59 protein-coding genes and 1 pseudogene (1 of these 60 running past the window's edge) are annotated in these 57,671 nt (G+C 42.4%); 41 read left to right on the top strand and 19 right to left on the bottom strand.

Translation table 11 applies throughout. The annotated features are described in order from the left end of the window. Both typA and mscL read left to right on the top strand, forming a co-directional pair. A protein-coding gene (typA, locus tag B3X18_RS13390) for a translational GTPase TypA (protein ID WP_005018791.1) crosses the window boundary here: on the top strand, nt 1-44 show its end. It extends 1,792 nt beyond the left edge of the window; the window shows 44 of its 1,836 coding nt (coding positions 1,793-1,836); its start codon lies off the left edge, out of view; its stop codon occupies nt 42-44. 175 nt (nt 45-219) lie between these two features. Beyond that, entirely contained in the window at nt 220-666 is a 447-nt protein-coding gene (gene mscL / locus B3X18_RS13385; RefSeq protein ID WP_005027600.1) for a large conductance mechanosensitive channel protein MscL, read from the top strand. 94 nt (nt 667-760) lie between these two features. Here mscL and B3X18_RS13380 read toward each other — a convergent pair whose 3' ends face one another. Both B3X18_RS13380 and mutM read right to left on the bottom strand, forming a co-directional pair. Further along, nucleotides 761-1,045, bottom strand: a complete 285-nt coding sequence (locus B3X18_RS13380) for a peptidylprolyl isomerase (RefSeq protein WP_005018793.1) — start codon at nt 1,043-1,045, stop codon at nt 761-763. Between the two features lie 26 nt (nt 1,046-1,071). Next, a complete protein-coding gene (mutM, locus tag B3X18_RS13375) occupies nt 1,072-1,890 on the bottom strand; it encodes a bifunctional DNA-formamidopyrimidine glycosylase/DNA-(apurinic or apyrimidinic site) lyase (protein WP_005027597.1) in 819 nt (272 codons plus the stop codon). An 87-nt stretch (nt 1,891-1,977) separates the two neighbouring features. On the opposite strand from mutM, the gene B3X18_RS13370 reads away from it, so the two are divergent. Both B3X18_RS13370 and B3X18_RS13365 read left to right on the top strand, forming a co-directional pair. Continuing rightward, entirely contained in the window at nt 1,978-2,544 is a 567-nt protein-coding gene (locus tag B3X18_RS13370) for a DNA-3-methyladenine glycosylase (RefSeq protein WP_005018795.1), read from the top strand. A gap of 167 nt (nt 2,545-2,711) precedes the next feature. Next, nucleotides 2,712-3,833 carry an NADH:flavin oxidoreductase/NADH oxidase gene (locus B3X18_RS13365; RefSeq protein WP_005027595.1) on the top strand — a complete coding sequence of 374 codons (1,122 nt, stop codon included), beginning with the start codon at nt 2,712-2,714 and terminating at the stop codon, nt 3,831-3,833. 44 nt (nt 3,834-3,877) lie between these two features. Here the strand turns inward: B3X18_RS13365 and B3X18_RS13360 are convergent, their stop codons facing one another. Both B3X18_RS13360 and B3X18_RS13355 read right to left on the bottom strand, forming a co-directional pair. Beyond that, nucleotides 3,878-4,666 carry a tetratricopeptide repeat protein gene (locus tag B3X18_RS13360; RefSeq protein ID WP_005018797.1) on the bottom strand — a complete coding sequence of 263 codons (789 nt, stop codon included), beginning with the start codon at nt 4,664-4,666 and terminating at the stop codon, nt 3,878-3,880. Nucleotides 4,667-5,094: 428 nt separating this feature from the next. Continuing rightward, nucleotides 5,095-5,814, bottom strand: coding sequence for a YgfZ/GcvT domain-containing protein (locus tag B3X18_RS13355; RefSeq protein WP_034670708.1), 720 nt, complete (start codon nt 5,812-5,814; stop codon nt 5,095-5,097). A 260-nt stretch (nt 5,815-6,074) separates the two neighbouring features. Between B3X18_RS13355 and acnD the strand changes: the two are divergent. From acnD to B3X18_RS13300, 11 genes and pseudogenes are all read left to right on the top strand, one after another. Then, a pseudogene (acnD, locus tag B3X18_RS13350) lies at nt 6,075-8,681 on the top strand (Fe/S-dependent 2-methylisocitrate dehydratase AcnD). 140 nt (nt 8,682-8,821) lie between these two features. Next, complete coding sequence (locus B3X18_RS13345) at nt 8,822-9,781, top strand: hypothetical protein (RefSeq protein ID WP_005018801.1); 960 nt, start codon at nt 8,822-8,824, stop codon at nt 9,779-9,781. Further along, a complete protein-coding gene (locus tag B3X18_RS13340; RefSeq protein WP_217449050.1) occupies nt 9,765-10,037 on the top strand; it encodes a zinc ribbon-containing protein in 273 nt (90 codons plus the stop codon). Before B3X18_RS13345 ends, B3X18_RS13340 begins: the two co-directional genes overlap by 17 nt. A 140-nt stretch (nt 10,038-10,177) precedes the next feature. After that, nucleotides 10,178-10,861, top strand: a complete 684-nt coding sequence (locus tag B3X18_RS13335; protein WP_005027583.1) for a hypothetical protein — start codon at nt 10,178-10,180, stop codon at nt 10,859-10,861. 39 nt (nt 10,862-10,900) lie between these two features. After that, nucleotides 10,901-11,608: a DUF1003 domain-containing protein gene (locus B3X18_RS13330; protein WP_034670702.1), complete on the top strand. Its 708-nt coding sequence runs from the start codon at nt 10,901-10,903 to the stop codon at nt 11,606-11,608. Nucleotides 11,609-12,207: 599 nt separating this feature from the next. Further along, entirely contained in the window at nt 12,208-12,873 is a 666-nt protein-coding gene (locus tag B3X18_RS13325; protein WP_034670700.1) for an RluA family pseudouridine synthase, read from the top strand. A 231-nt stretch (nt 12,874-13,104) separates the two neighbouring features. Then, nucleotides 13,105-13,491, top strand: a complete 387-nt coding sequence (locus B3X18_RS13320; protein ID WP_005018810.1) for a ribonuclease E inhibitor RraB — start codon at nt 13,105-13,107, stop codon at nt 13,489-13,491. Between the two features lie 99 nt (nt 13,492-13,590). Next, complete coding sequence (locus tag B3X18_RS13315) at nt 13,591-13,971, top strand: hypothetical protein (RefSeq protein WP_005027576.1); 381 nt, start codon at nt 13,591-13,593, stop codon at nt 13,969-13,971. A 231-nt stretch (nt 13,972-14,202) separates the two neighbouring features. Next, nucleotides 14,203-14,439, top strand: a complete 237-nt coding sequence (locus tag B3X18_RS13310) for a hypothetical protein (RefSeq protein ID WP_026443988.1) — start codon at nt 14,203-14,205, stop codon at nt 14,437-14,439. A 128-nt stretch (nt 14,440-14,567) separates the two neighbouring features. Next, nucleotides 14,568-15,161 (top strand): DUF2939 domain-containing protein, encoded by a 594-nt coding sequence (locus B3X18_RS13305; protein ID WP_005027573.1) that lies wholly within the window; start codon nt 14,568-14,570, stop codon nt 15,159-15,161. 114 nt (nt 15,162-15,275) lie between these two features. Next, a complete protein-coding gene (locus B3X18_RS13300) occupies nt 15,276-16,319 on the top strand; it encodes a DUF1176 domain-containing protein (protein WP_017401154.1) in 1,044 nt (347 codons plus the stop codon). 29 nt (nt 16,320-16,348) lie between these two features. Here B3X18_RS13300 and B3X18_RS13295 read toward each other — a convergent pair whose 3' ends face one another. Further along, nucleotides 16,349-17,290 carry a tRNA-dihydrouridine synthase gene (locus B3X18_RS13295; protein ID WP_005027566.1) on the bottom strand — a complete coding sequence of 314 codons (942 nt, stop codon included), beginning with the start codon at nt 17,288-17,290 and terminating at the stop codon, nt 16,349-16,351. 216 nt (nt 17,291-17,506) lie between these two features. On the opposite strand from B3X18_RS13295, the gene B3X18_RS13290 reads away from it, so the two are divergent. Continuing rightward, entirely contained in the window at nt 17,507-18,274 is a 768-nt protein-coding gene (locus B3X18_RS13290) for a class I SAM-dependent methyltransferase (protein WP_005027564.1), read from the top strand. Nucleotides 18,275-18,317: 43 nt separating this feature from the next. On the opposite strand, the gene B3X18_RS13285 is transcribed toward B3X18_RS13290, so the two are convergent. Then, nucleotides 18,318-19,127, bottom strand: coding sequence for a cytochrome C assembly family protein (locus tag B3X18_RS13285; protein WP_005027562.1), 810 nt, complete (start codon nt 19,125-19,127; stop codon nt 18,318-18,320). Between the two features lie 144 nt (nt 19,128-19,271). Between B3X18_RS13285 and ffh the strand changes: the two genes are divergently transcribed. Together ffh and B3X18_RS13275 are read left to right on the top strand one after the other, a co-directional pair. Continuing rightward, on the top strand, nt 19,272-20,687 hold the full coding sequence (gene ffh, locus B3X18_RS13280; RefSeq protein ID WP_005018824.1) for a signal recognition particle protein: 1,416 nt from the start codon (nt 19,272-19,274) through the stop codon (nt 20,685-20,687). A 156-nt stretch (nt 20,688-20,843) separates the two neighbouring features. Beyond that, entirely contained in the window at nt 20,844-21,410 is a 567-nt protein-coding gene (locus B3X18_RS13275; RefSeq protein ID WP_005018825.1) for an RBBP9/YdeN family alpha/beta hydrolase, read from the top strand. Here B3X18_RS13275 and B3X18_RS13270 read toward each other — a convergent pair. Both B3X18_RS13270 and B3X18_RS13265 read right to left on the bottom strand, forming a co-directional pair. Next, the gene (locus B3X18_RS13270; RefSeq protein ID WP_005018826.1) at nt 21,392-22,126 is read right to left on the bottom strand and encodes a type III pantothenate kinase; all 735 of its coding nucleotides are present in this window, start codon (nt 22,124-22,126) and stop codon (nt 21,392-21,394) included. The genes B3X18_RS13275 and B3X18_RS13270 overlap by 19 nt on opposite strands. A gap of 17 nt (nt 22,127-22,143) precedes the next feature. Then, nucleotides 22,144-22,890, bottom strand: a complete 747-nt coding sequence (locus B3X18_RS13265) for a biotin--[acetyl-CoA-carboxylase] ligase (protein WP_005027555.1) — start codon at nt 22,888-22,890, stop codon at nt 22,144-22,146. 30 nt (nt 22,891-22,920) lie between these two features. Between B3X18_RS13265 and B3X18_RS13260 the strand changes: the two genes are divergently transcribed. The 6 genes from B3X18_RS13260 to B3X18_RS13235 all read left to right on the top strand — a co-directional run bounded on the left by B3X18_RS13260 (nt 22,921) and on the right by B3X18_RS13235 (nt 32,631). Next, nucleotides 22,921-23,730 (top strand): sulfite exporter TauE/SafE family protein, encoded by an 810-nt coding sequence (locus tag B3X18_RS13260; RefSeq protein WP_026055462.1) that lies wholly within the window; start codon nt 22,921-22,923, stop codon nt 23,728-23,730. A 150-nt stretch (nt 23,731-23,880) separates the two neighbouring features. Further along, entirely contained in the window at nt 23,881-24,576 is a 696-nt protein-coding gene (locus tag B3X18_RS13255) for a GntR family transcriptional regulator (RefSeq protein ID WP_026444054.1), read from the top strand. Nucleotides 24,577-24,586: 10 nt separating this feature from the next. After that, nucleotides 24,587-28,036: a chromosome segregation protein SMC gene (gene smc, locus B3X18_RS13250; protein WP_026444055.1), complete on the top strand. Its 3,450-nt coding sequence runs from the start codon at nt 24,587-24,589 to the stop codon at nt 28,034-28,036. Nucleotides 28,037-28,038: 2 nt separating this feature from the next. Further along, nucleotides 28,039-29,049, top strand: a complete 1,011-nt coding sequence (locus B3X18_RS13245) for a cell division protein ZipA C-terminal FtsZ-binding domain-containing protein (RefSeq protein ID WP_005018834.1) — start codon at nt 28,039-28,041, stop codon at nt 29,047-29,049. 75 nt (nt 29,050-29,124) lie between these two features. Further along, nucleotides 29,125-31,161, top strand: coding sequence for an NAD-dependent DNA ligase LigA (gene ligA, locus B3X18_RS13240; protein WP_010700205.1), 2,037 nt, complete (start codon nt 29,125-29,127; stop codon nt 31,159-31,161). 270 nt (nt 31,162-31,431) lie between these two features. Next, a complete protein-coding gene (locus tag B3X18_RS13235) occupies nt 31,432-32,631 on the top strand; it encodes an MFS transporter (RefSeq protein ID WP_005018836.1) in 1,200 nt (399 codons plus the stop codon). 93 nt (nt 32,632-32,724) lie between these two features. Here the strand turns inward: B3X18_RS13235 and B3X18_RS13230 are convergent, their stop codons facing one another. Both B3X18_RS13230 and otsB read right to left on the bottom strand, forming a co-directional pair. Next, nucleotides 32,725-34,161 (bottom strand): alpha,alpha-trehalose-phosphate synthase (UDP-forming), encoded by a 1,437-nt coding sequence (locus tag B3X18_RS13230; protein WP_005027543.1) that lies wholly within the window; start codon nt 34,159-34,161, stop codon nt 32,725-32,727. After that, on the bottom strand, nt 34,149-34,997 hold the full coding sequence (otsB, locus tag B3X18_RS13225; RefSeq protein WP_101159953.1) for a trehalose-phosphatase: 849 nt from the start codon (nt 34,995-34,997) through the stop codon (nt 34,149-34,151). The genes B3X18_RS13230 and otsB overlap by 13 nt, the downstream gene beginning before the upstream one ends. Before the next feature lie 533 nt (nt 34,998-35,530). Here otsB and ftn point away from each other — a divergent pair. The 6 genes from ftn (at nt 35,531) to bioD (ending at nt 40,781) form a co-directional block, all read left to right on the top strand. Beyond that, nucleotides 35,531-35,995: a heteropolymeric bacterioferritin subunit Ftn gene (gene ftn, locus B3X18_RS13220; protein WP_005027539.1), complete on the top strand. Its 465-nt coding sequence runs from the start codon at nt 35,531-35,533 to the stop codon at nt 35,993-35,995. 107 nt (nt 35,996-36,102) lie between these two features. Continuing rightward, nucleotides 36,103-36,819 carry a hypothetical protein gene (locus B3X18_RS13215; protein WP_005027537.1) on the top strand — a complete coding sequence of 239 codons (717 nt, stop codon included), beginning with the start codon at nt 36,103-36,105 and terminating at the stop codon, nt 36,817-36,819. 105 nt (nt 36,820-36,924) lie between these two features. After that, on the top strand, nt 36,925-38,217 hold the full coding sequence (gene bioA, locus B3X18_RS13210; RefSeq protein WP_034671327.1) for an adenosylmethionine--8-amino-7-oxononanoate transaminase: 1,293 nt from the start codon (nt 36,925-36,927) through the stop codon (nt 38,215-38,217). Then, entirely contained in the window at nt 38,204-39,361 is a 1,158-nt protein-coding gene (locus B3X18_RS13205) for an 8-amino-7-oxononanoate synthase (RefSeq protein WP_034671325.1), read from the top strand. The genes bioA and B3X18_RS13205 overlap by 14 nt, the downstream gene beginning before the upstream one ends. Beyond that, entirely contained in the window at nt 39,358-40,140 is a 783-nt protein-coding gene (bioC, locus tag B3X18_RS13200; RefSeq protein ID WP_005027532.1) for a malonyl-ACP O-methyltransferase BioC, read from the top strand. The genes B3X18_RS13205 and bioC overlap by 4 nt, the downstream gene beginning before the upstream one ends. Beyond that, nucleotides 40,137-40,781, top strand: a complete 645-nt coding sequence (gene bioD / locus B3X18_RS13195) for a dethiobiotin synthase (RefSeq protein ID WP_005027530.1) — start codon at nt 40,137-40,139, stop codon at nt 40,779-40,781. Before bioC ends, bioD begins: the two co-directional genes overlap by 4 nt. A 48-nt stretch (nt 40,782-40,829) precedes the next feature. On the opposite strand, the gene rluB is transcribed toward bioD, so the two are convergent. The 6 genes from rluB to B3X18_RS13165 form a co-directional block, all read right to left on the bottom strand. Continuing rightward, entirely contained in the window at nt 40,830-41,735 is a 906-nt protein-coding gene (rluB, locus tag B3X18_RS13190) for a 23S rRNA pseudouridine(2605) synthase RluB (protein ID WP_005027528.1), read from the bottom strand. A gap of 41 nt (nt 41,736-41,776) precedes the next feature. After that, the gene (gene scpB, locus B3X18_RS13185) at nt 41,777-42,367 is read right to left on the bottom strand and encodes an SMC-Scp complex subunit ScpB (protein WP_005027526.1); all 591 of its coding nucleotides are present in this window, start codon (nt 42,365-42,367) and stop codon (nt 41,777-41,779) included. Continuing rightward, nucleotides 42,364-43,155, bottom strand: a complete 792-nt coding sequence (locus B3X18_RS13180) for a segregation and condensation protein A (RefSeq protein WP_005027523.1) — start codon at nt 43,153-43,155, stop codon at nt 42,364-42,366. Before B3X18_RS13180 ends, scpB begins: the two co-directional genes overlap by 4 nt. Before the next feature lie 237 nt (nt 43,156-43,392). Then, nucleotides 43,393-43,662, bottom strand: coding sequence for a hypothetical protein (locus tag B3X18_RS13175; RefSeq protein ID WP_005018862.1), 270 nt, complete (start codon nt 43,660-43,662; stop codon nt 43,393-43,395). Nucleotides 43,663-43,736: 74 nt separating this feature from the next. Continuing rightward, the gene (locus tag B3X18_RS13170; RefSeq protein WP_005018864.1) at nt 43,737-44,354 is read right to left on the bottom strand and encodes an L-threonylcarbamoyladenylate synthase; all 618 of its coding nucleotides are present in this window, start codon (nt 44,352-44,354) and stop codon (nt 43,737-43,739) included. Nucleotides 44,355-44,448: 94 nt separating this feature from the next. Then, nucleotides 44,449-45,111 carry an elongation factor P hydroxylase gene (locus tag B3X18_RS13165; RefSeq protein ID WP_005018867.1) on the bottom strand — a complete coding sequence of 221 codons (663 nt, stop codon included), beginning with the start codon at nt 45,109-45,111 and terminating at the stop codon, nt 44,449-44,451. Between the two features lie 97 nt (nt 45,112-45,208). Here B3X18_RS13165 and B3X18_RS13160 point away from each other — a divergent pair, with 97 nt between their 5' ends. The 6 genes from B3X18_RS13160 to lysM all read left to right on the top strand — a co-directional run bounded on the left by B3X18_RS13160 (nt 45,209) and on the right by lysM (nt 48,957). After that, nucleotides 45,209-45,766 carry a YceD family protein gene (locus B3X18_RS13160; protein WP_005018869.1) on the top strand — a complete coding sequence of 186 codons (558 nt, stop codon included), beginning with the start codon at nt 45,209-45,211 and terminating at the stop codon, nt 45,764-45,766. A gap of 73 nt (nt 45,767-45,839) precedes the next feature. Then, nucleotides 45,840-46,025, top strand: coding sequence for a 50S ribosomal protein L32 (rpmF, locus tag B3X18_RS13155; protein ID WP_000290730.1), 186 nt, complete (start codon nt 45,840-45,842; stop codon nt 46,023-46,025). A gap of 154 nt (nt 46,026-46,179) precedes the next feature. After that, nucleotides 46,180-47,166: an ACP S-malonyltransferase gene (gene fabD / locus B3X18_RS13150; protein WP_005027519.1), complete on the top strand. Its 987-nt coding sequence runs from the start codon at nt 46,180-46,182 to the stop codon at nt 47,164-47,166. Then, complete coding sequence (gene fabG / locus B3X18_RS13145) at nt 47,163-47,897, top strand: 3-oxoacyl-ACP reductase FabG (RefSeq protein WP_005027517.1); 735 nt, start codon at nt 47,163-47,165, stop codon at nt 47,895-47,897. The genes fabD and fabG overlap by 4 nt, the downstream gene beginning before the upstream one ends. Nucleotides 47,898-47,982: 85 nt before the next feature. Then, on the top strand, nt 47,983-48,222 hold the full coding sequence (gene acpP, locus B3X18_RS13140; protein WP_005018879.1) for an acyl carrier protein: 240 nt from the start codon (nt 47,983-47,985) through the stop codon (nt 48,220-48,222). A 219-nt stretch (nt 48,223-48,441) separates the two neighbouring features. Further along, entirely contained in the window at nt 48,442-48,957 is a 516-nt protein-coding gene (lysM, locus tag B3X18_RS13135; RefSeq protein ID WP_005027514.1) for a peptidoglycan-binding protein LysM, read from the top strand. A gap of 84 nt (nt 48,958-49,041) precedes the next feature. Here the strand turns inward: lysM and B3X18_RS13130 are convergent, their stop codons facing one another. Next, the gene (locus tag B3X18_RS13130) at nt 49,042-49,809 is read right to left on the bottom strand and encodes a hydroxymethylpyrimidine/phosphomethylpyrimidine kinase (protein ID WP_005018882.1); all 768 of its coding nucleotides are present in this window, start codon (nt 49,807-49,809) and stop codon (nt 49,042-49,044) included. Between the two features lie 99 nt (nt 49,810-49,908). Here B3X18_RS13130 and B3X18_RS13125 point away from each other — a divergent pair, with 99 nt between their 5' ends. Continuing rightward, complete coding sequence (locus B3X18_RS13125; RefSeq protein WP_005027511.1) at nt 49,909-50,565, top strand: HAD-IA family hydrolase; 657 nt, start codon at nt 49,909-49,911, stop codon at nt 50,563-50,565. Between the two features lie 123 nt (nt 50,566-50,688). On the opposite strand, the gene hemJ is transcribed toward B3X18_RS13125, so the two are convergent. Next, nucleotides 50,689-51,138: a protoporphyrinogen oxidase HemJ gene (gene hemJ / locus B3X18_RS13120; RefSeq protein ID WP_005018886.1), complete on the bottom strand. Its 450-nt coding sequence runs from the start codon at nt 51,136-51,138 to the stop codon at nt 50,689-50,691. After that, nucleotides 51,138-52,367 (bottom strand): beta-ketoacyl synthase N-terminal-like domain-containing protein, encoded by a 1,230-nt coding sequence (locus tag B3X18_RS13115; protein ID WP_005018889.1) that lies wholly within the window; start codon nt 52,365-52,367, stop codon nt 51,138-51,140. The genes hemJ and B3X18_RS13115 overlap by 1 nt, the downstream gene beginning before the upstream one ends. Before the next feature lie 291 nt (nt 52,368-52,658). Between B3X18_RS13115 and B3X18_RS13110 the strand changes: the two genes are divergently transcribed. The 4 genes from B3X18_RS13110 to fusA all read left to right on the top strand — a co-directional run bounded on the left by B3X18_RS13110 (nt 52,659) and on the right by fusA (nt 57,568). Beyond that, entirely contained in the window at nt 52,659-54,128 is a 1,470-nt protein-coding gene (locus B3X18_RS13110) for an EcsC family protein (RefSeq protein WP_005027509.1), read from the top strand. Nucleotides 54,129-54,287: 159 nt separating this feature from the next. Continuing rightward, on the top strand, nt 54,288-54,662 hold the full coding sequence (gene rpsL, locus B3X18_RS13105) for a 30S ribosomal protein S12 (RefSeq protein WP_000246374.1): 375 nt from the start codon (nt 54,288-54,290) through the stop codon (nt 54,660-54,662). A 164-nt stretch (nt 54,663-54,826) separates the two neighbouring features. Beyond that, nucleotides 54,827-55,297 (top strand): 30S ribosomal protein S7, encoded by a 471-nt coding sequence (rpsG, locus tag B3X18_RS13100; RefSeq protein WP_004655203.1) that lies wholly within the window; start codon nt 54,827-54,829, stop codon nt 55,295-55,297. Nucleotides 55,298-55,429: 132 nt separating this feature from the next. Further along, nucleotides 55,430-57,568: an elongation factor G gene (gene fusA / locus B3X18_RS13095; protein WP_005027507.1), complete on the top strand. Its 2,139-nt coding sequence runs from the start codon at nt 55,430-55,432 to the stop codon at nt 57,566-57,568. The last annotated feature ends 103 nt before the right edge of the window (nt 57,569-57,671 follow it).

Here is a 57,671-nt window from a genome sequence, read left to right as displayed (position 1 = left end):
AATTCCTGACAGAAAACGAACGTAAACGTGCTTCACGCAGTTAATTCTCGTTTAAGTTGAAAAAACCGCCAGTAATCTGGCGGTTTTTTTATATAAATAACAAAAAGAAATTGGAATCTTTAAAGAAATCGCTAAATTATCCTAAAGGTTAATGCCCTTTAAATAGGATTAAGAATGTGAAAAAGATTAGGGCATGGGTAAATTGAGTCTGGAGATAAAATGAGTATTATTCAAGAATTTAAAGAATTTGCTATTAAAGGCAATATGATTGATCTTGCAATTGGTGTCATTATTGGTGGGGCGTTTAATAAAATTATTGACTCTCTGGTTAAAGATATTTTTATGCCCCTGATTTCTTTTATTCTAGGTGGAGAAGTTGATTACTCTAACTGGTTTCTGGTGCTAGGCGATAATCCAAATAATGTTAGTAATCTTGCAGCGGCTAAGGAAGCAGGTCTGAATGTCTTTGCCTATGGCAATTTTCTTACCATCTTAATTAATTTTCTGTTACTGGCTTGGGTTGTCTTTTTAATGGTTAAAATGATTAACCGTTTACGCCGTAAACACGAGGAAGCGCCACCTAAAGAAGAGGCAGCACCTACACCAGAAGATATCCAGTTACTGCGCGAAATCCGTGATGAGCTTAAAAATCGCTCGGCACCTTAAAATATAAATGGAAAAACGGCACAACAAATGCCGTTTTTTATTTTGACCGAACGCATCACTTTAAGTCTTAAAAAAATAAAGCTGAATAAAACCGCTAGAAATTCATACGGAACTTGATTTCCAGCAAGTGGAAGCCAAACTGGCTTTTTACCGGACCATGGATTACACGTTCAGCACCACTAAAAACCAGTTTATCGATTACCGGCACCAGTTGACCTTTTTTGACTTCACCCAATTCACCTCCGCGTCTAGCTGAGTTACAGGTCGAGTATTGCTGTGCAAGTTTATTAAAGTCTGCACCACTCTGGAGCTTCTTTTTCAACTGTTCAGCCAGTGTTTTTTCTTTAACCAAAATATGACGGACGATTGCTGTTTTCATATAGTTTCTCCTACAGCTGAACCGGTTTATTTTACTGTTCGTAGCGGCTGGCATTCAGGGCAAAAAACACTTGCACGCTGTCCTAAACGGATATTCTGCAAAGGCGTTTCACAATTAATGCACATTTCACCTTCACGGCCATATGCCAGCAGAGTCTGTTGAAAATAGCCATTTTCTCCTGCGGCATTACTGTAATCACGCAAGGTCGAACCCCCCAGTTCAATTGCAAATTTTAAAATCCTTTTAATTTCAATCACCAACTGATCAATTTTTTCATAGCTTAAGCTTGAAGCAGGTTGAGCTGGATGGATTCTGGTATTGAAGAGACTCTCGGTTGCATAAATATTGCCGACACCGACCACTACATGATTATCCATGAGTGCAACTTTTATGCCGACCTGCTTGTTTTTGAGTTTATTTACCAGGTATTCAGTATTAAATGTCTCAGATAGTGGCTCTGGTCCTAATGGATCAATTAATTTATGTTGTGTTTCATGGTTCAGCCATAAAATACAGCCAAAACGACGCGGATCATGATAACGCAGCTGTATATTTTCGAAACTAATAATCAAATGATCATGTTTACGTAATTCGGTCGCAGGCTCACACAAGCGAAACGAACCTGACATGCCTAAGTGCCATAACATGGTATCGTGTTCAAACTGCGCAAGAATATATTTAGAGCGGCGATTTAACCTGATGAGCTTCTGGCCTTGTAGCTTTTGAATATCTTGAGGAATGGCCCAGCGAAGCCGCGGCTCACGGACCTCAACAGACATAACTTTTTGCTGTAATAAGGGTTCAAGGCTCTTTTTGGTGGTTTCAACTTCGGGTAATTCAGGCATTGATCGACTCATTCTTATGCAATAGCAATAATATCGGGTTGCATGAATAATTTACAAGCTGGCATTGATATGAAAAGGAGGGAACACATGGCAGAGATTCTACCTTTAACCTGGTTTCAGCGCGATACTTCAGACGTTGCGCATGATCTGGTTGGGTGTAGGTTATGTGTGCGCCAAGATAGTGGAGAAATCAGGCGCTGTATCATTACAGAAACAGAAGCTTATCTGGGCTGTCAGGATAAAGCCTGTCATACCTATAATAACCGTAAAACACCACGTACCGAAGTTATGTACCAAGCAGGTGGAACTATTTATGTATACCTGATCTATGGTATGTATGAAATGCTTAATATTATTACCCAGACTGAAGGTGTGCCAGAAGGTGTGATGTTGCGGGCCGGCTATTTTGAGGATGCCGAGACACGGCAGGAATTCAAGTTAATGGCTGGTCCAGGGAAACTGACCCGGCATATGGGAATTAATCGTACTTTTAAAGGACAGAAAGTCGGACTGGAAAGTGGGCTATGGATAGAACAGAAAACTCAGCAGCCTGAAATTGTACAGACACCGCGTATTGGGATCGACTATGCTGAAGAGGCCAAAGACTGGCTGGAGCGTTACTGCTGGAAAGCACATCCGAGTTTGAGCCGTTAAGGTTTGGTTCATATTAACTCCTGTACAGAGTATGTTGTATTAAAGGCTGTCTTACTCATGATTTTGTATGGTTTTTTTAGGCTGGACTATAAAAATAAAGCTGGTTCAGTGTAGGCTAGTGAGCGTCTAGGCACTCTGCCCACTTAATAATAAAACCGGAGAAATATATGGCCAAGCTGTTTGAGAAAATTAATTTTGGTAGCTTTGAACTTGCCAATCGCATTATTATTGCACCTATGTGCCAATATTCAGCCACTGATCAGGGTGAGGTGACTTACTGGCATGAACAGCAGTGGGCCAATTATGCTCTGTCTGGTGCCGGTTTATGCATTGTAGAGGCAACGGCGGTACAGGCTGAAGGTCGAATCAGCTATGCTGATCTGGGCTTATGGAATGATCAGCAACGCGATCAGATGTGGGCTTTGCTTAGTAAAGTCCGCCAGATATCTCCCATGCCTTTTGCGATTCAGTTAGCTCATGCCGGGCGTAAGGCATCAACCGATAAGCCATGGCTAGGCAAAGGCCAGATTGCACCAGATCATGAACATGGCTGGAATACGGTGGCACCCAGTGAATTAAGTTTTGCCGCAGCTGACCTGAAACCACATGTCTTAACACTTGATCAGATTCATCAGGTACAGGCAGATTTTGCGGCAGCTGCGCGTCGTGCAGTCGAAGCAGGTTTTGACCTGATTGAACTCCATGCAGCCCATGGATATCTGTTGCATCAGTTTTTATCGCCCTTATCCAATCAGCGTACAGATGAATATGGCGGCTCACTTGAAAACCGTATGCGGATGGTACTGGAAGTATTTCAGGCGATCCGTGATGCAGTACCAGCAGGCTTCCCGGTCGGGGTGCGTCTTTCGGCTACTGACTGGATGGATGAGCAGGGAGGCTGGAATGTAGAATGTAGTGCCGGCCTATCAAAAGCCCTACAGATGCTGGGAGCGGTTTACATCCATGTTTCATCAGGCGGACTGCATGAAATGCAGCGTATTGAAGTCGGGCCAAATTATCAGGTGCCTTTCGCAGAGAAAATTAAACAGGGTGTAAGCATTCCTGTTATCGCAGTCGGACTGATTACCGAGCCCGAACAGGCCGAAGAAATCCTCCAAAAAGGTCAGGCAGATGCAATTGGTTTAGCCCGTGCTATGCTATATGACCCACGCTGGCCTTGGCATGCAGCTGCAAAACTTGGTGAAAATATTTCGATCGCACCGCAGTATCTACGGAGTCAACCGCATGGTTTAAAAGAGTTGTTCCATCCTTTTAAAGCAGAAAAATAAATTATAAAAAACCCCGTCATCTGGCGGGGTTTTATATTCAATCTTTAGCTTTTCTTGGCTTTATTCTGATCAGTCATCATTTTATTAACGGTATCCAGTGATTCTTTAGCGCGTGGAACATTCTGCTGGGCCAGTGCACTAAAAATTTTCTGTGCCTCAGGCAGATTCTGCTGCACAATGGTTCCATTGGCAAGCATATTACCCACTGCCATCAAGGCTGGTATATAACCTTTTTTGGCCAGATTCTGAATACTTTGGAGCCCCTGATTAACCTTGGTTTCCTGCTTGTTCTTGATCCCCGTACTAATGTCATAAAGTGCCTTGGTATGAATTGCCGGCATACTGTTTTTCTTGATAAGCGGATCAAGTCGCTTTAATGCCTGTTGGTCAGATGCTGGCTTATTTTCTGAAAATAGCGCCACTGCAAGCTGGACAGTTGCATCATCAAAGCCCGCATTTGAGGCTTTTTCCAGATACTCTCTGGCTTTCTTCTCATCTTTAGGCAGGCCCAGTCCACCAGTCACGTAGTTATTGGCAAGTACATAATCGGCCACTACATAGCCTTTCTCTGAGGCCTGCTGGTAGTATTTTAAGGCCTGCTGCTCATTTTTAGTTACGCCTTTTCCCACCTGGGTCAGGTAACCCAGATTATACAACGCTTGCGGATTACCTTCTTGAGCCAGCTTTTGCAACTGTTGATAAGCGGTGGTGTAATCATTTGCTTTAATTAGCTGTTCAATTTGTTCAAAAGCCGGATTTTTATCACTACTTGGTGCAGCCATGCTAAACGTGCTGGTGACTGCAATCAGGCTGGCGAGCAGAATTTTTTTCATTTTTTTCCTCTTCTTTCTACACATAATTCCATTTATGTGGAATAACTGTGATTCATTCAACATAAATCATAAGCTGAATTATATGAATGTAAATATGGGACACCAAAAATCTTGCAAGATTAATCAGGCTACAGCTATGACTATGCCGGTCTTTCTTTAAATTCTGATTAAAAAATAAAAGAATGTATTAGGTAATAATTTTTAATGAAAGCTCTAAAACTATTGAAATAGTTTTTATATCTTAACCTGCTTCAGAGATAAAAAATATTTATAGTTGTTTGATTTTTATATTAAAAATTTGGTTAAACCTGGTTTTTTCCAGAACAATAGGGTTGAAAGAATGAGTTTTAAAAAATATAGACTGATTGATAAAAAACCTCCAGATTTACTGGAGGTCATATTTACTACCCATAATTTCAAACACAGCTTTATTTTGGCCGTGCCACATCGCCTCTAAGCGATTCTGGCAATTCCAATAAGGTTAATCCAAGCGTATCAAGTGCTACCGGTTTAGCGACTACTAATGCCTTATAGCCATTTTCAACAGCGATACTATTAACCACTTCTACATCATCATGCAGTAGAGTCGCCGGAGCAGGGGCAGTACCTGAACCTTGTACCAAATGTAGCCAGTGCTTCGGTTTTGCCTTGAACCATAGCCGAGCGACGATTTCCTGACCCAGATAACACCCCTTGTCATAATGCACACCACCACGCTGATGCAGGCGTAGTTCCTGAGGCTGGAATTCATGCTCAGTCAAGCTGGTGATCCAGGCTTGGCCCTGTTCAATTGCCTGCAATTGCCAGGCATTTAAATCCGTATCTTCACTACTAAATCTGGTGAGAGCATTATCCATGCTTGGAGAAATGGCACCACTCTCTTCAAATGCCATTTTAGAGAATGCACCATATTTGCGGATATGCTTGGCAAATTCTTCAGACTGGTCCTGAGTCACCACAATACTGAAATTTTCAGCATCTTGCCGACTTAACCATAAGCCAAAATGAATACGGCCTTTTAAGTCACAAATAGCAGTATAACGGTAGTTACTGTCCAGTCGCTCTACATCTGCCGTGACTTGGCCCTGCAAGAATTTTTGTGCATCGACACCTTTTAAGCTAAAACAGAGAAAAGCCAAACTAGTCATGTTATCAGTCTCAATCTTGCAATTTAATACTAAAGAATGAGTTGTATTTTCCCTGATTTTTAATAAAAAAGCAGCTTTTTGCTAGAAAAGCCCATTTAAAGGTAACCAAATATTTCAAAAACCGGTATTTTTATATATAGGTATTTGAAATATATAAGATTTGGGAAATGGGTTTTGAACAGCGTACAATGCCAATGCACGGAAAGTGAAATCAACACAAAAAGATGAAATAAAGCAAAAAGATGCAGAGGCAAGTACGTATGAATAACCAATACCGCAAAACGTTGCCAGATACCCAGCTTGAATACTTTGATGTGCGTCAAGCCGTCGAAGATATTCAGCCAGGCGCTTATGACCAGCTTCCCTATACTTCCAAAGTACTTGCTGAACAACTGGTGCGCCGCTGTGAACCAGAAATATTAACCGAATCTTTACAGCAACTGATTGAGCGCCGCCAGACTCGTGACTTTCCATGGTATCCGGCACGTGTGGTTTGTCATGACATTTTAGGCCAGACTGCCTTGGTTGATCTGGCAGGCCTGCGTGATGCAATTGCTGAACAGGGCGGTGATCCGGCCAAAGTTAATCCGGTGGTACCGACCCAGCTGATTGTTGATCATTCGCTGGCTGTAGAATATGGCCGTTTTGACCCGGATGCTTTTGAAAAAAATCGCGCTATTTAAGGCCGCCGTAATGAAGACCGGTTTCATTTTATTAACTGGACTAAAACTGCATTTAAAAACGTTGATGTCATTCCTGCCGGAAACGGCATTATGCACCAGATTAATCTTGAAAAAATTTCACCAGTGGTTCAGGTCAGAGATGGTGTTGCATTTCCAGATACCTGCGTCGGAACAGATTCGCATACCCCCCATACCGATGCGCTGGGCGTAATTTCGATTGGGGTGGGTGGCTTGGAAGCTGAAAACGTGATGCTTGGCCGTGCCTCATGGATGCGTCTGCCGGATATCATTGGTGTAGAACTGGTTGGACAGCGTCAGCCTGGCATTACTGCGACTGATATTGTGCTGGCTTTAACTGAATTTCTGCGTAAGGAGCGTGTAGTAGGTGCCTATCTGGAGTTTTTTGGAGAAGGTGCTGATAGCATGTCAGTCGGTGACCGTGCCACGATTTCCAATATGACGCCGGAATATGGCGCCACTGCAGCAATGTTCTATATTGACCAGAATACTATCGACTATCTGCGCCTCACAGGTCGTGAACCGGAGCAGGTACAACTGGTTGAGCAGTATGCCAGACAGATCGGGCTCTGGGCCGAGCAGATGAAAGAAGCAGTTTATCCAAAAGTATTACGTTTTGATCTGTCTCAGGTAACCCGTAACATCGCCGGGCCGTCTAATCCGCATGCGCGGGTTTCTACCAGTGACTTAAAAGCAAAAGGAATTGCCGGGGTAGTTGAACAGCGTGATGACGGTTTAATGCCGGATGGGGCGGTTATTATTGCTGCCATTACTTCATGCACCAACACGTCGAACCCGCGAAATACAGTAGCTGCCGGTTTGCTGGCACGTAAAGCCAATGAATTGGGTCTAACCCGTAAGCCTTGGGTGAAATCTTCATTTGCCCCCGGCTCAAAGGCGGCAGCATTATATCTTGAAGAAGCAGGGGTGCTTGAAGATCTGGAAAAACTCGGTTTTGGTATCGTAGCTTATGCCTGTACCACCTGTAACGGTATGTCAGGCGCGTTAGATCCAGCAATCCAGCAGGAAATTATTGACCGTGACCTGTATGCCACAGCTGTACTTTCTGGTAACCGTAATTTCGATGGCCGGATTCACCCTTATGCTAAACAGGCATTTCTGGCTTCACCGCCATTAGTCATTGCCTATGCAATTGCTGGGACTATCCGCTTTGATATTGAAAATGATGTGCTGGGTCATGATCAGGCAGGAAACCTGATTTATCTGAAAGATATCTGGCCTTCTGATGAGGAAATTGATGAACTGGTGGCACGTAGTGTAAAACCGGAGCAGTTTCAGCAGGTTTATATCCCTATGTTCAATCTGGACCGATCCGAGCAGGCAATAAGCCCGCTATATAACTGGCGGCCGCAAAGTACCTATATTCGCCGTCCACCATATTGGGAAGGAGCGTTGGCTGCACCGCGTACCCTTGCAAATATGCGTCCTTTAGCAATCCTTGGCGATAACATCACTACCGATCATTTATCTCCATCAAATGCGATTGTACGTGATTCGGCAGCGGGTGAATACCTGGCAAAAATGGGTGTGCCCGAGGAAGACTTTAACTCTTACGCGACGCATCGTGGGGATCACCTGACTGCACAGCGTGCCACCCTGGCGAATCCGAAACTGTATAACGAAATGGTGGTACGTTCTGACGGTACCATTAAGCAGGGTTCAAAAGCGCGTGTGGAGCCTGAAGGTGAGGTGATGCGCATGTGGGAGGCGATTGAAACCTACATGAACCGCAAGCAGCCGCTGATCATTATTGCGGGTAAGGATTATGGCCAGGGTTCAAGTCGTGACTGGGCTGCCAAAGGTGTACGTCTGGCGGGAGTTGAAGCAATTGTGGCTGAAGGTTTTGAGCGTATTCACCGGACCAATCTGGTTGGTATGGGCGTGTTGCCGCTTGAATTTAAGCCGGGTACAGATCGTAAAACATTAAAACTGGATGGTACTGAGCTGTATAGTGTGATTGGGAATATTGCACCACGTTCGACTTTGATGCTTGTGATTGAACGTGCCACAGATGATGGTAAAGAACAGACGATTGAAGTGCCTGTGACCTGCCGTCTGGATACCGAAGAAGAAGTACATGTGTATGAAGCGGGTGGGGTGTTACAGCGCTTTGCACAGGATTTTTTGGAAGGGAATGTGGCTTAATTTAAAATCCTCCCCAACCCTCCTTTGAAAAAGGAGGGAGTTCCCCTCTTTTTAAAGAGGGGTTAGGGGAGATTTTATTTTATTGAAATTGGTTAAATAATAATCTAAATTGTCGTTAAATAATTTAAAAACTAAGTTTTATAAAATTCAAGGATCGAAATTTACGCGCACTAGCTGAATGTATTATTGGTGATAAAAACTATTTTAAATACAAGAGTAGTATGTTTATTACTGAATTTTTTGAGGAATGTGATTTACCATTTAAGCATGATGGTTCTACTCGATGGTATTGGACAGCTGAACGATTGAATGAGCTATTACAAGAACCATGCCTGCAAAACTGCTTACCTGAAAAATTTATAAATGTTTTAAGGGTATTAATGCATAAATCTGAGGCTACAGAAGATGATCCATATAGGATTAATGCATTGATTGAACTTAATAAGCCTTTAAGTCGAGAAGGTTATGAAGCTTATTATGGAGAAGATAATAATCTTTATATTAAAAATATAATTACGAATCAAACAATAAAACCTAATGAAAATCCAAATAGAGTATTTTCAGAAGCAGAAATAAAAAAAAGAGAGCACCTAGCAGATTACTTAAATAAATGTTCCGAAGACCAGCTTATTGAAAATATTTTACTCCCCTTATTTAGAACTATAGGATTCCAACGGATCACTGTTGCAGGTCATAAGGATAAAGCTTTGGAGTACGGTAAAGACATATGGATGAAATATACTTTACCTACGCAACATATAATTTATTTTGGAATACAAGTTAAAAAAGGGAAGCTAGATTCATCTGGAGTTTCTAAATCAGGTAACCATAATATTGCTGAAATTTATAACCAAACCACAATGATGTTAGGACATGAGATCTTTGATCCTGAGACTAATAAAAGAGTCTTGGTTGATCATGCTTATATAATTGCTGGTGGCGAAATTACTAAAGCAGCAAGAAATTGGTTAGGTAACAAATTAGACGCTAATCGTAGAAGTCAGATCATTTTTATGGACAGAGATGATATTTTAAATCTGTTCACAGTAAATAGTATTGAAGTGCCTAAATTAGAGTCTAATTTTGCGAATACATTTTAGAAATACTACTTCGCCCATCTGCCATCATCATTTACAAAAATGGACAATAGACATTCATCACAACAGGGTTATACTGCTTAGACCATTTTCTAAACACTCATGGAGAACAAAGATGGTAACAGCTGGCTCAAAACCGGGAACAGGTTTCTATTTTTGTGTTCAATGCGGACATCGCGTTTACTTAGAAATTGGTACAGACCGTTTACCCCCGTGTACCAAATGCTACGGCACCCAATATAACGATAAGGTGGCTTAAGCAATAAATAAAACAGATACCCCTGTTTTTTAGAAAAGCCCTATTACTCTATAGGGCTTTTTGCTTTTTAAACACTCCTCTATTTTACAGACAGTCGAGTTCATACTGTAAAAAGCTATTACCTTGGAAGTATCATTCTGATGATTCCTTATATTTTTATATTCTTCATGGTTGTTACGTTTCCAACATTAATATGGGCTGAAAATAAAAGTCCTGAAGAAATCCGGCTGAAAGAAGACAGTAGTCGCTACAAATCTTATATTCCGAGAAGTTATAGACTTACTGAAGTTATAACAGGAGATTTGAATAAAGACCGGAAAACAGATGTGGTGCTGATAGTTAAGGCAACTGATCCTGCAAAATGGGTAAATGATGAGTATCAGGGAAAGCTAGACCGAAATCGTCGTGGCATAATTGTGCTTGTAAATGAAAATGGTCAATATAAAAAGATCATACAGAATCTGTCATGCTTCTCGTCGGAGTATGAAGATGGGGGCGTATATTATGCGCCGGAATTACTATTATCTGTCGAACAAGGGTTGCTGAATGTGCATTATGCCCATGGCCGTTATGGTTACTGGCGCTACCGCTTTCAACTAAAAGAATATGATCTGCAATTGGTGGGCTATGACAATTCAGATAATTTCGGTCCTTATATTAATAGTCAAACCAGTATTAACTACTTAACTCAGCGGAAATTAGTAAGAGAAAATATAAATAAGAACCGGGATGACGATACACCAAAATTTAAAGAAACTTGGTATAAGATGAATCAGGCATCTGTGTATTTATCTAAAATTAAAGATTTTGATCGTTTAAATTAATTAAAATAAGCAGACTGAACTATAAAAAAGGATATAAGGATGAATGATAAAAACGAATTACATAAATGTCTGGTTTGTAAAAGAAATTTTAATGAAAAGAGTCTGATTCCTTTAGATACGGTACGGCAAGATATTACACAGGAAATAGCAAAAGATTTTCCAGCATGGTCTGTTCATGATTATATTTGTCAGGTTGATTTAACCCATTATCGTATGCAGTACGTGCAAGGGTTATTAAAGTCTGAACAGGGGGAAGTTTCTAGTCTTCAGTATGAAGTTATTCAAAGCCTGCAAGAACATGAGCTTATTACAAAAGACACAGAATCAGAATTTGACCAGAACTGGACACTGGGTGAACGGCTGGCCGATAAAATAGCAACTTTTGGTGGTAGCTGGGCATTTCTGATCTGCTTTACACTTTTTCTGGCAGGCTGGATATTAGTCAATACCGTTATAATGATAAACCGTCCGGCAGATCCTTATCCATTTATCTTGCTAAACCTGATTTTATCGTGTCTGGCTGCAGTGCAGGCGCCTATTATTATGATGAGTCAGAACCGGCAGGAAGCCAAAGACCGGTTACGTTCGCAAAATGATTATCAGGTCAACCTGAAAGCAGAGCTTGAAATCCGGCATTTACATGAAAAGCTTGATCATCTGCTGATGCACCAGTGGGACCGGTTAGCTAAAATTCAGGAAATTCAGCTAGATCTATTAACTGAGCTCAACAAAAGAAACTTAAAGTAATAAAATTATTTAATGATCAGATGAAGATAGAGTTAGAAGTTTTCTGACTTTAAAAGAAAATAATTCTGTAAAAATAAACTTTACTGCAATAAAAATATTAAAAAATGAGAGATAAAAGAAAAAATCCTTAAAATTTTACTTTTAGTAGAAAATTTTTCTAAAAAATATAAAAATTAACTGAACTTCGAAAATTAATTCCGTCCAGCATTAGTTAAAGTAGATCTCAAGGTGTAGTAGGGATCGAAAAGAGTAGCATGCTGTGAGCGGCGCAAAACGCGAGTGCAGTACTTACCCAAAAGGTCTCGATTCGGCTTAGGACGCTATAAACCAGAAGTTTATAGGCTATAAGATCATCACTTACAAAGTTATGATAGTTGAAGTAAACCGTAAAGTTTTCCCTGACACCTGAAATATTCTGTTATTACAATAAATCTTTAGATAGTAGAACTATCAAAATAATACTTTCAAAAATATAAAGCTGCCCTTTCAGTTTGAATTCTAGACCAGAAAATCAACTGATTAACCTGTTATAAATCAAGAATTGACAGCTGTATAATCCCTTGTTATTTTTCGGGCTAATTCATTCTTCATATAACCGCATGGCTTTGAATCAACCCTTTATCTATGCACCGCCGCAACAGCCATTATCTATTATATATGAAGATGATGATTTAATTATTATAGATAAACCAGCAGGATTACTTTCTGTACCCGGACGTCTGCCTGAGCATCAGGACAGCGCATATCTACGTCTGTTGGAAAAATATCCGCATGCTAAGATCACCCATCGGCTGGATATGGCAACTTCAGGTATCCTGATGTTTGCCAAACATCGTGATGCAGAAGTCGCGATCAGCAAAATGTTTCAGGCACGTACCGTAACCAAGCGCTATGTTGCGCTGATACAGGACCAGCTTAACGATCAGGGCAGTATTGATGTGCCATTAATTACCGATTGGGAAAACCGTCCGCGGCAAATTGTACATTTTGAACTGGGAAAATCGGCTAAAACCTTATTTCAGGTGCTTCAATATCATGAGGAGCATGACATGAGCCGGGTATTGCTGACACCTATAACTGGTCGTTCGCACCAGTTAAGAGTACATATGCAATATATTGGACATCCTATTATGGGAGATAAGCTATATCACCCTGAACCTGGTGGTTTTTACTTAAAGCGAATGGCATTGCATGCCAGTTACCTGGCTTTCCAGCAACCGCTAAGCAAAGATTTGATTGAAATTAATATGGCTATCCCGTTTTAATCGCAGGTGATCTTTAAACTGGTATATTAGCTATATAAATTAATTTAAATATAAAACAGGCTAGTTCTTAAACCAGATGCCTGGTTATAAACTTTATATTTAAAATCATCATGAATTAATTAGAAACAGAATTAAGCTGGTCATGTGAAATTAAAATAGATTAATCTTTGTGCTGATATTGAATAATGATGATTTATTTATAATGACCACAAGCATAACAAGGATAATCTCATGACTCGTGACTATCAGCAATTTCCTGACGATGAAAATGGCGATGTACTTTGGCAAATGTATGAAGATGGCAATGACTTGAGCGACCTGCATGAGGTCGAATTTTCTATTGTTTTTAAAACTCAGGAACTGGCAGAAAAGTGCGCGCTACATTTACTGCAGCAGGAACAAAAAGTTTCCATGTTTCAGGAAGACGAGCAGACTGACGGGGCAAACTTATGGATAGTAAATATTCATATTAATATGATTCCTGAACATGAAGATATTGTGGACCTAGAAGAATGGTTTACTAAAATTGCTGGAGAATTTGACGGCGAATATGATGGTTGGGGTTGCATGTCTTATATCTATGAAGATGAAGAAGAAAGTCCTAATATTTCATCCTGATAAAATTTTGATCTGACCTCAAGATTGTAAATAAAAGTATTTTGTTCCTGATATTAAGTACGCTATTTTGGCCGATAAATTTTCTAGATTTAATCGGTCATGATTCGTACTTTATTTTTAAGCCTGCTGTTGGCTAGCCCTTTGATTTATGCAGCCAACTGGAGCTGCAAAAATCATGATTTCGAAATCTATTGTGGTGCGCGTGGCTGTGAAATAAATCAGGAAAATTTTACGCCGATGTATATCCAGCTGCAGCAAGCTGGTGAGTTAAAGGTTTGTGCCTATAGCGCTTGTTGGTCAGGACAAGCAAAAATTTTATATGACCGGCAGCATCTTTTAGCCTCAGCGAATGAATTGGCAATGGAGGGACAAAAAGATATTGCAGCCAATTTTATTCTGGCAATAAATGAAAATAACCAGACTGGATTTATTCAGGGTGAGGGTTTCGCAATGCCGGTACAATGTGAGCCTGAAAAATAATTATAAGTATCTTTTATCATGGGAAGCCTAATTTTATGGCAGCTGAACTTATTAGCCATTATTTAAATACATGAAGTATTCAGGTTGCTTTTCAGCGTTTGCCCGTTGATCAAAATTATACAAAGCGGTAGGGCTGAAAGATTAAACTAATACAACGTAAATTAAAAAATCAGTTGCTCGCCTTGCAGGATAGAATAGGGCGACTGTGTTAAGAGACAGGTGGGCCTGATCTTGGAAGCATATAAAGACGTTAGCGGTAAATCCCATATTGAATTTTATTATATTGGTTCGGACTATATCATGGTGCAGTTTAAAGGATCAGCCAAACAATATGTCTATACCTATATTAGTGCGGGCGAACATCATGTCGAAAAGATGAAGCAGCTTGCAGTCAGTGGTAAAGGACTCACAGCTTATATTAATCAGCATGTGCGTGATGCCTTTGCTACTATAATGTATGCTCAATAAAAAGTAAGAATTAACTAAGGCACAGAGATTTTAAGATAAAAACTGAATAGCTGAAAGAAGACTAAAACTGAAACCAATGATGCAATAAATAAACATCACCAGTTTAGATAAAATGGTATAAAGGTTATATGAAAATTCTGAAAGTATTCAGTGGATTATTGGTATTATTGATTGCCGGTTGGTGGTTTGCATCACCTTATTGGGTACTTTATCAGGTTAAGCAGGCAGTTGAGGAGAATCAGCCTGGCAAACTTTCAGCCTATATCTATTATCCCGCTGTGCGGCAAAGCTTAAAAAGTCAGCTAAGCCAATACTTAGAGCAAAAAATGGGTTTTGAGCAACGCTCTAATCCGTTTGAGCAATTTGGTGCGCAGCTTACAATCAGCTTAACTGGCTACCTGGTAGAAACTCTGGTTAATCCATATGGTGTCGCACTGTTACTACAAGGGAAAGAGTTCTCAGAAGTAATCCGGCTCACCCGGTATGAACGCTCATCAGTTGTTTATCATCTGCCTGAACCTAAAAAAGCTGCTGCCTCATTCTTATCTGGGGCATCTGTTGCTTCAGCATCTTCTTCACAAACAGCTTTAAATTACAAGGCTGGGTATTTGAGCATAAACAGGTTTAGAGTTCAGGTACCTGCAGCTAATAGGTATACCAGCTTTATCTTGAGTCGTAGTGGGTGGAGCTGGAAAATTACGGCCATTAAACTGCCTCAGTAAATAAAAAACTTTAAAAAAACTATAATTATTTCTTTTTATTTACAATTTCAAACTAGGCATCTGGGCAGATGCAATTCAATATCAGGGACAATAAAATAAGTACAGGAAGCCAGTATGAAAACAGTATTTGGTCTCGGCGCTATTTTAATGTGGCCTACATTATGTCTGGCCGGTACCTCTGCCAGTTTGGCCTTTGAATATAAAGACTGGTCACTCGCCTGTGAAAATACAGGTACCTGTCGTGCTGCCGGTTATCAGACTGAAGAAAACATCTCCCATCCGGTATCTGTTTTGTTGACACGTAAGGCTGGGCCAGATACCGCAGTGCTGGCTCAGGTCCAGATTAGTCATGAAGACGAAAAATTTCTGGAACAGATTAAAGGTACTCCTTATCTTAGTTTATATATTAATGGTCGCCCGCTGGGCAGTATTATACTAAAAAGAGACAATGCGCGTGGTACGCTCTCTAAACAGCAGACCCAGCATCTTTTAACCGCTTTAAAGGGCAGTAGCCAGATTGTCTTTAGTTTGGGTAAGGAGCAGTGGCAACTGTCTGATCAGGGCGCAACCGCAGTATTACTTAAAATGGATGCCTTTCAGAACCGGGTAGATACTGCATCTGCTCTGATTCGTTTTGGAAATGTCAGCCAAGATAAAGTAATCAAGGCCCAGTCTATGCCAGTACTTACTAAAACCTACCGGCCGGGCACAGCACGACATTTCGCCTTAAATAGCCCGCAAGCCAAGGCACTAATTACTAAATTTAAAAAAACAGCAGACCGGGAAGGCTGTCCAATTTTATTTGAAGCAAATTATCCTGATCATGACCAGATAACGGTCTATCCATTAGACAAGCAGAATGTTGTAGTTGAAAGTCCGTGCTGGCGTGGTGCCTATAATGCCGGTTCAGGTTACTGGGTGATGGACCCTCAACTTAAACAGGTCAAGCATCTGGCAACTACACAGGGTTCAAGTTTTAGTGAGGGTGAAATTTTTGCCCATCATAAAGGGCGTGGCTTGGGAGACTGCTGGAGCCGGCAGGAGTGGGTCTGGACCAGTAACGGTTTTGTAGAAAGTTACAATGCAACCACTGGTCAATGCAAAGGTTTTGCAGGTGGAGCCTGGCAGTTACCTACTTTTGTTTCACAAGTTAAGTAACGGTATGGCCAGTCTATCATATTTTAATTTTACGGACTGGCCAACTGTATTGTGATCTTTTCATTAATTTCGTCAATTTTTTTCAGACGTTTGATTTCATTCCACAGCATTTTTGCTTCTGGATAATGTTTTGACATCATGCCTAACCACTGTTTATAACGGCCAACCATACCGATTTCAGTTTTGGATGGACCATTGATAAAGCGTATCTGTAAAGCTAACAGGTCTTGCCAGCAAAGCAGAGGTTCATCTGAGTTATTGCGGATGCATTGGGTTAAATCAGGGGTGGTAACGGCACCACGTCCAATCATCAAATCTTCACAGCCAGATTCTAGCTGGCATTGACGTGCATCAGTGTTGTTCCAGATTTCGCCATTAGCAATTACATTAATCTTCAGGGCTTCACGAATGGGTTGCAGCTGGTCCCAGAACGCAGGCGGAGTATAACCATCAGCTTTGGTACGGGCATGAACTGTCACCCAAGATGCGCCTGCATCTTCAATAGCATGCGCATTGTCCAACATAAAGTTACGGTCCATATAGCCTAAGCGCATTTTAGCCGAAACTGGAATATGGGCCGGGACTGCATCACGTACAGCTTTTACTAGCTCGTATACAACTTCTGGTTCATCTAGGAGTACAGAACCACCACGATGGCGGTTTACAGTTTTTGCCGGGCAGCCAAAATTCATATCGATTGCGGGAGCACCTAGTGTAGCAGCGCGTACCGCATTTGCCGCCAGCATTTCAGGATTATTGCCTAAAAACTGGACATGAACCGGAGTACCTGCGGCTGTTTTACCTTCAGTTTTTAATTCAGGACAATAACTGTAATAGATATGGTCGGGCAGAACAGAGTCCGTAACACGAATAAACTCGGTCACACACCAGTCAAAGCTCCCCACATGTGTGAGTACATCCCGCATAATCGGATCAGTTAAGCCTTCCATAGGCGCAAGAACAAGTTTCACAGTGTCTTACCTGGACAATGAAAAAACAGCGTTATACGCATTTTTAAGTGGGATGTCCAGAATCGAGATAAAATAAGCTTTAATAGAATTAAACTAAGTTATGAGGATCAATTAATCTACCAAACTACTTTGTATTTTAACTATTTTAATAGATAGCAACAGGATAGGCTTTGCATTGTACAAGGTTTTATTCAAATTCAGGCAGGATGGGTTCCCATGGAAAACCGACAGTTTAAGGACCATTTTTCAAAAGACTCAAGACAGTATGCATTGTACCGGCCGAATTACCCCCATATATTAGCCAAAATGCTGGCCGAGCTTGCTCCATCTTGTGCGCGTGCATTGGATTGTGGCTGCGGTACAGGCCAACTTTCGGTCTTGCTTGCCGAGTATTTTGATGAGGTGGTTGCGACAGATGCCAGTACAGAGCAGATTGCCAAGGCTCAGCCACATCAACGGATAAACTATAAAACTGCCTTGGCAGATAATAGTGGACTACCCGGAGAAAGTGTAGATCTGATCACGGTCGCGCAAGCCGCGCACTGGCTTAAACTGGAAAGTTTTTATGAAGAGGTGAGACGGGTTGCACGTCCAGATGCCATAATCGCTCTGATAAGTTATGGTGTGTTACATGTAGACGGAGAGGTAAATGCACCTATTCAACATTTTTACTACGACACCATCATGCCTTATTGGCCTCCTGAACGGCGCCATGTAGAAGATGAATACCAGAACTTGGCTTTTCCATTTCAACCAGTTGAAACACCTGCTCTGAACATGCACATGATGTGGAATCTGGAACAGCTTCTCGGGTATATCAGTACATGGTCTGCATTAAAACAAGCCAGACAGAGCTTGGGTATTGATCCCTTAAAGTCACTTCAAGCCGAATTAGTGGCAATGTGGGGCAATCCTCAACAGACCAAACTGGTTAAATGGCCATTAGCCTTGCGTATTGGTCGTGTACATCCAGTATTAAAATAAGAAGCTGACGTAAAACTGAGATTCAAGAAATACTCAATTTTATTTAACGGCCTAATATCATTTCTAAAATAAATTTACTGCCAATGAAGCCAATAGCCAGCAAAAGAAAACCGACTAATGTAAAGCGAATCGCCTTTTGACCACGCCAGCCGAATTTGTAATGCCCAAGTAAAAGGGCACCATAAATAAACCAGGAAATGATACTAAAAGCCGTTTTATGAGCCAGATGCTGGGCGAAGAAGTTATCAACAGTAAAGAAACCCAGACCCAAGGCAATCGTAAGTAAAATAAAGCCGGTAATAATCAGGTCAAATAGCAGGGATTCCATTGCCTGAACAGAAGGCAATAAATTCACCCAAATCCGGCGTTTCTGTTTGTTTTTAAGTTCACGGTTCTGGAACCAGAGCAGCACCGCATGAATAGTTGCCATCAGCAGAACCGCGTATGCAGATAATGATAAGATAATGTGCAGGTCTAAACCTAAATCCCGCTGCTCAATAATCTGGGTCGGACGGCTAAAAGCGAATCCCATGACCAGACCGGTCGCCGCTACAGGTATACCTAACAGGTTTAAGGCCAATACCGGTCGGTAAGTACTAAACAGCAGGCTCAACAGCAGCATCAGTCCTGAGGTGAAAGACATCAGGTTGAAAACATCATAATTAATGCCCGCTGGTGTAAGCATATCGCTATACAATACTGCTGCATGCAGAAAAAGTCCTAAGCCCAGCATAATGCCGATGAGCCCATGGTTTGGTTGATGTTTAGACATTAAATTAACAAACAAATACCAGAATGATGTGGTATAAGCGATTAATGCTAAGATCGTAAAAACCAAGGGGAGACTGAGCATGTCAAACCTTTTCTCGGACTATGAATATTGAAGTTATAAGATATAAATTCTACGCGAACTACAGTATCCTATAGCATTCTATGCATAAATTTTCTATTTTTAGGAAAGATTTTTTGCAACTGGCCATTTTAAGCGGATTTTGCAATGTTTGATACCTTAACAGAACGACTCACGCAGAGTTTAAGAAATGTTACTGGCTCAGGGCAACTGACCGAAGACAATATTAAAGATACGTTACGCGAAGTACGTATGGCGCTTCTTGAAGCCGATGTTGCGTTACCTGTAACTCGTGAATTTATTGCGAAAGTTAAGGAACAGGCATTGGGTCAGGAAGTTATGAGCCAACTTTCTCCTGGGCAGGCTTTTGTCAAGATCGTCTATGACGAACTGACCAAAATGATGGGAGAGGCTAATGAAAGTCTTGACTTAGCTGCAAAGCCTCCGGTTATAGTACTACTTGCAGGTTTGCAGGGCGCTGGTAAAACGACAACTGCTGCAAAATTGGCTCGCTTTTTAAAAGAACGTCAAAAGAAAAAAGTAGCAATGGTTTCTGCCGATATTTACCGCCCGGCAGCCATTAAACAGCTTCAGACCGTTGCGAATGAAGTCGGTGCGGAATTCATTGAGTCAAGTGCTGATGAAGATCCGATTGTTATTGCGAATCGTGCCATAGAACAGGCCAAGATCAAGTTTGCTGATGTGCTGATTGTCGATACTGCAGGCCGTCTGCATATTGATGATGACATGATGGGTGAAATTAAAGCACTCCATGCTGCCATTCAGCCAACTGAAACCCTGTTCGTGGTAGATGCCATGACTGGTCAGGATGCTGCAAATACTGCCAAGGCGTTCAATGATGCCTTGCCTTTGACTGGCGTGATCCTGACCAAAACTGATGGTGATGCACGCGGTGGTGCGGCATTGTCAGTGCGTGCTATTACCGGCAAGCCAATCAAATTTCTGGGGATGGGTGAGAAACTTGATGCCCTGGAACCTTTCCATCCGGAACGTGTTGCACAGCGTATTCTGGGTATGGGTGATGTTCTGTCACTGGTCGAAGAAGTTGAACGTAAGATCGACAAAGAAAAAGCCGAAAAAATGGCGAAGAAACTGCAAAAAGGTGGCAGTTTTAACTTTGAAGATATGCTGATGCAATTCGAACAGATGAGCAAAATGGGCGGCATGATGGGTTTTCTGGACAAGTTGCCAGGTATGAGCAACTCAGGAATTCAGCAGGCGCTAGAGCAGGCTAATCCTGAAAAGCAGGTCAAGAAAATGGAAGCTATCATTCAGTCTATGACTGTAAAAGAGCGCCGTAATCCTGACCTGATTAATCCGAGCCGTAAAAAACGTATTGCTGCTGGTTGTGGTATGGACGTCGCCGAAGTCAATAAACTGATTAAACAGCATGCTCAGATGGCAAAAATGATGAAAAAGTTCTCCAATCCCGCAGGTATGAGCAAGATGATGCGTTCACTTGGCAATCTGCAAAAACAGTTTGGTGGCGGTGGTGGCGCAGGCCCGCTTTTTGGCGGAAACGACCCGCAGAAAAAGCCTTAATCGTATTTAAAAACAGAGCGCACTAAGCGCTCTTTTTTATTTTCAAGCTTAAGAATTTAGATATTTTAAGGTTAAGAAAACCCAACATTTGCTTACCCGAATCAGTCATAGTTTACGGCACACTCAAGGCATTCATCGTCAAAAGTGAGAAGAAAAATGACACAGGTTATTGTAGTTCATGGTTATACCGCTGGCCCTGAACAGAACTGGTTCCCCTGGATTCAACAATATGCCAAACAGCAAAATGTCAGTTTGCAGGTACTACGTCTGGACCCTTCAACAACTCCTAAACTGCAAGACTGGGATCAGCAAATGGCTGAGCAAATTAAAGAGATTAATGAAAACAGTATCTTTATTGGTCACAGTCTGGGCTGTATTGCCACCTTGCATTACTTATCACATCAATTAAAGAACCAGAAGATCAAACAATTGGTACTGGTGGCAGGCTTTAACGGTCGTTTAGGGCGTCTTGAAGAGGTTGACCCTTTTATTGATGCCTGCAAAATTGACCTGGAACTATTAAAGCAGCAGATAGAGCATCGGGTTGTGATCTATTCAGAGGGTGATGACCGTGTACCACCAAAATTTAGCTTGGAACAGGCTAAAAGCCTGGATGCTGAAGTTATCCAGGCTAAGCATCAAGGGCACTTTATTGACTCTGAAGGCTGTACCGAGCTGCCGGAGGTGTGGCAGGCGATTGAACCTTATGTGCTGACTGAATAATAATGAATATAACGTTGTAGCCCCTTGAGCAGTAAATCAGTTTCAACTTCAGGTTGATACTGCTCAAGGAAGCGGGCAAACAGTGGTGCATCGCCTCCAGTCAGAATTAACTGACGGGGGGACTGTAGCAAGACATGCTTGATAGTACTGAGGAGGCCTAATAATATTCCATGGTGTACTGCATCGAGTGTATTACGGCCAGGGCTCAAGTCATCAAAAGCTGCTTCAGGAATACGAATTCCTTTAGTGTGCTGAATCAATGCATCACGTTGCAGATAGAGGTTCGGCAAAATATATCCACCTAAATGCTGATGACCGTGTGTCAGATCAATAGTCAGTGCTGTTCCACAGCTGATGATACATAAGTCCTGTTTTGGCCGGGCTACGGCAAGAACCTGCAGCCAGCGGTCAATACCGAGCTGCGTGACATCATAGGCACATTCAAGGCCAGCATATTCAGCATGAACTTTGGCAAAAGTTACAGGAATATTCAGGAACCTTAAAATTTTATAAATACGATCATTATTTTTTTTATCCTGAACCGAAGATACGCCAACCCGGGATAAATCTAAACTTTTAAAGTGCTGAATCAGACCTAACAGCAAGTCAGACGGTGACTGTAAATGCAACTCGGCTGCATGTTCAATCACCTGTTGATCTTCAGTAATCCAGTATTTCAGGCGTGTATTGCCAATATCTAACCATAACTCTCTCATAGCACAACCCTGATTTTTTACTGCTGACGGCGTAAGCGGCCCTGATAAAAAGTATGGCTTTCATCAGCGATTTGTAACGTAACTGCGCCATCATTTTGAATTCCGATGAATTTTCCTTCAGCAATACCTTGATGATGCTCGAAGTAAACCATATCGTTTAAAAAAGCGGCATGATGATTAAAGCGGTTTGCCAGCTGATGGCTACCATGACTAAACCATTCTCCTGCCTGCTGGATGGCATGATAAAGTTCAGCGATAAGTTGCATTAAATCTATTTGAGCCAAACCCAGTTGTGTCAACGAAGTTACCGACTGGTCGAGTACATCATGTATCTGGTAAATGTTGATCCCTACGCCAATAATAGCTTGCTGTGCAGTAATTGGTTCCACCAGAATGCCGCCCCATTTCCCCTGATGGCTGTAAAGGTCGTTTGGCCACTTGACCTGAAGTTTAAGGGGTTGTAAAGAAGGGCATTGCAAGATATTCAGGGCTATTTCAAGAGCCAGCCGGCCGTCTATTGCTGTTCCTGTCTGCAACAATGTGCTTAAATAAATGTTTCCTTCAGGCGATACCCAAGGCCTCTGATGCTGGCCACGCCCTTGAGTTTGTCTGGCACTACAGACCAGTGCAGACTTTATTCCTTTCTGTGCAATTTCACGGACATCATCATTGGTTGAGGTGGTCTCTGCTTTAAGTACTACTGCCTCAGGGCAATGGTGTGTTTGCGCCAGTAGTTGCTGGAGCCGGCGGGAATCTAAATCCATATTGAAATAAAGAGAAATGAGAAATTAATGATGGAGTTAATCATATATTTGCTGATTGGTGCAATTGCAGGTTTTGCTGCCGGTCTGTTTGGAGTAGGCGGCGGCCTGATTATTGTACCTATTCTTTATATCGTTTTTACCCAGTTAAATTATGATCCGAATGTGCTGATGCATATGGCGGTTGGTACTTCTTTAGCCACCATCATTGTTACTTCAATCAGTTCGGTAATGGCACATCATAAACGCGGTGCCGTATTATGGGCAGTGTTTAAAAACTTGGCTCCTGGCTTGGTTCTTGGTTCTTTTCTGGGAGCGGGTGTGGCAGATCTGCTGTCTGGACAGCATCTGCAGCTGGCTATTGGGCTGTTTGCCATATGGGTTGCATACAAGATGTTCAGGGGTGCACATGTTCAGGTAAATCCGGACCGCACATTACCTTCTGCACCGGTACAAATGCTGGCCGGAGGAGGTATTGGTATAGCTTCTGCCATTTTTGGCATTGGTGGAGGCAGTCTGACAGTGCCTTATTTAAACCGGCATGGTGTGATCATGCAAAAGGCTGTAGCTACCTCTGCGGCCTGTGGCTTACCAATTGCCATTGCAGGTGCCTTGGGCTTTATCTGGTTTGGACACCAGGCAAATGTAGAAGTGCCAAATGCGATTGGCTATGTTCATATCTATGCATTTATTGGTATCAGTACAATGAGTTTCATTACTGCCAAGCTGGGTGCCAGAGTCGCCCATATGCTTTCTCCCGTTATGCTCAAAAAGTGCTTTGCCGGAATGTTGAGTGTCGTAGGTGTATATTTTATTTATCAGGCAGTCAGTATTTATTTCTAAAGCTTTCTCTTTCATGATGTGAGAATTGACCTAAAATACCTGAAAATTGTCCGACAATGACATAGTTTTAAAGTTTAAAGCTGTCAACAATTCATTTACCAATAAAAAACTGCATTCAGTGCAGTTTATATAAATAAAAGTAGGTGAGTCATGACAGTTAAAGCAACAGACAGTCTCTCTGAACAAATTGCTAAAAGCATTGCTGAACAGATTATCAGCGGAGAACTGGTTGAGGGTGAACGGATACAGGAATTGAGAATTGCCAAGGAGCTGGATGTCAGCCGTGGGTCAGTCCGTGAAGCACTGCTTTTATTAGAGCGTACTCATCTAATTGAGATTTATCCGCGTCGGGGGGCAATTGTAGCTGAAATGTCGCCTCAACAGGTTCGAGCGCTATTTGATACCAGTTGCTTGCTGCTCGGGCAGGTGGTCCAGCAAATCAGTCAGGGCTGGCGTGGTACAGATGCCCAGATTCTACAGCAACTTCTGGTTTATTTGCAGGAGCAGGTAAAACATGGCCATACGGAAAAATTTTATGATCAGATTTTCGAATATCTGATGGAGCAGCAAGGAATAGTTGCCAATCTCTATTTAATGAAATTTCTGAATGAGCTGTTACCTTCTTTGAGACGCAGCTATTTTCTGACCTTAAATACTTCACGTCGTGAGCTGCAGGAGTCATTTGAACTGTTTAAATTAGTGATTGATGCTATTTTGAACCGAAATTCACAACAAGCCACTTTATTTATGGAAGATTTTTGTCGACACTTGCGCAACCTTGTGTTGGAATCGCTGACACGAATGAAACAGATCGAATTAGCTTGGGCCCGTCGCTCGCGTCGCTAATCAGGACACTATGCGTTTAAGCAGTTTAAAACTTTCCGGCTTCAAATCGTTTGCCGATTCAACCACCTTGAATTTCAGAGATAGCCGCAGTGCAGTGGTAGGCCCAAATGGCTGTGGCAAATCTAATGTGATTGATGCCATCCGCTGGGTAATGGGCGAGTCTAGTGCTCGTCAGCTGCGAGGTGGCAGCATGCAGGATGTTATTTTTACCGGTACAGCAAAACGAAAACCTGTGGGTATGGCCAGTGTCGAGCTCCGCTTTGACAACACCTATGGAAAACTGGGCGGCGCCTACAATGCATATAACGAACTGGCTGTACGTCGACAGGTTAACCGTGAAGGTAAGTCTGAATATTTTCTTAATGGTACGCGCTGCCGCCGCCGCGATATAACCGATATCTTTTTGGGAACCGGTTTGGGCCCACGTTCCTATGCCATTATTGAACAGGGCATGATTAACCGGCTGGTAGATGCCAAACCTGATGAAATGCGGGTTTTCATTGAGGAGGCCGCCGGTATTTCACGTTATCAGGCCCGTCGCCGAGAAACGCTGCTACATCTTGAACATACCACTCAAAACCTGTCCCGTCTGGAAGATATTGCGCTAGAGCTTAAAAGTCAGCTAAAAAGTTTAAAAAAACAGGCCGAAACTGCAGTTCAGTACAAGGAACTGGAAAATCGGATTCGTACCCTTAAAATCGAAATTCTCTCTGTGCAATGTGAACGAAGCCAGCATTTGCAGCAGGAATATACCTTGCAGATGAATGAACTGGGAGAGTCTTTTAAACTGGTGCGTTCTGAGCTACATACTCTAGAGTATAATCTGACCTCGACCAGCGAGCTATTTCAGCGGTTATTGCAGCAATCTGCCCCTTTACAGAGTGAGTGGCAGCAAGCTGAAAAGAAAATGGCTGAACTCAAAATGACGCTGGAACAGAAGCAGTCACTATTTCAGCAAAACAACACGATGCTTAACCAGCTTGAGCAGCAGAAAGTTCAGACTAAAGAAAGGCTGAAGTTGATTGAGCTTCAGCTGGAAAATCTGTATCAGCAACAGGAACAGCTGGATGAGCAGATACAGCAACAGGAACAGCAGCACCAAGGTCGGACTCAGGATATACAACTTTTAAAAGCCCAGCAGCAACAGGTAGGGCAACAGTTTGAGCAGCTCAAACAACAGGTCGAAAAACAGCAACAGCAGAAAATGCAGATGTTGGCGCAGACCGAGCAGCTCTTAAAAAATATTGCTCGGATTGAACAGCAACGTGAAACTTTACATACCCAGATTGCCCAGCTTCAACAGCAGTATGAATCAGATGAGCTTGAACAGCGATATACTGAAAAACAGCAGTTGCAACAGCAGATTGAAGTTTTAGAACTGCAGATTAATGCAAGAAAGCAGAAAATTATCGGGCTTGAATCAGGCTATACACAAAAGAGCAGTGAACTGGGAGAGCTGAAATCATCAATTCATGTACTATATTCTGAACAGAAAAACCTGAAACAGTTGATGACTCAACATGGTCCGGTAATCCAGAAAGACCAGGTACAGTTAGTACAAATACTTAAACTGAACAAGCAGGCTAAACCATATGCAAGCCTCATTGAAAAGTTTCTGTCTAAATGGCTGACTGCACATGTGCTAGAGACCGGGCAAAGCTTCAGCGAGAACATTTCAAGACAACTTAAAGGCCACTCAGATGAACTCATTCAACTGGACCACTTACCTTGTTTAGCCAACTGGATTGAAACACCACATTATTCTTTATGGACACAGGTTGCGGTCGCTACAACTTTATCTGAAGCGCTATCTTTACAGGATAAACTGCATACTGGTCAGTCCATCCTGACACTCGATGGTTATCATGTAGGTGCAGATTGGACCATTGCACTTTATTATGATGATGACAGCCAAGCCGGACAGGGTATGTTAAGCCACCGTATCCGTCTGGAAGAAATCGAAGCATTATTAATACAGTCTGGTGAGCAGCTGGAACAGCAAGAAGCTCAGCTGTTAACGGTCAAGCAGCAAGTCCAGACCGAGCAGCATCAACAGCAATTACAGCTTGATCTGCTTAAGCAGCAGCAAACAGTATTACAGCAGCTTGATATCAGCATTGCTAAAATACAAAGTACCGCACAGGCACTGAAATTACAGCAGCAGCAATTACATATCCAGCTGCAACAGTTTGATCTTCAGCTGCAAGAAGATGCCATGCAAAAGGATGATCTGGAAATTGATCTGCATGCCTTGGGTTTAAAGCTCGAGCAGATACTGCCAGACTATAAAGCCCAGCAGTTCCAGTTTGAAGAATTGACTGAGCAGCTGGAAAGTACCCAGCAAAATCTGCAACATGCCCAACAGGAGCTGGATTTAATACGCCGGCAGGCAATACAAACCAGGCAACAGATTGAATTGCTGGAAAAAGATGCTTCATTTTTAAAAGTCCAGTATCAGCAGATTATAACGCAAATAGAGCAGTCTAAAAAATTTGTTGACCCTATTCAGCTGGAGTTACCTAATCTGGAGTCGCAATTTTCACAGCAGCAGCAACTTACTGAAAATTTAGAAAAAAGCTGGCATAAATGGCAAGTTGAACTGAATCAGGTTCAGGAAAAACAACAGCAACTGACGGAACAGCGTCATCGTTTTCAGCAGCAGGATGAGTCTTTGCGTACCGAGCTGGAAGAAAAGCGTCTAGCCTGGCAGGCGGCCAAATCAGACTTTTTGCATTATGCTGAACAGCTTAAAGAATTAAATAGCGAGCCGGTTTTAGGGCTAAAGATTGATTTGTCTGGTCATCAGCAACAGCTTGAAAAAATACAGCAAAAATTTGAAAAAATTGGTGCAGTAAACCTGGCTGCTTCACAGGAATATGATGAGGTAAGCCAGCGTTTTGAAGAGCTGATTCATCAGATGCGGGACTTGGAAAATACTGTAGAGCAGCTAAAAAATGCCATGAAGAGTATCGATCAGGAAACCCGTAAGCTGTTTATGAGTACTTTTGATCAGGTAAATGCCGAGCTACAGGTACTATTTCCTAAAGTCTTCAATGGCGGTGAGGCCAGTCTGAGCTTGGAAGATGACTGGCAATCTGGTATTAAATTAATGGCACGGCCACCTGGGAAACGTAACAGTTCTCTGGCTTTATTGTCAGGTGGAGAGAAAGCACTGACTGCACTGGCCTTGGTATTTGCAATTTTCAGGCTAAATCCGGCTCCGTTTTGTGTACTGGATGAAGTTGATGCGCCTTTAGATGATGCCAATGTTCAGCGGTTTTGTAATTTGGTAAAAGAACTTTCTGAACAGGTACAATTCATTTACATTACACATAATAAAATTGCAATGACCATGGCAACAGACTTACTCGGTGTAACCATGCCTGAGCCAGGAACATCAAAATTAGTCACAGTCAATTTAGAACAAGCAAAAGAATACGGTTTAGTCGCGGAGGCATAAGTATGGAAGTCACTACCCTGATAGGGATTATTGTTGCTGTTATTATTATTCTGGTCGGGCTGCGTATGATGCTGAAAAAGCCAAATACGGCACCCTCACTCGAATCTGAACTTTATATAGACCCGCAAAGCAACAAGCCGGTGATTCCCCGTCATGTCCGTGACCAGCTACAGGCCAGCGAGAGTGCGGTTACACCAACAGTGCGCAAAGAACCACAGCTTGATCAGAGCTCGGCCACTCAACAGTCTGTACCAACAGCCGGACAACATTCTAAACAAGCTTCAGAACCTGAAGTATCTGCTTCTCAGTCTGTCTCTACAGATAAGGCTGAAACTCGGGCTCAGCCAGAAGCACCTGCAGAAGCTATTGCTTTGAGTGAAACTCAGGCGCAAGTAAAGAAAGTAGAAAAGACAACTTCAGAATCAACTGAAGTGGCTGATGGGTCTGAGCCAAAAGAGCCGGAATTTAGCTTGAATCCCACTATTGAAACTGCCGAAATTGCCGAGTTTGATGGTGAAAGCAATATCCTTGATGTACATTTACATGAACAGCAGCGCTGTGATGATGAAAGTGCTCTAGCAACTGCGCAGCAGATTATTGCACTGAATGTTTATCCGAATCCGCGCCGTGCTTTATCAGGTGATAAAGCCCTGAAGGTACTGTTAAAATATGGTTTGCGTTATGGTGAAATGTCCTGCTTCCACCGCTATGAAAAAACAGAAGAACAAAGTCCACTGATGTTCTCTGTACTGCGTATTACTGATGAAGGTCCGGCAGGTTTTGACCTTGAAAGTCTGTCTACCGAGCAAGTACAGGGTTTGGCTTTCTTTCTGGCATTGCCGAATCCGAATGCTATTACCGGTTTTGATATGATGACCAGTATTGCCGGCCTGATTGCGCGGGAAATTGATGGTAAAGTATATGATGAACAGAATCTTGAGTTTACGCCACAGCTTAAAGAGCACTGGCGTCATCAGGTGATTGATTACCGGCCGGATCATGTCAGTGTCTGATCGGATATTTAATTAAAAAACAGATTGAAAGCAGCATCAGGGCGGGAGTATCCGCCCTTTTATATGGTGAATCTTATGGAATCTACAGCAGGCATTGTGACGCAGATGCGTCAACTTATACAGCTGATCGCACAGCATAATCACGCTTATTATGTAATGGATCAGCCCAGTATTTCCGATAATGAATATGATTCCCTGTTTCATCAGTTAAAAGCACTCGAAGAGCAGTATCCGGATCTTGTTCAAAATGATACGCCGACTCGTCGTGTAGGTGGACAAGCTCTGAGCAAGTTTATGACAGTCAGACATGCAGTGCCGATGCTGTCGCTCGGAAACGTGTTTAATAAGGAAGACCTGTTCGCGTTTGCCCGTCGGGTAGAGGAGCGTCTTCCGGGACAACAGGTCAAGTATGAGGTTGAGTTAAAACTCGATGGGCTGGCTATTTCACTCTGGTACGAAAATGGTGAGCTGGTACGTGGGGTAACGCGGGGCGATGGAGAAACTGGAGAAGATATTACCCAGAATGTTAAAACTATCCGTAATTTGCCAAAGTACCTTTATTCTGATCAGGCTGCTATACCTAAATTGCTGGAAGTACGAGGGGAAGTTCTAATTCCTAAAACCGGTTTTTTAAAATTAAATGCTGAAAATGAAGCCAAAGGTGAAAAAATATTTGCCAATCCGCGCAATGCTGCTGCTGGAAGCCTTCGCCAGTTAGATCCGGGTATTGCCGCTGCACGTCCATTGGCCTTTTATGCTTATGGAATTGCCCAGTGTGAACCAGAGCATCACTTAAATTCCATGACCGAAAGTCTGCACTGGTTACGTGATCTGGGCTTTGAAATTGCCGAACGGCAATTTTTATGTGATTCGATTGAAGAAGTACAGCGCCGCTATGAAAAAATTATGGAAGAGCGCGCTGACCTGGGTGTAGAAATTGATGGCATGGTGGTTAAGGTAGATAGCCTTAAACAGCAAAAACAGTTGGGCTTTCTAAGCCGGGAACCACGCTGGGCAACTGCCTATAAGTTCCCTGCAATTGCAGCCCTCACTACAGTAGAGAATATAGACTGGCAGGTAGGACGAACAGGTATCCTGACGCCTGTTGCCCGGTTAAATCCGGTATTTGTCGGAGGTGTAACAGTATCCAATGTAACACTGCATAATATTGGCGAGATTCACCGTCTGGATGTAAGAATTGGCGATACAGTGAGCGTTTACCGAACCGGAGACGTGATTCCTAAAGTGGAAAAAGTCTGGCCTGAGTTTCGTCCGGACACTGCCGAAGTCATAAACCTACCGGAAACCTGTCCTGTGTGTGCCTCACCTGTAGTGATGCCGGAAGGTGAGGCTTTGGCCCGCTGTTCGGGAGAGTTATATTGTGCAGCACAGCGAATTGAATCAATTCGCCATTTTGTGTCCCGCAAGGCTATGGATATTGAAGGTTTGGGGGACCGCTGGGTAGAGTCACTGCTGCATCTTGAACTGTTGAAAGATGTCTCAGACATTTATCATCTGCACCAGCATCGGAATACGTTGCTTGGCATTGAAAAAATGGGTGAAAAATCAGTTCAGAACCTGATCAATGCAATTGAACAAAGTAAAAAAACTACACTGGCCCGTTTTATTTATGCCCTGGGGATACGAGGTGTCGGTGAAACAACGGCACGGATGCTGGCCAACAGCTTTCAAACCCTAGAAGCCTTGCAACAGGCAGATGTAGATAGCTTGAAAAAAGTGCCTGATGTAGGCGATATAACAGCCGAATGGATTTATGACTTTTTCCGTGCAGAACATAACCTGGAAGTAATTGATCGATTGCTGGCCGCAGGCATCCATTGGGATGCACCAATTGCCTCAACGCGTCAGCCATTGAATGGTGAAAGCTGGGTTTTAACAGGCACACTTGAGCACCTTACACGCGAACAGGCTACCCAGATGTTACAAGCTTTAGGCGCACGTGTAAGTGGCAGTGTATCTGCCAAAACTAAATGTGTGGTTGCCGGGGAAAAGGCTGGGTCAAAACTGGAAAAAGCACAAAAGCTTAATATTCAGACACTAAATGAAAGGCAGTTTATTGAGCTAATGGAGACCTATGGTCAAGTAATTTAATGTAAATTAAATTACATGGTTTATCCACATTCATGCTGTTTTTTAGTGCATTGAAAATGTTTTCAAAGCCTTACGTAGTAAGACTTTTACAGTTACAAAAAAGACTGAAAAAATATTTTGAAATGGATGTATTGTTCTTGTAAGTGTGTATAATTTCGCCATCAAAAGCCCTTGCCAATAAGTAGATATATCTACAAACCGGTAGGGGTTTTTCTATTGGAATTCTCTGGAATGGAATACCAAGGTCTTTTTTAATGGTGGTGGCACACTGTGATACTTTTCTCCAGAACAGCAGTTTTAGATAGCGCAGCTCAACTGAGTGCACAACGTCTATCTACACGTTTGAACTTTTTTAGCTTGGGCTTTGGAACGGCGGCCTGGGCGCCCTTGATTCCATTTGCACAGCAGCGTCTAAATTTAAATCATGCTGATTTTGGTTTGTTATTGCTCTGTATGGGTGTAGGGTCAATGATTGCTATGCCTGCGACTGGGGCTCTGGTACAACGAATCGGTTGCCGTGCAATTATTGGCTTTGCGGCGCTGTTGATACTGTTAGTATTGCCGGGGCTTGCTGTCTGGAATACATCAGTAATGATGGCGGTTTCTCTGTTCCTGTTCGGTACAGCTGCAGGAAGTTTTGGTGTCGCCCTCAATTTACAGGCAGTTATTGTAGAGAAGAACAGTCTGCGTGCCATGATGTCGAGTTTTCATGGTATGTGCAGCTTAGGTGGCTTGGCTGGTGTAATGACTGTAACGGCGCTTTTAGCGGCTGGCGTATCGCCACTGATTAGTGCGCTGGCAGTAAGTATTATGCTATTCGTCATTAGCATTATTGCGGTTCCAGCTTCATTAAGTGAAATTGAACGCGATGAACAGATTGAAGCAGACACGGCAGAGCATAAAAAAAGTCATAAAAAACTGCCTGCGCCTATTATCTTGCTAATTGGACTAATGTGCTTTATCGCATTTTTATCGGAAGGTGCGGCCATGGACTGGAGTGGCATTTACCTGACCAGCAAATATGGTGTTAATCCAGCCTTTGCAGGGCTGGCTTACACTTTCTTTGCGATTGCCATGACATTGGGCCGTTTCTCGGGGCGTTACCTGTTGAAAATACTGGGTGAAAAAAATATTGTAACTTATAGTGCTATCTGTGCTGCTACAGGTTTAGCAGTAGTGGTACTGGCTCCACATTGGTTTATTGTATTGTTAGGTTATGCACTGGTTGGTCTAGGTTGTTCAAATATCGTACCTGTCATGTTTTCACGTGTTGGACGTCAGAACTTTATGCCTAAAGCGGCAGCCCTATCTTGTGTATCGACTATGGCTTATACAGGATCTCTGTCTGGCCCGGCATTGATCGGTGTAATTGGTGAGATGACCGGCTTAACCATCATGTTTGCGAGTGTGGCAGTATTATTGGCTACTGTAGCTATTTTAAATCGGTTTACTCGAGTAGGCCCCGCCTAAAGTCAGCTTATTTAAACGCCACTACATAAAAACCGGTAAGCTGGAAGTTTACCGGTTTTTTTATGGACAATACTTCTATATAAACTGAGGGCACTACAGCAATTGATAAACTGGATTGGCTGTATCACGGCCAGGCCGTTTAAAGTTCTGCAATTCATTATTTTGACGCAGATCAACCAGAAATGCATTACGCCAGTCATTAATATCAAAAGCTTTAAGCCCCGCAATCAGTTTTTGATAACGGCGGATACGTTCCTCTTGAGGCATATCTAGCGCAAGTTTTAATGCCTGAACCATTGCTTTAGGATCTTCTGGATCAACAATAATAGCTTCTGGCATCTGCTCAGCAGCCCCTGTATATTTTGAAAGGATCAATACACCAGGATTTGCAGGGTCCTGAGCTGCAATGTATTCTTTTGCTACCAGGTTCATACCATCACGGATTGAACTGATCCAGCAGATACTTGATTTGCGGTAGATGCCCATTAATGCCTCATGAGCGACGACATCATGACTGCATTCAATTGGCAGCCAGTCATCTTGAGCAAATTGTGCATTAATAGTTTTAACCTTCTCTTTTAGACGTTTAAATAATTCCTGGTAAGCCACAATATCCAGACGGCATGGGCAGGCAATCTGTAAATCTGTTACTTGACGGTGATATTCCGGATAAGTAGCTAAAAAGTCGGAATATGCATTAAAACGTTCAAGTAATCCTTTGGAATAATCAATTCGGTCCACCCCAATAATGGTCTGCTGTTTACCTAAGGCATCAAAGTCAAAAACAGACTGTGAGTCATCGGCATACTGACGGGCTACTTTCTGAATATGATCCGGATTGACCCCAATCGGATAACATTTAATAGTGGTAATGCGTTTCTGGTAACTAAGCAGGTATTGCTGAATCTTTTGTGCCTGAAGTAGGGTGGTGCAGGCCTGCATACACAGGTTCTGATCATGTTCAGTTTGTAAACCCACCACATCATACTGACATAGGTCTTGAATGAGGCGGTTTGCCATAGGTATCTGGCGCCATATGGCTAAACGTGCAAATGGAATATGCAAGAAGAAGCCGATTTTGTTTTGCATGCCTAATTCACGGCAATAGCGTGCTACGCTAAAAAAATGATAGTCATGAACCCAGATCACATCATCTGGCTGGGCAATATCTTTTAGTTTTTCAGCAAATAAGCGGTTTACCTGCTGATAGGTTTCATATTCTTCTGCATTACATTCAATCAGGTCTGCGCGCTCATGCATCGCAGGCCATAGCGTATTATTGGCAAAACCGCAGTAGTACTGTTCATATTGCTGGTGAGTCAATGGACAGGTCAGATATTCTACATTTTTATTATTAATGCGACCAAACTCGGTTTGTTGATCATTATTGATTTGCTCGCCATTCCAGCCTAACCATATCCCGCCGGTTTCATCAAGTGCATCCTGTAACGCCACTGCCAAGCCTCCCGCAGCGGGCTTGTCGGGATTTGGCAGACTAACACGATTCGATAATACGATTAGTTTAGACATGCTTTTTCTCCATTTGGTGTTTGATTCTGTGTCAAAACACGCGTTTTTAAGAATTCTGAAAATAGTGCAAGAAAATCAGCTACTGTTTTAATATCTTTGAGCCGATAATGAGCCTGGGTTTCTCCTGGGCCGACTTTTATACTTATACCGTTATGGTTATTTATTGTTCTAAAACCAGATTCATCGGTTTTATCATCACCTATAAAAATCGGTAAAACTTGAGTAAGTTCCAAATGCTTTAATATGGTGTTTATTGCTTCTCCTTTATCGGCTTGTCGAGGAAGTAACTCAATAACACATTTACCTTCATTGATTTTAAGTGCCGTATGAGACTGATGCAGTACCTGCATGATTTGCTTTGCTGTGTCTGCCAGTTCAGGACACTGCCGGTAATGCAAAGCAACCGAGTACTGTTTATCCTCAATTAACAGCTGGGGATAAGATGCACAAGCTGCTTTTAAATCCTGCCTCAAGCGGACAAAATCAATCTGACTCAGATCAGGTTTGAAATGCGTATGAGCATCAATTTGGATATCTAGCCCATGCAGTCCAGCAACCGGAATGCATAAGGGGGCAAAAAGAGACTGGGCAACCTGTACATGTCGGCCGGTTACCGCAATAACAGGCACATCAAGCTTTAAAATGGTCTGAAGAATATTTAATGTGTTTTCAGGAATAAAACTATCTTCGGGATCATCCTGAAAATCAGAAAGTGTGCCGTCAATATCGAGAAACAAACAATAATGAGTATTTTCCTTATGACCATCTGCAATCATCTTCTGTAATAAAACAGCAGAGAACTGTACTGTGGCAGGGGAAAATGCAGATTCGTTCATTGCTCAAATAGCCTGATTATTCTGATAAATGGTCTATCTTATTTATCATTAAAAGTTGACTTTTGGCCGGAATTTATTATTAAACCTACATAAGGTTAACAACCTTTACATACTTTATTCACATTAACAATATAGTAAAAATAAGCCAATTTGATATGTTGCGTGAGTGCTGTCTAAAAAATTGAAAGACCTAGCTTTTTCTATATTACTTATAAAAAGTAGGATCCAGCTGCTTTATATAGTTCACTCAAATCATATTAAAACCTGTTTTTAAGAGGTATTTAGTTATAGCTCAGCAGTTAATAAGATTACTTTTTTAATTTTTTGTAAATAAATTAAATGACTTTAAAAAATCGCCAATCTCAAAATAAGAAAAATCTATTATGAAAACAACCAATTAATTGATGATATAAAATGCAAATGCGTATGCTTCTCATTTTTAATTTATATAAATCATAAACTTACATAATTTTAGTTTTGCATTCTAAATACCAATCACCCATAATAACTTTAAAATGATGAGGAGTAAAAATATGCGCGGCAATCCAGAAGTCATAGACTACTTAAATATGTTGATTGGTGGCGAACTGGCAGCTCGCGATCAATACCTGATTCATTCTCGCATGTATGAAGATTGGGGCCTGAATAAAATCTACGAAAGAATTGACCATGAAATGCAGGAAGAAGCAGCTCATGCTGATGCAATTATCCGTCGTGTCCTGTTTTTAGGCGGTACACCTAATATGGAACGTGACAGTATTGATGTTGGTTCAGATGTTTGCACCTGCTTAAAAGCTGATCTTGCACTTGAATATCATGTGCGTGAAAAACTGGCCCGTGGTATTCAATTATGTGAAGAAAAAGGGGATTATATCAGCCGTGACATGTTACGCCAGCAGTTGTCTGATACTGAAGAAGACCATACATATTGGCTGGAAAAACAGTTAGGTTTGATTGAATTGATTGGCCTGCAAAATTATATTCAGTCTCAAATTTAAAATTTGTATGATTCAAGCAAGCCCAGTCAGAAGATTGGGCTTTTTAATGACTGTATTCTATTGAGCAGTATTTTATAGTAGAACCGATCAATTAAATTAGATTAAGCATGCAAAAGATTTTACTTATTAGTGGCTGGGGCTTGGGCTGTCAGCCTCTAGCGGGACTTAAAACTGCTCTTGAAAACCTGCATTTTCAGGTTGAACTGATTGATATATTCGACAGTTCTAACCCGGCAGTTTTGGAGGAGGTGCTTCAAAAAGCGGTTAAAGCTGATATTTTAATGGGCTGGTCGCTAGGAGGTCAGCTTGCCACTATTCTGGCTCAGAAGATTTTTGAACAGACCGGTCAGGCTAAAATTCTGGTTACATTGGCTTCCAATCCGTGCTTTGTTGCTACAGTAGAGTGGCCAAATGCAATGTCTCGTGTAACTTTTGAGGCATTTAAAGGTGCTTTTCTGAATGACAGGGAGGCTACTCTAAAGCGTTTTTGTCATCTGGTCGGTGCAGGGGGAGTTACAGCTCGTAACGATATAAGATATCTACAAAGTTTTATTAAAACTGATGATCCTATAAATCTGATTTCTGGTTTACAGCAACTTGAGCAATTAAATTTAGTTTCAATCTTACAAAAATATCCAGGTCGACAGTATCATCTCGTCTCTGAACAGGATCAGCTCATACCCTGCCAGATTATCGCTGATTTTCATTTTTTAAAGGCAAATTTACTTAAAATCGAACTGTTGCCTAATGTTGGACATGGTTTTCCTTATAGTGAAATTACATTAACTAGCAAAAAAATTTGTAGTTTTTTAAATATGACTTAGGGAAATATAAACTTTGTTGTTTCTCGCAATTTATTTTATTGCTTTACGCTATTAAGATGGATGAGTTATATAAATAATAGTTTTAATGTGAAGGATGGGTGTTGGATGGCTGACTTATTTGATCTTGAGCATCTTTGGCATCCTTATACTTCTATGACTCAGCCTTTACCAGCTTTCAAAGTAAAACGGGCCTATGGCTCAACTATCGAACTGCAGAATGGTCACAAGCTTGTTGATGGTATGTCATCTTGGTGGTGTACTATTCATGGTTATAATCATCCTGAATTAAATCAGGCTGTTCAAGATCAGTTACAAGATATGGCACATGTCATGTTTGGTGGACTGACCCATAATCCTGCGATTGAGCTGGGCAAGCTTCTTCTGAATATTACGCCACCAGGTCTCGATAAGATTTTCTATGCTGATTCCGGTTCGGTTGCAGTTGAAGTCGCTTTAAAAATGGCCGTGCAGTATTGGAGCGCGCAGGGCCAGCTGAAGAAGACTAATTTTGTTACGCCTCGCTCCGGGTATCATGGTGATACTTGGAATGCAATGTCGGTATGTGATCCAGTAACCGGCATGCACCAGATTTTTGGTAGCAGTCTGCCCAACCGTTTTTTTGTTCCGGCTCCACAAACTGCTTTTGATGAAAAGTGGAATCCACAAGATATTGCAGAGCTAGAGCAAACTTTAGTACAGCATCATACCTGTATTGCCGCGCTGATTCTGGAACCCATTGTACAGGGTGCAGGAGGTATGCGTTTTTATCATCCTGAATACTTGCGTCAAGCCAAGCTACTTTGTGAAAAGTATCAGATCCTGCTTATATTTGATGAGATTGCTACCGGTTTTGGACGCACTGGTAAACTGTTTGCTTGGGAACACGCGGGCGTTGAGCCGGATATCATGTGTATAGGAAAAGCCTTAACTGGCGGATACATGACTTTGTCAGCAACTTTAACCAGTAAAGCGATTGCTGAAAAAATCAGTCAGGGAGAGGCAGGGGTATTTATGCATGGGCCTACTTTTATGGCCAATCCACTTGCCTGTGCAGTTGCCCTTAAAAGTACACAGTTATTACTGGCTCAAGACTGGCAAGCCAACATCTGCCGTATTGAACAGCAACTCAAACAGTACTTACCTGCACTATCTCAACTGGAGTATGTTGAGGATGTTCGAATATTAGGTGCTATCGGTGTTGTTGAACTGACTGTGCCGGTAAATATGCAGATTCTACAGCAGGAATTTGTCCGTCGTGGAATTTGGGTACGCCCGTTTGGAAGGCTGGTATATGTGATGCCTCCTTATATCATCACTTGTAATGAACTGAATTATTTACTTCAGCAGTTGGTAGAAGTAGTGCAACAGCTACAGGAGCTTCAGCATGAAACTACTTGAGCATTTTACCAAGCAGCTGGAGCAGTTAAGACAGCAGGGGAATTTTCGCCAGTTTACGGCCAACCGGCAACAAGGACGGATCATTGAAATTGCAGGCCAGCATATGCTGAATCTGTCTTCTAATGATTACCTGGGTCTAGCTGCTGATCTCGGATTAAGACAAGTCTTTTTTGATCAGTGCCCTCTGGAACAGCGCTGGCTCAGTTCCTCTTCATCACGTCTGCTTACTGGTAATTTTCCAGAATATGAACAGCTGGAAGCCTGTATGAGCCAGGCTTTTGACGGGCGTGCAGTGCTGCTGTTCAATAGTGGCTATCATATGAATATAGGGATTTTACCGGCATTAAGTGATGGTAAGACTCTGATTCTGGCCGATAAACTGGTTCATGCCAGCATGATTGATGGAATTCGCCTGTCCTCAGCCAAATATCTGCGGTACCGTCACAATGATTTAAACCATTTACAGCAGCTCTTGCAAAAGTATCATGCAGATGACACTTATGAACGCATCATTGTGGTCACCGAATCTATTTTTAGTATGGATGGCGATGAAACAGACCTGAACCAACTGGTGTCACTAAAACGGCAGTTTGTAAAAGTTATGTTGTATGTCGATGAAGCTCACGCTATTGGCGTCCGCGGAGCGCGGGGATTAGGCTGTGCGGAGCAATATGCAGTGATTGACCAGATTGATTTTCTGGTAGGCACCTTTGGTAAGGCGATTGCTTCAGTGGGAGGATATCTGGTCTGTGAACCTGTAATTCGTGAATATCTGATTAACAGCATGCGTCCACTTATTTTCAGTACCGCATTACCTCCGATTTCGATAGCCTGGACTCGGTTTGTTTTCGAGCATATGCAAAAAATGCAGAAGCAGCGCGATCACCTGGCAAATTTAAGCCATCATTTACAGCAGAAGGTTCAGAATCTTGGTTTTTGCTGTCCCTCAAGTAGTCATATTGTTCCAGTTATTATCGGAGATAGTCAGCCGGCGGTAGACAAAGCCAACTATTTACAGGCACAAGGTTTTTATATCATGCCAGTACGCCCACCTACTGTACCGGCCAATAGTGCACGACTGAGAATTTCACTGACATCACAAATTCAGCCAGAAGAAATTGAACAATTGGTAGCATTACTGTGAGTCAAAATTTTCATATAGATACCGGGCTGATTGCCCAGCGCTTTGCTAAAGCTGCCTCCAGTTATTCTGAACATGCAGTCGCGCAAAAGATAATTTGCCAGCGATTAATTGAAATGATGCGCCGGCATATAGCCATACAAATTCCTCGAGTACTGGAACTGGGCTGTGGCTCAGGTCACTTAACAATATTACTGCAACAGAACTTTCAGATTGAACAGCTCATACTCAATGATCTGTATCCTGAGGTCAGACAGCATTTTTCTGCTGCTGAACAGCTGGACTGGTGTATTGGAGATATTGAACGGCTTGACTTTCCGGGACAACTTGATGCTATTATGTCCAGTTCAGTCTTGCAATGGATGCATGACCTGGAGCAGGTATTTAAGAAATGCAGCGAGGCATTAAAATCACAGGGCTGGTTTTGTTTTTCAAGCTTTGGTTCAGAAAACTTGCGTGAGATTAAAACTTTAACGGGTCAGGGGTTAAACTACCTCAGTCTGGAAGAGCTAAAAGAAAAAATGTGCAAATCAGGGTTTGAAGTCCTTGAAATACAGGAAGAGCAGGAAACCTTATATTTTGAGCATCCAAAACAGGTTCTCCAGCATTTAAAACTGACCGGCGTAACGGCAACCAGTAGTCAGCATCGCTGGACTAAGCAGTCACTATACAAGTTTTATGATCAGTATCAGCAGTTTGTAAAGAGTCCAGCTTATGAGGGAATACAGCAATATCCATTAACTTACCACCCAATTTATTGTATAGCTCGGAGAGTTCGATGACAGGCTCAATTTATTTCGTGAGCGGAATTGATACTGGTATAGGAAAGACCTTTGCCACTGGTTATCTGGCCAAAATCTGGAATGAACATGGTACCCGTACTATTACACAGAAACTGGTACAAACTGGAAATATCAATATTTCGGAGGATATCGAACAGCACCGGACTATTATGGGCATGGGCTGGTTTGCCGAAGATGAAGAAAAGCTTACGATGCCGGAAATTCTGTCTTATCCAGCTTCGCCGCATCTTGCAACAAAAATTGATGGGCGTGAGATTGATCTGGATAAAATTCATGCTGCGACTCAAGAACTGGCTAGACGTTATGATGCAGTACTGCTAGAAGGTGCCGGCGGGCTTATGGTTCCTTTAACAGATGATGTGCTTACTATCGATCATGTAGCGGCTCATCAGTTCCCTGTTATTCTGGTTACCTCTGGGCGTCTGGGAAGTATTAATCATACGTTACTGAGTCTGGAGCTGCTGAAAAGCCGAGGGGTAGAGCTGTTTGCTGTGGCCTATAATGGAATGGATGATTCTCAAGACCCGTTAATCGCCTGTGATACATCAAACTATCTACGGGCTTACATGACAAAGCATTTCCCGGAAGCAGAATGGATTGAAATCCCGGTGATCCGTTAAAAAAAGTCGCCAAGGCGACTTTTTTGTTTAAAGCAGTAAAAGACCGTTTTAAAACTTCTTCGGACTATAAGGCTTGCGTGGTGCAGCAGTTTGTTCTGTTCCTTCATTCTCGCGGCGCTGTTGACGCAAATAACCACCGCGGCGAGCTGCCATAGGTTTTTCAGCCATACGTTCAGTACGACGTTTCGCCATGCCATACAGGCCAGTACCTTGACGCGGTTTAAGCTCAACCGACTTGGTCAGGTTATCGATATCTGCTTTATCCAGCTCAATCCAGCGCCCAGTGCGCAGCTCACGCGGCAGAATAACTGTACCATAGCGAGTACGTAAAAGACGACTTACTTTTAAACCCTGTGATTCGAAAATACGGCGAACTTCACGGTTACGTCCTTCTTTAACCACAACCTGGTACCAGCGGTTAATACCATCACCACCAATTTCAGAAAAAGTTTCAAACTTGGCTGGGCCATCATCTAGCACGACGCCATTTAGCATATTCTGACGGATCTGCGGGGTAACTTCGCCCATAACACGGACTGCGTATTCACGTTCGATCTCATTTGAAGGATGCATTAGACGATTTGCAAGCTCACCGTCATTGGTAAACAGTAAAAGGCCGGTAGAGTTAATGTCCAGACGGCCTACCATAACCCAGCGGTCATTGGCGATTGTAGGCAAATGATCAAATACAGTCGGACGTGACTCTGGATCATTGCGTGAGCAGATTTCACCTTCTGGCTTATAGTAAATCAGAACGCGACGACGAATCTCATCTTCAATCTGAAATTGCACCTTACGCCCATCAATACGCAATTCGTCGCCTGGTTCAATACGCTCACCGACCTGAGCAACACGACCATTGACACTTACGCGACCAGCAGCAATGACCTCTTCCATATAACGGCGAGAACCTAGCCCGATACGTGCTAGGACTTTTTGCAATTTTTCACTCATGACAGCATAACCTTAGAAATAATTATCAACAGTCCACCGATTCATGACATTGCTGCATTAGCATCAAGCGTCATGAAAGCTTCCTTGGCATCCTGCAGGGGAGGCAATTGACCTAATGAAGCCAGGCCAAAAGCATTTAAAAATTGAGACGTCGTCACTAACAACGCGGGGCGTCCCGGAATCTCTCGGAAACCGGATTCTTTAATCCAGTTCCAGTCAAATAATGTTTTCAAAATCTGGCTATTATTCGAAACTCCGCGAATCTGTTCAATATCTGCACGTGTAACAGGCTGATGATAAGCAATGACAGCTACTGTTTCGAGCAAAGATGGGGAAAGCCGGGTTGGCCGCTCCGGCCAAGTCTGGGCAATAATCTGTTTGTATCTGGCACGAACCTGAAAACGAAAGCCCTGAGCACTTTCGACCAGCTCAATTGAACGGCCATGTTGTAAAACAGCCAGCTGCTGTAAAAACTGTCGCAACTGCTGTTTATTATACTGGTTCTGGAAAGCTTCTTTAAGCCTCAAAAGACTGACCGGTGCTTCACTGGCAAAAATAATGGCTTCAAGCTGCATCAGAACTTCATGATGCAGCTCATCAACTGAGAATGCTGCACTTTGGTCGATGGTCATGCTACTGCTCCCTGAATAGTCAAGGGTGCTTCTATTCCGCTATGAATAATCTGGATTCTCTGCTGGCGGGTGAGCTCCAAAACTGCCATGAATGTCACCACCATACCCATTTTACCTTGGCTCGGTTTGAGCAGCTCGTCAAAACTTAAGCTTTTGCCTGATTCAATCAATTCTTCAATATAGGCAATCCGCTCTTCAAGTAAAACTGGTTCCTGCTGAATCTGATGAACGACAGGCTCAGGGCGGTTAAAGATGCAATATAGCGCGTCTCGCAGATTTGCAGCTTCATAGCCTTCATAAATACTATTTACTGTTCCTAAACTTACATTCACATTGAATGTATCACGTTCCAAAACTGGCATTTGTCCTAAACGTTCAGCTGCCTGTTTAATGCGCAAATAATTTTCGAGCCGGTCAATCAGCTGCTGCTTGGGATCTTTTTCCAGAGTTATAGCAGCAGGTTTAGGTAATAGCAGTCGGGACTTCAAGTCTGCAAGCAAAGCTGCCATGACCATATAGTCCGCAGTCAGTTCAATGTTGAGAGATTTCATGCTATCCATGTAGGACAGATATTGGCTGGCAATTGGTGCGATATCTAACTGCAGTAAATCAAAGCCATTTTTCTGGATCAGGTAAATTAAAAAGTCGAGGGGACCTTCGAAATGTTCAAGTAAAATTTCGAATGCAGCAGGCGGAATATAAAGATCATCTGGAATACTGTGCTGCCATTCATCCATTACGCGGATATAAGGCAACTGTTCCATAGAACTATGGGTCGCTTGATTCATTTCGGTTATAGGCCACGCGAATTTTCAAAGGCATGAAAGCTGGAGAACTTCTAGGATCTTGCACGCAAGAAAGCGAGATCACTAAAAAGCAAAAAATAAGGTGAACGTATTCTAATAGAAAAGCCAGGCTGAATAAATTATAAAAACCATAAAAATGTAAAAAAACTGATAAACCTGCGTGGTAGGCAGGAAAGAATAGGGTGAGCTATAGAAATTGGTAAAGAGCCTTTTTAAAGGTCAGGCATCATTTATGGCGTATTCGATCACTTTCTGACAGCTCTCCCGTAAACAAAGGTTTGTTTTGGTCAGACTAATCAACAGCTCTTCAGCTATATATACTTCTAGAAAATAGCTATAGCTAATATCTTTAATGTTTAGGGTTACGCTCCCGGAGTCTGGTTCTGAGACGACAATTGTTTCAGATTCAAGTGTCCAAGGAAGCTCGGCATAAATAGTGTGATCTTCTGGAAAATTCTCTAAATCAAGAAGGACTTTAAAAAGGTTCATACCAATTGCCTCAGCATCAACTTATCAGATGTTGGGTGCATATGATTTTACAATTGTCCGAGAAAGTGTAAAACCTACTCAAAAGCACTGACATCACCTTCGCCATAGCGGATAATTTCCGGATTTTCTCCAGAAAGGTCTACGATACTGGTGGTGCTTAGCATGCCAAAGCCCCCATCAATGAAAACATCAATACGTTTACCAAGTTGCTGCTCGATTTCGTAAGGGTCATCCAGCGGGTCTTCCTGTCCAGGTAAAATCAGGGTACTAGTGAGTAACGGTTCTCCCAATTCCTGGAGTAACATCTGGCAAATTGGATTACTTGGAATACGTAAACCAATAGTTTTCCTTTTCGGATGCATTAAACGCCGTGGTACTTCACTGGTGGCGGGAAGAATAAATGTAGTAATTGCAGGGGTATTGGCCTTTAACAGCCGATACATGGCATTATCAACCTTGGCATAGGTTGCAATATCAGAGAGGTCACTGCACATAATGGCGTATTGATGTTTAGGCCCTAAACCGCGGATTTGCGCAATACGTTCCATAGCATTTTTATTTCCGATCTGGCAACCAATTGCATAAGCAGCATCGGTGGGGTAGACCACTACATCGCCCGCACGGATCCGTTCGACTGCCTGAGTGATGAGCCGTGGCTGTGGATTCTCAGGATGTACTCTTAAATGAAGCATCTTATTGTTCCTCAAAGTTCACAGACAGTAACTTTCTAAATTATCAGTGCCCAGAGAATTGGGTTACAAGTTTAGATCGGTTGATTTATGTAAATTAATCAAGCATTTCTCTTTTAAATTCGCTGGCCTGTAACATTTCGCCACCACGTATGCAGGTACAAATACAGGAAATCAGATACCAGGCGTCTTTTGGCAGACAGGCTTCTGCATTCATATAGCGGCACACTTGGGCATAGACATTGTCTTTAAAGGTATTGCCATTACCACTTTCACCAGTAAGGTTATCTAAAGAGACCCGAAACTTGCGGCCAAAAGCTGTGGCAAAAAGCCATTCAATTGCCTGCGGTTTAACTTCAACCTGTTCGAACAGGGCTTGCTGCTCTCTTGTCCGTCCATCTGGAGCATACCAGTATCCCAGATCAGCCAGCAGGCGACGCTCTTTACCGGCAATCGTCCAATGGCTGATTTCATGCAGGGCGCTGTTAAAAAAACCATGGGCAAACTGGATGCGGGCAGGAGAGGTATCGGTGGCCGGGAAATATTCTGGTTCAAATTCTCCTCGTACCAGCATGACATTATGGTGGGAAAACCAATAATTAAAGTGTAAGATAAGCCAATCAACTTGCTGTTCTTCTGTATGCAGTGCGTTCCAAGGCAAGAGTTGCAGTGCCGCCAGAGCCGATATCTGCCCAGAAGTGGAGTTGATGCGAACAAGAGACGAAGTTATGACTTCAGGTTGCGGCTGCAACTGATCCATGACTGAATAAACCCAAATGATCTGTCTAAATAAGTACAAAATTGTATCTTAATCTTTGACAGAGTACTGATGAATTTGTAGAATTGCCGCCTTAATTATGTCAGCAAATACCTTTCCGGCACAGATTGAGCCGTTTAAATGGGCTGAACAAGGCTTTACATGGTCAGGTACCCTGCCATTGTCTCGCTTTGTTCGTATTGCTCGTGAAGCTGTTGGACCAATTGATCATCAACTGGTCTCTATAGACTGTAAGCTATCAATGGATGCGTATCATCGTGTCGCGTGGTTTGATGGTCATGTTGAAACGAAAGTTCCAATGGAATGCCAGCGTTGTCTGGAACCGGTGGAAATTTCACTTGTTTCAGACTTTCATATCGCGTTACTGGATGATGAGTCACTGATAGAGCGCTTGGATGAGGATGCTGATTACATCGTTCTAGCTGAGAGTGAAGCTTTGATCAAAGGTGATCCTGATGCACCTGCCCTGATTGATTTGGTCACTCTGCTTGAGGATGAGCTGTTATTGTTGGTGCCACTTTCACCTAAGCATGACGCTTGTGAACATAAGCATCGACCTGCCGAAGAGCATGCCGAAGAAAAGCGTGAAAATCCGTTTGATGTTTTGGCAAGTTTGAAAGGCAAACTTAACTCATAAGTGCTATACTTACAGGTTAAGACAACTGAATTTTTGTTCTGATCCATTTTTTCGATCTTTGTAAGGAGCCATCATGGCCGTTCAGCAAAACCGTAAAAGTCGCTCTCGCCGTGACATGCGCCGTTCACATGACGCTTTAACCGAGAATGCATTAACTGTAGACCAAGCTACTGGTGAAACTCATCGTCGTCACCACGTGACTAAAGACGGTTTCTACCGTGGTCGTCAATTGTTCGCTAAAGCAGCTGATGCTGAATAATGAGCAATAATATGCATTAAGCATCATGCTTAAGTATAGAAAAAATGGGAGCGTATGCTCCCTTTTTTTGTTGTATTTCGCAATTAAAAAATGATGAATTAAATGTTAAATTTCTGCACCGGAAATGAGTGAAGACGAAATAAAGGATTTTTATATGTCTGCTAAACGACTCGAGCAAGTGGCTCAGGCAACAAAAACTGCATTTGTGTTTCCTGGTCAGGGCTCACAAAAAGTCGGCATGCTCGCTGAACTTGCAGAACAGTTTAGTGGTGTGATTGATACTTTTGCGGAATCTTCAGAGGCTGTGGGTTTTGATCTTTGGCACATTGTACAAAGTGGTGAAGGCCTGGACCAGACAGAAAATACTCAACCGGTGCTGTTAACGGCAAGTATCGCCTTGTGGCGTATATGGCTGGAACTTGGTGGCTTAACACCGAAGTATTTAGCTGGTCACTCTTTGGGAGAATACAGTGCGCTGGTGGCTGCAGAAGCGATGTCTCTGGCAGATGCGGTGAAACTGGTACATTTGCGCGGAAAACTGATGCAGTCTTCCGTACCTCAAGGTGAGGGTGCCATGGCAGCAATTCTGGGCCTTGCAGATGAGCAGGTGGTTGAATTGTGTCAGGTTGCTTCACAGGCGGGTCAAGGTTCGGTTGAAGCGGCAAACTATAATGCACAAGGTCAGGTAGTCATTGCAGGAACTGCTGCACTGGTAAGTAACGTCATGGCCCAGGCCAAAGAAAAGTCAGGCAAGGCAATTGCACTTCCGGTATCTGTACCATCACACTGTTCATTAATGAAGCCTGCCGCAGAGAAATTTGCAGAAGCATTGGAACAAACTGCCATTGAGCTACCTGTACTACCTGTAATACAAAATGTCAGCGCAGAAATCGCGACAGATGTTGGCCAGTTGCGTCAAGCTTTAACTGCACAACTGTATCAGTCAGTTCAGTGGACCAAAACTATGCAATACCTGCAAGATCATGGTATCCAGTACGTTGTAGAATGTGGTCCGGGTAATGTACTGGCAAATCTGGCAAAGCGTTTACCGAATATTGAAAAAGCATTTCCACTCGACACTAAAGGTCGTATGGAAGATGCGTTAAATGCCGTTTTAGTGGCAGAAGGGAAAATCGCATGACACAAGAACGTAAGGTTGCTCTGGTTACAGGTGCAAGCCGGGGCATTGGTGCGGCCATTGCTCAACAGCTTATTCAAGACGGTTATTTTGTTGTGGGCACTGCAACTTCGGAAGCAGGTGCTCAAAAGCTGACCCAAGACTTTGCAGAACAAGGTGCTGGAGCAGTGCTGGATGTACGTAATGCCGAGGCAATTGATACTCTGGTAACTGAAATTGAGCAGAAATATGGTCCAGTTCTGATTCTGGTCAATAATGCCGGTATTACTAAAGATAACTTATTACTACGTATGTCAGAAGATGACTGGGATGACATCTTAAATATTCATTTAAAAGCTGTTTATCGTCTATCTAAACGTGTATTAAAAGGCATGACACGTGCCCGTTTTGGTCGCATCATCAATATCAGTTCAGTGGTAGCTCATTTTGCGAATCCGGGGCAGGCCAACTATTCTGCTGCAAAAGCTGGTATTGAGGCATTTAGCCGCTCGCTGGCAAAAGAAATGGGTAGCCGCCAGATTACAGTAAACTGTGTGGCGCCTGGCTTTATAGCAACGGAAATGACAGAGCAGTTGAGCGAAGAAATACGTAAGAAAATGAGTGATCAAGTGGCACTGCAACGTTTAGGTGAGCCACAAGATATCGCTAATGCAGTAAGTTTCTTGGCTAGTGAAAAAGCAAGTTACATTACTGGTACAGTTTTACACGTAAATGGTGGTTTATACATGGCTTAAGGCTGATGGATAAACTTTTAAAATAATTGATATTCAATTAAACTAACGGCAATTAAAAACGCCACAAGCAATGAGGAGAATTCCTGTGAGCGATATCGAACAACGCGTAAAACAGGCTGTAGCAGAACAACTCGGTATGCGTGCTGAAGAAATTAAAAATGAAGCATCTTTCATGGATGACTTGGGTGCAGATTCTCTGGACTTGGTTGAACTTGTGATGTCTTTTGAAAATGATTTCGACATTACTATTCCTGATGAAGATTCTAACGAAATCACTACTGTTCAATCAGCAATTGATTATGTTACCAAGAAACTTGCTCAGTAAGTTATATTTTAGCATGTGCTGATAAAAAGCCACCTTAAGGGTGGCTTTTTTATTTCATCCTTAATTGAAACAAAAGACTAATAGGTAGTAAGTAGAGCGTAGTAAGTCTTACATAAGTTTACTGTTTACAGCCGAAATAAAACTTAAGTACCTTAAATTGTTCGGTATAAAAATAAGATAGCAATACACAATATTCATCCACTAACATGGAGTAGAACGATGGGACTTTTTGACTTTGTAAAAGGTATTGGTAAAAAGAATGAAGCAAAGGTAGAACAGCATCAAGCTGCTACGCCTGCTAATTCTGCCCCTCAAGCGGCTCCACAGGCTCCACTTAAGGCTGCAGAACCTTCAGCACAACAGATCGCGAATCAGTTACTGGCTCATGTAAAGAGTCTGGGGCTTGGTGTAGAAGGTCTGTCAGTCAGTTATAATAGTAATACTGATTTGGCTACAATCAAAGGCCAGGTGAAAAGTCAGGCAGACCGTGAGAAAATTATTCTGGCCGTCGGTAATATTGATCATGTGGCTCAAGTAGATGATCAGATGACAGTTGCTACACCTGAACCGCAAAGCAAATTCTATACTGTAAAGTCTGGGGATTCTCTTTCTAAAATCTCTAAAGAATTTTATGGTGATGCTAATCAATATAATAAAATTTTTGAAGCTAACCGTCCTTTGTTAAAAAATGCTGATGATATTTATCCAGGTCAGGTTTTACGTATTCCCCAATAGACAGGGTGAGTAAGCAAAAATTGTTGTTTGTATGCTCGATAAAGCAATAATAAAAAGCCCGCTATATTAAGCGGGCTTTTTATTTTAAAAACGTTTTGGTATTTTCTGCCCATCAGGCACTGGAGTTTCTGCATTTTTTAAGACACCAAATAGCCAGGTTTCTGCATGTTGGACTGCCTGAACCAGCTCATCTCCTAATGCTAAGCGTCCTGCGATAAAGCTTGCCAGTGAACAGCCAGAACCATGATATTCACCTTGTAATCGTGGACAGTGGCTTTCTGCCACCATTTCACCCTGAATATAAAGTGCATTACGAATATAGTCTGGGGTATTCTCATGCCCACCTTTAACCAGAACGGCTTTTGCACCCATTTCAAACAGCTTTTGAGTGGCAGTTTCCAGGTCGTCAAAACCAGTTAAAGCCCGCAGTTCGACTGTGTTAGGGGTTAGAATGCTGGCCAGAGGAATAAGCTCTATAAATGCTTTAACTAAAGTTTCCTGATTACCAAGTGAACCGCCACTATTGGCAACCAGTACCGGATCAAGCACATATTGATAATCCGGGTGAGCTCTTAAAAATTCAGCCAGCGCGCTAATATTTTCTGTAGTACCCAACATGCCAGATTTTACACATCGGATAGGTAGGTCACCGACTACTGCATTGGCCTGCGCTAGTAATAATTCTCGTGAACTTGCCTCAAAACCAAATACTTGTTGAGAGTTCTGTATGGTTAGAGCAGTACAGGCAATTGCAGCATGTGCACCACTTTGCCCAATTGCTTCAATATCAGCCTGCAGACCTGCGCCGCCTGAAGGATCAAGTCCGGAAAAACAAAGAACTGTAGGACGCACTGCCGTATCCTTATTTAATGCAAATTACGCTAGTATAGAATAGTTTACTTCATCTCTCGACCTTAATCCCGCGTTAAACCTACTGAATGACTGTGCAACATGACTATAAAGAATCTGCTGATTGACCTTGATGGCACCCTGACTGATCCTAAGGTGGGAATACATACTTGTATCCGCTATGCCATGGAAAAACTGGGTTATCCCCTAAAGCCCGATCTGGATATTGACTGGACCATTGGGCCGCCTTTAAAAGCATCTTTTGTTAAGCTGCTTGATAATGGAGATGAACAACTTGCTGAGCAGGCTTTGCTGGGGTATCGGGAGCGTTTTTCTGTAGTCGGACTTTTTGAAAATAAAGTTTATCCAGCTGTGTCAGAAACTCTCGGATATCTCCAAGAGCAGGGGTATCAATTATTTCTTGCCACAGCAAAACCTACTATCTATGCCAGACAAATTTTGGAACATTTTCAGCTCGCAGATTATTTTACTCAAATTTATGGAAGCGAGTTGAGCGGTGAGCGTACAAACAAAGCAGAATTAATTGCTTTCATTTTGCAGCAGGAGCAACTTAGGCCACAGGAGTGTTTAATGATTGGAGACCGTGAGTATGATATTTTAGGGGCGCGTTATAATGGCATAAATACAATTGCGGTCGAGTATGGTTACGGTTCCGCAGAAGAACTCATGCAGGCACAGCCTCAATATATGATAAAAAGTTTTGATACATTACCGGCAATTTTAAGTAGGCTGAGCTAAAAAATATGGGAATCAGTTTTTAATTTTTTATTTATATAATTTAAAGATTTTATACAAAATAAATTTAAAAAGCTGAGACAAATAAAAAAGCCCCGAATCTGGGGCTTTTTCGATTATTGATAATTAAAAGGGTTTGACCACTACTAGAATGACAATAGCAAACAGTAAAAGGGTCGGCATTTCATTAAAAAAACGCCAGAACTTATGTGTCTTGTAATGTGCATTTCCGATCAGTTTTTTACGGTAATAGCCACAAACAAAATGGTAAATGACCAGTAAACCGACTAATGCTACTTTTAGATAAAACCATAAAGCTTCATGGTAATGATAAAACTGATCCCCCCAGTCCACCAGAAAGTGTGCTGTAATCAGGGTGGCTATCATTGCAGGCCACATAATTCCCCGGTACAACTTACGCTCCATTACTTCAAAGCGCTGATGACTGACTGTATCATCACTCATGGCATGATAAACATAAAGACGTGGTAGATAGAACAGAGCAGCAAACCAGCATACCACGGCAATAATATGTAAAGCCTTTATCCAAAAGAAAGCATCAGAAGGTGCATTCATCAATTATCCCATTTCTTGAAAATCAGGCAGGCATTGACGCCGCCAAAACCAAAACTGTTACTCATTACAGTATTTAGTTTCGCATCACGTTTTTCAAGCACAATATCAAATGGTTTAGCGCCTTCATCCAGTTCGGTCACGTTAATGTTAGGAGCAATGAAGTCATTCTGCATCATTAAAACAGAATAGATTGCCTCATGTACTCCTGCTGCCCCCAGACTGTGACCAGTCATGGACTTGGTTGAGCTGACTGCTGGTACATGGCCTTCGCCAAAAGCGCGTTCCATTGCTTTAAGCTCGGTTACATCGCCAGCAGGTGTTGATGTCCCATGAGTATTCACATAATCGATGCTTTCTATACCATGCTGCTTGGCTTCTTCAAGCGCCATTAAAATACAGCGGGTTGCACCTTCACCACTTGGTGCTACCATGTCCGCACCATCAGAATTGGCTGCATATGCAACCACTTCAGCAAGGATTTTGGCGCCGCGAGCCTGAGCATGTTCAAGAGATTCTAAAACAACAAAACCACCGCCACCCGCAATGACAAAGCCATCACGATCAGCTGAATATGGGCGTGAAGCTTTTTCTGGTGTGTCATTATATTTTGAAGACAATGCGCCCATAGCATCAAATAACAGGCTTTGAGACCAGTGATCTTCTTCACCGCCACCTGCCAGCATTAGGTCCTGTTTGCCTAGCTGAATCAGATTATAGGCATACCCAATTGCATCAGCAGAAGTAGCACAGGCGCTGGTAATAGAGTGCGCCATACCTTGAAGTTTGAATGCAACACCTACGTTAGCAGTAATGGTATTACTCATATTGCGTGGCACAAAAAAAGGTCCGATTTTACGTGCGCCTTTTTCTTCTAGTAACTTGGTCATTTCAACTACAGAAGCTGTTGAGTTGCCGCCAGAGCCACCCGCAATGCCATAGCGTGGATTGCCAGCGAGATCTTCTACCTGAAGGCCCGCATTTTCTACTGCAGCCACAGCCGAGTTATAAGCATACATCGCACATACGCCCATAAAACGTTTCAGTTTACGGTCAATATTGTCAAAGTTCTGTTCTGCAGCTGCACTTACATGACTTTTGAAATTAAGTTCAGCATAAGTTGGATTAAAACGTGTTCCTGAAATGCCGTTTTGTAAAGAGTGAGTAACATCTTCTAAAGTATTACCAATGCATGAGTTAATACCCATACCAGTGATTACAACACGTTTCATCTACAGTTCCCTTTATGGTGAGGTTATGAGCTTGGCTTGGACACTCTGGCAGGAGCGGGGTTATGCCGGATGCGCTACGCTACTCATCTTTCAAATTGAACTCATAATAACAGAAAGGTTTTTGTTTTCTTATGGCAAATCCTATGCGTATTGCAAGCTATACACGAGTTGCACATAGCATGCTTTGAGTTACCTGCTTATAACTAAAAGAAACACTTTAGAATTGTGTTAAATCTTCACTACACCTAGTATTTACTATCAAATAACTAACTGAATGAAGAGGGGAGATTGATGACGAATACTAATAATAATCAGTCAGCAGGTTTTATTTCCAGTGCTGTGAAAGTGGCTAAAAAGCTCAGTTCTACAGGTTTGGATATGCTGAATCAAGCAACGCCTGGTGGTGCCACTAAGCAGAATGGACAGACAGATCAGAATCAGGTTATTGAAGGCTCTGCTCGTGTAAAAAGTCCAATGGAAGCTAGTCCTGATGATCATCCACAGCATATTTTACGTGATTATGTGCCCAAAATGTCACGTCAACTATTAGGTCGTCATTACAACCGTTTTAATGGTATTGCTAATTTTATTCCTCCTGAAGTCAGTAACAAAATCTCTGATTATATGTTTGAATGTCTGAGTGAACTCAGTTCACAACTCAGTTCGGTGGAAGCCATTTTAAGCGAGGCAGGTGCCAGTAAACTTGAAGAGCTCGAAAAAGATCCTAAACGTTCAAAACGTTTAAGTCAGGCTCTGGCAGAGCAGAATAAATGGATTGCATCAGTCCAAGGCGCAGTCAGCGGTGCAACCGGTATTGTAGGGGCCGCGGTTGATGTACCAGCATCTCTAGCGTTAGCTCTTAGAACCATTTACCAGACCGGACGGGCGCATGGCTTCGATTTGAAAGAAGATCAGGAAATCGTACAGCATGTGCTACGGCAGATTGACATGGGTTTGATTGCTGAAAAACAGGCAATACTGATGGGCCTTAAAGCTGTGAGCGGTATGCTGCAAAATAATGATGTTTCACAGTTACAGCAGCTTTTAGGGTCGAGTAATGATTTTGAAATGCTTAAAAAATGGATCGGGCAGGATGGTCAGCGACAAGATAATCCTACTGTTTTTTCTAAGCTATCTATATTGACTAAACTTACTCCTTTGGCTGGTGCAACAGTTGGCGCAATCTATAGCTGGAAACTGGTTGAAGAGGCCAGCCAAAAGGCACAGACAGCATTTGCTGAAGCACGATCTTATCTAGAGCAGCATAATGACTCTTCACTTTCACCTCTGGAAGCATTTAACCGTTCAGAAAAAGCCTTAGAGCAGGCAAGTCCTACGGTTTCTGCCAAACCGGAAAAAATTGAACAGCCGGAACAGGTCAATCTTGACAAGGTAAAAGAAGTTGAGCTTAAAGACCATGACACGATTGCCAAGGTGAAAGTTCAGAAAAAACCTTCTGAAGAAGAGAAAAAGACAGAAACTGATATTGAGCAGGAAGTTCAGCAAGATATCGAAAGCTTGGCGGAAGATATGGTGGAGCCTCATGAAGCAGTAGAGCCTCAAAAGACTGCTGTTCCATTAGATGAAGATAACCCGGTAGTTGATGAGGAAGAACTGGTTGCTAGCAATCAGGCTAAACTTGCAGCCGAAGAAGCAATAGATAAGCCTGTTGATCAGGTTAAAGTTGAAACTGGTGACACTACAAACTCTTCTACAGAAGCTAAAGAAGCAGTTACAAAAAACTCTTCTTCGAAAAAATAGGCTAAAAACATAAAAGCTTGATAAATAAGCTTTGTCAGGTACTTGGTCAACATTTGTTATGGCATCAAATGTTGACCATTTTTGTGTCTTGGCTTACAATTGCATGCCCTCAAAAAGTGGTATTTTTTTGAGGTTTTTTATTTACGGGAGAATTGCCATATGGCAACAACAAATCAGTTGATCCGCAAGGGTCGTACGACTTTGGTTGAGAAATCCAAAGTTCCTGCGTTGAAGGCTTGTCCACAACGTCGTGGTGTTTGTACACGTGTTTATACAACTACACCTAAAAAACCTAACTCAGCAATGCGTAAAGTTTGCCGTGTTCGCTTAACTTCAGGCTTTGAAGTATCAAGCTATATCGGTGGTGAAGGCCATAACCTGCAAGAGCACAGTGTTGTTCTGATCCGTGGTGGTCGTGTTAAAGACTTACCAGGTGTACGTTACCATACCGTTCGTGGTTCTTTAGACTGCGCTGGCGTTAAAGATCGTAACCAGTCACGTTCTAAATATGGTGCTAAACGTCCTAAGAAATAATTTCTTAAGGATATAGAGCCACAAACCTTTATCGTCTCGCTTGTCTGATTTCTGCATTTATTTTTGTGAAATTCAAGCGACGTGTAGTAAGGCCAGCGAATGCACACGACACTTTGTGCTACTGCTGGATTAACCTGAAGTGTCATATTTATAGGTAGTTTAAAATGCCAAGACGTCGCGTAGTCGCTGCTCGTGAAATCCTTCCGGATCCAAAATTCAGCAGCCAAACCATCGCTAAATTCATGAACCACGTAATGCAAGATGGTAAAAAATCTATTGCTGAAAGCATCGTTTACGGTGCTTTAGACCGCGTTCAAGAAAAAAACAAAGTAGATCCGGTTGAATTTTTCGAGACTACTCTTGAAAAAGTTCGCCCTATGGTCGAAGTAAAAGCACGCCGTGTTGGTGGTGCTACTTATCAAGTACCTATGGAAGTGCGCCCATCCCGTCGTACTGCCCTAGCAATGCGTTGGTTAGTAGATGCTGCTGCTAAGCGTTCTGAAAAAACTATGGCTTTACGTCTTGCTGGTGAGTTGCTAGATGCAGCTGAAGGTAAAGGCGCAGCGATCAAAAAACGTGAAGATGTGCACCGTATGGCTGAAGCTAACAAAGCCTTCTCTCACTACCGCTTCTAAGCGGTTAAAACAGGCCCTAATCAGGAAGATGATAGGCATGTTTTTCATTGATCTGTCATCAATTCGCTTTAAGTTGCAAAAGTAGCTTAAAGCGTCCTGTTTTAACAACAAAATTTAGGAATGCAAGAAATCATGGCTCGTCAAACCCCAATTTCTCGTTACCGTAATATTGGTATCTCTGCGCACATTGACGCAGGTAAAACAACTACGTCTGAACGTATTTTGTTTTACACAGGTGTTTCTCACAAAATCGGTGAGGTACACGACGGTGCCGCGACTATGGACTGGATGGAACAAGAGCAAGAACGTGGTATTACCATTACTTCTGCTGCAACTACTTGTTTCTGGTCTGGTATGGGTAACCAATTCCCGCAACACCGTATCAACGTAATTGATACCCCGGGACACGTTGACTTTACAATCGAAGTTGAACGTTCTATGCGTGTACTTGATGGTGCATGCATGGTGTACTGTGCGGTAGGTGGTGTACAGCCTCAGTCTGAAACAGTATGGCGTCAGGCAAACAAATATAAAGTACCTCGTTTGGCATTCGTGAACAAGATGGACCGTACTGGCGCCAACTTCTTCCGTGTTGTTGAACAAATGAAATCACGTCTGGGTGCAAATCCAGTACCTGTAGTAATCCCTGTTGGTGCTGAAGATACTTTCACCGGTGTTGTTGACTTGATCGAAATGAAGTCAATTATCTGGGATGAAGCGTCTCAAGGCATGCAGTTTGAATACGGCGAAATTCCAGCTGATCTTCAAGATCTGGCTGAAGAATGGCGTGTAAACATGGTTGAAGCCGCTGCTGAAGCTTCAGAAGAGTTAATGGACAAATACCTGGAAGAAGGTGATCTTTCTAAAGAAGACATCAAGAAAGGTTTACGTGCCCGTACATTAGCGTCTGAAATTCAACCTATGCTTTGCGGTTCTGCATTCAAGAACAAAGGTGTTCAACGTATGTTGGATGCAGTAATTGAGTTCTTGCCTGCTCCTACTGACGTTGAAGCGATCAAGGGTATTCTTGACGATAAAGCTGAAACAGAAGCGACTCGTGAAGCATCTGATGAAGCACCGTTCTCTGCTCTTGCATTCAAAATCATGAATGACAAATTCGTAGGTAACCTGACGTTCGTTCGTGTTTATTCTGGTGTATTAAAACAGGGCGATCCTGTATACAACCCGGTTAAATCTAAGCGTGAACGTATTGGCCGTATCGTGCAGATGCATGCCAATGAGCGTCAGGATCTTGATGAGATCCGTGCAGGTGATATCGCAGCATGTGTAGGCCTGAAAGACGTAACTACAGGTGATACTCTGTGTGATGAGAAAAACATCATTACGCTTGAGCGTATGGAATTCCCAGAGCCAGTAATTTCATTGGCTGTTGAGCCAAAAACTAAAGCTGACCAAGAAAAAATGTCAATTGCTTTAGGTCGTCTGGCGAAAGAAGATCCATCGTTCCGTGTTCGTACTGATGAAGAATCAGGTCAGACCATTATTGCTGGTATGGGTGAGCTTCACCTTGACATCATCGTTGACCGTATGAAGCGTGAATTCGGTGTTGAAGCGAATATTGGTAAACCAATGGTTGCTTACCGCGAAACAATCAAAAAGACTGTTGAGCAAGAAGGTAAATTCGTACGTCAAACAGGTGGTAAGGGTAAATTCGGTCATGTATATGTCCGTCTTGAGCCTATTGATGTTGACGAAGCGGGTAAAGAATACGAATTCGCTGAAGAAGTTGTTGGTGGTGTAGTACCTAAAGAATTCTTCGGTGCAGTTGACAAAGGTATTCAAGAACGTATGAAGAATGGTGTACTGGCTGGTTACCCTGTTGTGGGTATTAAAGCGACACTATTTGATGGTTCTTATCACGATGTCGACTCTGACGAATTATCGTTCAAAATGGCAGGTTCTTATGCCTTCCGTGACGGTTTCATGAAAGCAGATCCTGTTCTTCTTGAACCTATCATGAAAGTTGAAGTAGAAACTCCAGAAGACTACATGGGCGACATCATGGGCGACTTGAACCGTCGCCGTGGTATGGTTCAGGGTATGGACGACTTACCTGGCGGTACTAAAGCTATCCGTGCAGAAGTTCCACTGGCTGAGATGTTTGGCTACGCGACTCAAATGCGTTCTATGTCTCAAGGCCGTGCAACATACTCAATGGAATTCGCTAAATATGCTGAAACTCCACGTAACGTGGCTGAAGGCATCATCAGCAAATTCCAATCTGGCGGTAAAAAAGGTGACGACGAGTAATCTTTCGATTACTATAAGCCCAAACTAATTCTTAGTTAAAAACCAAGTGCTCATGGGGTGACCCTCCATGAGTAGTTAATAAAGGAAGATCATCATGGCTAAA

Source organism: Acinetobacter sp. UBA6571 (assembly GCF_002434085.1).
In the GTDB taxonomy this organism is placed as follows: domain Bacteria; phylum Pseudomonadota; class Gammaproteobacteria; order Pseudomonadales; family Moraxellaceae; genus Acinetobacter; species Acinetobacter radioresistens.
Note: the sequence above shows the minus strand (reverse complement) of the source record. Positions and strands in the feature narration are given on the sequence as shown.

Coding starts and splice junctions, on each gene's coding strand:
- mscL (WP_005027600.1), top strand. CDS start 220: ATGAGTATTATTCAAGAATTTAAAGAATTTGCTATTAAAGGCAATATG.
- B3X18_RS13380 (WP_005018793.1), bottom strand. CDS start 1,045: ATGAAAACAGCAATCGTCCGTCATATTTTGGTTAAAGAAAAAACACTG.
- mutM (WP_005027597.1), bottom strand. CDS start 1,890: ATGCCTGAATTACCCGAAGTTGAAACCACCAAAAAGAGCCTTGAACCC.
- B3X18_RS13370 (WP_005018795.1), top strand. CDS start 1,978: ATGGCAGAGATTCTACCTTTAACCTGGTTTCAGCGCGATACTTCAGAC.
- B3X18_RS13365 (WP_005027595.1), top strand. CDS start 2,712: ATGGCCAAGCTGTTTGAGAAAATTAATTTTGGTAGCTTTGAACTTGCC.
- B3X18_RS13360 (WP_005018797.1), bottom strand. CDS start 4,666: ATGAAAAAAATTCTGCTCGCCAGCCTGATTGCAGTCACCAGCACGTTT.
- B3X18_RS13355 (WP_034670708.1), bottom strand. CDS start 5,814: ATGACTAGTTTGGCTTTTCTCTGTTTTAGCTTAAAAGGTGTCGATGCA.
- B3X18_RS13335 (WP_005027583.1), top strand. CDS start 10,178: ATGATTCCTTATATTTTTATATTCTTCATGGTTGTTACGTTTCCAACA.
- B3X18_RS13330 (WP_034670702.1), top strand. CDS start 10,901: ATGAATGATAAAAACGAATTACATAAATGTCTGGTTTGTAAAAGAAAT.
- B3X18_RS13325 (WP_034670700.1), top strand. CDS start 12,208: ATGGCTTTGAATCAACCCTTTATCTATGCACCGCCGCAACAGCCATTA.
- B3X18_RS13320 (WP_005018810.1), top strand. CDS start 13,105: ATGACTCGTGACTATCAGCAATTTCCTGACGATGAAAATGGCGATGTA.
- B3X18_RS13315 (WP_005027576.1), top strand. CDS start 13,591: ATGATTCGTACTTTATTTTTAAGCCTGCTGTTGGCTAGCCCTTTGATT.
- B3X18_RS13305 (WP_005027573.1), top strand. CDS start 14,568: ATGAAAATTCTGAAAGTATTCAGTGGATTATTGGTATTATTGATTGCC.
- B3X18_RS13300 (WP_017401154.1), top strand. CDS start 15,276: ATGAAAACAGTATTTGGTCTCGGCGCTATTTTAATGTGGCCTACATTA.
- B3X18_RS13290 (WP_005027564.1), top strand. CDS start 17,507: ATGGAAAACCGACAGTTTAAGGACCATTTTTCAAAAGACTCAAGACAG.
- B3X18_RS13285 (WP_005027562.1), bottom strand. CDS start 19,127: ATGCTCAGTCTCCCCTTGGTTTTTACGATCTTAGCATTAATCGCTTAT.
- ffh (WP_005018824.1), top strand. CDS start 19,272: ATGTTTGATACCTTAACAGAACGACTCACGCAGAGTTTAAGAAATGTT.
- B3X18_RS13275 (WP_005018825.1), top strand. CDS start 20,844: ATGACACAGGTTATTGTAGTTCATGGTTATACCGCTGGCCCTGAACAG.
- B3X18_RS13270 (WP_005018826.1), bottom strand. CDS start 22,126: ATGAGAGAGTTATGGTTAGATATTGGCAATACACGCCTGAAATACTGG.
- B3X18_RS13265 (WP_005027555.1), bottom strand. CDS start 22,890: ATGGATTTAGATTCCCGCCGGCTCCAGCAACTACTGGCGCAAACACAC.
- B3X18_RS13260 (WP_026055462.1), top strand. CDS start 22,921: ATGGAGTTAATCATATATTTGCTGATTGGTGCAATTGCAGGTTTTGCT.
- B3X18_RS13255 (WP_026444054.1), top strand. CDS start 23,881: ATGACAGTTAAAGCAACAGACAGTCTCTCTGAACAAATTGCTAAAAGC.
- smc (WP_026444055.1), top strand. CDS start 24,587: ATGCGTTTAAGCAGTTTAAAACTTTCCGGCTTCAAATCGTTTGCCGAT.
- B3X18_RS13245 (WP_005018834.1), top strand. CDS start 28,039: ATGGAAGTCACTACCCTGATAGGGATTATTGTTGCTGTTATTATTATT.
- ligA (WP_010700205.1), top strand. CDS start 29,125: ATGGAATCTACAGCAGGCATTGTGACGCAGATGCGTCAACTTATACAG.
- B3X18_RS13230 (WP_005027543.1), bottom strand. CDS start 34,161: ATGTCTAAACTAATCGTATTATCGAATCGTGTTAGTCTGCCAAATCCC.
- otsB (WP_101159953.1), bottom strand. CDS start 34,997: ATGAACGAATCTGCATTTTCCCCTGCCACAGTACAGTTCTCTGCTGTT.
- ftn (WP_005027539.1), top strand. CDS start 35,531: ATGCGCGGCAATCCAGAAGTCATAGACTACTTAAATATGTTGATTGGT.
- B3X18_RS13215 (WP_005027537.1), top strand. CDS start 36,103: ATGCAAAAGATTTTACTTATTAGTGGCTGGGGCTTGGGCTGTCAGCCT.
- bioA (WP_034671327.1), top strand. CDS start 36,925: ATGGCTGACTTATTTGATCTTGAGCATCTTTGGCATCCTTATACTTCT.
- B3X18_RS13205 (WP_034671325.1), top strand. CDS start 38,204: ATGAAACTACTTGAGCATTTTACCAAGCAGCTGGAGCAGTTAAGACAG.
- bioD (WP_005027530.1), top strand. CDS start 40,137: ATGACAGGCTCAATTTATTTCGTGAGCGGAATTGATACTGGTATAGGA.
- rluB (WP_005027528.1), bottom strand. CDS start 41,735: ATGAGTGAAAAATTGCAAAAAGTCCTAGCACGTATCGGGCTAGGTTCT.
- scpB (WP_005027526.1), bottom strand. CDS start 42,367: ATGACCATCGACCAAAGTGCAGCATTCTCAGTTGATGAGCTGCATCAT.
- B3X18_RS13180 (WP_005027523.1), bottom strand. CDS start 43,155: ATGAATCAAGCGACCCATAGTTCTATGGAACAGTTGCCTTATATCCGC.
- B3X18_RS13175 (WP_005018862.1), bottom strand. CDS start 43,662: ATGAACCTTTTTAAAGTCCTTCTTGATTTAGAGAATTTTCCAGAAGAT.
- B3X18_RS13170 (WP_005018864.1), bottom strand. CDS start 44,354: ATGCTTCATTTAAGAGTACATCCTGAGAATCCACAGCCACGGCTCATC.
- B3X18_RS13165 (WP_005018867.1), bottom strand. CDS start 45,111: ATGGATCAGTTGCAGCCGCAACCTGAAGTCATAACTTCGTCTCTTGTT.
- B3X18_RS13160 (WP_005018869.1), top strand. CDS start 45,209: ATGTCAGCAAATACCTTTCCGGCACAGATTGAGCCGTTTAAATGGGCT.
- rpmF (WP_000290730.1), top strand. CDS start 45,840: ATGGCCGTTCAGCAAAACCGTAAAAGTCGCTCTCGCCGTGACATGCGC.
- fabD (WP_005027519.1), top strand. CDS start 46,180: ATGTCTGCTAAACGACTCGAGCAAGTGGCTCAGGCAACAAAAACTGCA.
- fabG (WP_005027517.1), top strand. CDS start 47,163: ATGACACAAGAACGTAAGGTTGCTCTGGTTACAGGTGCAAGCCGGGGC.
- lysM (WP_005027514.1), top strand. CDS start 48,442: ATGGGACTTTTTGACTTTGTAAAAGGTATTGGTAAAAAGAATGAAGCA.
- B3X18_RS13125 (WP_005027511.1), top strand. CDS start 49,909: ATGACTATAAAGAATCTGCTGATTGACCTTGATGGCACCCTGACTGAT.
- hemJ (WP_005018886.1), bottom strand. CDS start 51,138: ATGAATGCACCTTCTGATGCTTTCTTTTGGATAAAGGCTTTACATATT.
- B3X18_RS13115 (WP_005018889.1), bottom strand. CDS start 52,367: ATGAAACGTGTTGTAATCACTGGTATGGGTATTAACTCATGCATTGGT.
- B3X18_RS13110 (WP_005027509.1), top strand. CDS start 52,659: ATGACGAATACTAATAATAATCAGTCAGCAGGTTTTATTTCCAGTGCT.
- rpsL (WP_000246374.1), top strand. CDS start 54,288: ATGGCAACAACAAATCAGTTGATCCGCAAGGGTCGTACGACTTTGGTT.
- rpsG (WP_004655203.1), top strand. CDS start 54,827: ATGCCAAGACGTCGCGTAGTCGCTGCTCGTGAAATCCTTCCGGATCCA.
- fusA (WP_005027507.1), top strand. CDS start 55,430: ATGGCTCGTCAAACCCCAATTTCTCGTTACCGTAATATTGGTATCTCT.